Below are 50,217 nucleotides of genomic sequence, written 5' to 3' on the forward strand. Positions count from 1 at the left end.
AAGCGTACCTGCAATGGATAAGGTAGCGGCATATTTGGATATACTGCCGATCGAGGTTTATGAAGTGGCTTCATTTTATACCATGTACTTTTTACGCCCGCAGGGTAAATATGTACTGGAGGTTTGCCGTACCAGCGGTTGCTGCCTGGTAGGTGCCGAAAAGATCATGGATCACATTGAACAAAAGCTGGGTGTAAAAGAAGGTGAAGTTACTGCCGATGGCCTGTTTAGCTGGCGCGGTGTAGAATGCCTTGCTGCATGCGGCTATGGTCCGGTTTTACAAATTGGCCCTGAATATACTTTTTACGAAAATTTAACTAACGATTCGGTAGATAAGTTGATCGGTGATTTAAAAGCGAAAGGAAGTAATTAAATGAACAGGAAAAAATTAATTATCACTGATTTGCTCCTTGTTATTGGCATAATATTGTTAACCTATGCGAGCGATGGTTTTAATAAAGCAATTATGCCATTAATGCTGTTAATTATTTCGGCCTTTACGGGCTGCTTTATAAGGCATGCAAATTATTACAAGCTTACTAAAAAGATCTATTAAGCTATGGGACGTAAATTATTATTAGAACATATAAACGTACCAGGCATCAATACATTTGATGTTTACCGCTCAAAGGGTGGTTACGCGGCTGTTGAAAAAGCTATAAAAACCATGTCGCCCGAGGAAGTGGTTGAGGAGGTGAAGAAGTCGGGCTTACGTGGCCGTGGTGGCGCCGGTTTCCCAACCGGAATGAAGTGGAGCTTTTTGGCTAAGCCAGAAGGAGTACCCCGTTACCTGGTTTGCAACGCCGATGAATCAGAACCCGGTACTTTTAAAGACCGTTACCTGATGACCTATATCCCTCACCTGTTAATTGAGGGGATGATCGTATCGAGCTTTGCATTGGGCGCCAATACCTCATACATATATGTACGCGGTGAAATGATGCCGCAGATCAGGATCCTGGAAAAAGCTATTGCCGAAGCAAAAGCGAAAGGCTTTTTAGGTAAAAATATATTAGGCTCCGGTTACGATCTTGAACTTTATGTACAGCCAGGTGGCGGTGCATACATTTGCGGTGAAGAAACCGCTTTGTTAGAGTCGTTAGAAGGTAAACGTGGTAACCCGCGTATAAAACCGCCATTTCCGGCTATTGCCGGGTTGTATGGCCGCCCAACGGTAGTGAACAACGTGGAGTCAATTGCGGCAGTAGTGCCAATTGTAAATGAGGGTGGCGATGAATATGCCAAACTTGGAATTGGCCGCAGCACAGGTACCAAGCTGATCTCGGCTGGTGGTAACCTTAAAAAACCTGGTGTTTATGAAATTGACCTGGGCTTACCGGTTGAAGAATTTATATACTCTGACGAATATTGCGGCGGTATTGCCAATGGCAAACGCTTAAAAGCAGTTGTTGCCGGTGGTTCGTCAGTGCCTATTTTGCCAGCTAACCTGATTCTGAAAACCATTAACAACGAACCCCGCCTGATGAGCTATGAATCATTAAGCGATGGTGGTTTTGTGAGCGGTACCATGATGGGTTCGGGTGGATTTATTGCTTATGATGAGGATGCCTGTATTGTGCGTAATACTTGGAATTTTGCCCGTTTTTATCACCACGAAAGCTGCGGACAATGTTCGCCATGCCGTGAAGGTACCGGATGGATGGAAAAAGTGTTACACCGTTTAGAGTACGGTCATGGCAAAATGAGCGACATGGACTTGTTGGTTGATGTATCTAAAAAAATTGAAGGAAATACAATTTGTCCGCTGGGTGACGCGGCAGCATGGCCGGTGGCCAGCGCCATTCGCCATTTTAGGGATGAATTTGAGTGGCACGTAACAAATGCCAGTGAAGCAATTTCGAGAAATTACGGATTGGCGCATTATGCAGATCCGTTGGATGTAAAAGAAACAGCTTAAAACCACGCGTCATTGCGAGGTACGAAGCAATCCCCGATTTACAGAGCCGCTCTGTGTAGCATAGAGATTGCTTCGTACCTCGCAATGACGAGTTGAAGAAATAAAATAAAGAATCAGAATTTTTAATTTTGACTTAATGAAAGTAACAATAGACGGGATACCCGTTGAAGTAGAACCAGGGACAACCATCCTGAATGCCGCGAGGCAGATAGGTGGCGATATTGTTCCGCCTGCTATGTGCTATTACTCCAAGCTGGAAGGCAGTGGTGGTAAATGCCGTACCTGTTTGGTTAAGGTAAGCAAGGGCTCTGAAAAAGACCCACGCCCCATGCCTAAACTGGTTGCATCATGCCGTACTACGGTAATGGATGGCATGGAAGTGCAAAATATTACCTCACCCGAAGTTGTTGAGGCCCGTAAAGGCGTGGTTGAAATGTTATTGCTTAATCACCCGCTTGATTGCCCGGTGTGTGATCAGGCTGGCGAATGCCACCTGCAAGACTTAGGCTTTGAACATGGCGCCGCTAAAACCCGTTATGAGTTTGACCGCCGCACGTTCGAGAAAATTGATATTGGCGATAAGATACAACTGCATATGACGCGTTGTATCCTTTGCTACCGCTGCGTATTCACTGCCGATCAGATCACCAATACTCGTTTACATGGTATCCTGAACAGGGGCGATCATTCTGAAATATCAACCTATATCAGCAAAGCTGTTGATAATGATTTTTCAGGTAACATTATTGATGTTTGCCCGGTAGGCGCCTTAACAGATAAAACTTTCCGCTTTAAAAATCGTGTATGGTTCACCAAACCGGTTGAAGCACACCGCGATTGCGATAAGTGCTGTGGCAAAACCACTTTATGGTACAAAGGCGAAGACGTGATCAGGGTAACCGGACGCAAGGATGTTTATGGTGAGGTTGAAGAGTTTATTTGCAATACTTGCCGTTTCGACAAAAAGAAAACAGCCGACTGGGTAATTGAAGGCCCGCGCAAGGTATCGCATAAATCGGTTATCAGCTCAAATCATTACGAATTTACACCGCTGCCGGTGGTTAAAACCAACCCGGTGCTGATGGAAGCGAATAAAGAACAATTTGAAAGAGACACACGCTTATAATGGGATCAACTGCAGATATATTAATTAAAATTGGCCTGATATTGATCATTTTCGTTATCAGCCTTGTTATGGCCATGTACTCAACTTATGCTGAGCGCAAGGTTGCCGCATTTTTCCAGGACAGGATTGGCCCTAACCGTGCCGGTCCGTGGGGTATTTTACAACCCCTGGCCGATGGTGGTAAAATGTTCATGAAAGAAGAGATCATTCCTACTAACGCGACACCATTTCTATTTATAGTTGGTCCGTCATTGGCCATACTTACGGCCTGTATAGGTTCGGCAGTTATTCCATGGGGACAAAAAATGATTATTGGCGGTCATAGTATCGACTTGCAAGTAACTGATATTAACGTTGGGGTACTGTACATTTTTGGTGTTGTATCATTAGGTGTATATGGTGTAATGATAGGTGGCTGGGCATCAAACAATAAATATTCATTGTTAGGCGCCATCCGCGCGGCATCACAAAATATCAGCTACGAAATTTCGATGGGTTTATCCATCATAGCTTTATTAATGGTTACCGGCACTTTAAGCCTGCGCGAAATTGCTGAACAGCAGCATGGCTGGCATTGGAATGTTATCTATCAGCCATTTGGGTTTATATTATTTATAGTATGCGCATTTGCCGAAACCAACCGTACACCATTCGATTTACCTGAGTGTGAAACCGAGCTGGTAGGTGGTTACCATACGGAGTATTCATCAATGAAGCTGGGTTTTTACCTTTTTGCTGAGTATATCAACATGTTCATATCATCGGCAGTAATGGCTACCTTGTACTGGGGTGGATATAACTATCCAGGTATGGATTGGGTATTGGCGCATACCGGGCAGGCTATTGGGCCGCTTATTGGTGTGGTGGTATTCTTCATAAAAATAGTTTCTTTCATCTTCTTTTTTATGTGGGTGAGATGGACCATCCCCCGTTTCCGTTACGATCAGTTAATGGATCTGGGTTGGAAAATATTAATACCATTGGCTATTGCCAATATTGTACTGACCGGACTTGTTATTACTTTTTTAAAATAGATTGGAGTTTAACTAAAATGGAATCATTAAGTAATAAACGCAAAGTATTGGAAATTAAGCCGCTCAATTTTTTAGAGCGCGCTTATCTGCCTGCTATTGCAGGCGGCCTTATTACCACCATGAAGCACTTTTTCAGGAAACCGGTAACTATCAGTTACCCTGAAGAAAAACGCGAATTTTCAGAGAATTTTCGTGGTATGCATTCATTGAAACGTGATGAGGATGGCCGTGAACGCTGCACTGCCTGCGGACTGTGCGCCCTCTCATGCCCGGCCGAAGCCATCACCATGACGGCAGCTGAACGCCAGCCGGGTGAAGAAAATTTATATCGCGAAGAAAAATACGCCGCCGTTTACGAAATAAACATGCTGCGCTGCATTTTTTGCGGTTTGTGCGAAGAAGCATGCCCTAAAGAAGCAATTTATCTTGACGGTGATATTGTGCCTGCCGATTATTTGCGGAAGGATTTTATTTACGGTAAAGACAAATTAGTAGAGGCGCCCTTAAATCAATAAAGAAGTTTTATACCTTTGCCCAAACTTTAATGGGAAAGGGTATTTTGTAAATATAAACATGAGTACATTTTACTTCATCGCGTTTTTGTCCATATTCTTTTCGATACTGGTTATCTCGGCCAAAAACCCGGTACATAGTATCCTTTATCTGATACTTACCTTTTTTACATTCACCATTCATTATATTTTAATGAACGCCCAGTTTTTGGCGATAGTTAATTTTATAGTATACATGGGCGCCATACTGGTATTGTTCCTGTACACGCTGATGCTCATTAACCTGAACAAGGAAAGTGAACCTGTAAAACCATTTATGGTGAAATTTGCCGGTGTAGTAGGTGGTGGTATTTTAATAGTGGCCCTGGTTGCCTCGTTAAAATCAATGGGTATATCTGACCCGGTTGTGCTGAAAAACCCTGACCTGGGCCTCGTGAAAAACTTAGGTAAAGTATTGTTTAATGAATTTTTACTGCCATTTGAAGTATCGTCAGTATTGCTTTTATCAGCAATGGTGGGCGCGGTTCTATTGGCTACAAAAGACCCTAAAGCTGCGTAATGAATAATATAATCCAGTCGGTACCGCTTAATCATTACATATTATTAAGCACCATCATTTTTTCGATAGGCGTAATAGGCGTATTGATCCGTCGTAATGCCATCGTGATTTTTATGTCGGTTGAGCTGATGCTTAACGCGGTTAACCTGTTGCTTACTGCATTCTCAGTTTACAGAGGCGATGCAACCGGGCAAGTTTTCGTTTTCTTTATTATGGCGCTGGCTGCTGCCGAAGTTGCAGTAGGGCTGGCCATTATTGTGATGATATACCGGAATACAAATTCGGTTGATATCAATGTGCTGAACAGGCTGAAATGGTAAGCCTCCCGGCCCCCTGAAGGGGGAGAGTTTAAACAAAATAAAACGCGTCATTGCGAGGCTGATCAAACTGCAAGCAATGGTTTAATGATAAACATAAAAACGTATAACGCAACACGTACAACGTATAACATAAAATATGAATCAATACATCTGGCTTATTCCCATATTACCGTTAGCCGGTTTTATTATTAACGGACTTGGCCGCAATTCATTATCAAAAAACGTAATTGGCTTTATTGGCAGTTTACTGGTGCTGGTATCTTTTGGTTTAAGTCTGGCCGTTTTCTTTCAGATCAAATCAACAGGGGCACCTGTTAACGTTACTTATTTCAACTGGTTCTCGGTTGGCGCGCTAAAAATACCATTCGCATTCCTGGTTGATCAGCTCAGTTCCATTATGCTGCTCATTATTACGGGCGTTGGTTTCCTGATCCATTTGTACTCAGTAGGTTACATGCATGACGATAAAGGCTTTGGTAAGTTCTTTGCCTACCTCAACCTGTTTGTGTTCTTCATGTTGCTGCTGGTAATGGGGTCAAACTACCTGATCATGTTTATTGGCTGGGAGGGTGTAGGTTTATGCTCATACCTGCTTATCGGTTTCTGGTATACCAATCCAAGTTATGCCGATGCTGCTAAGAAGGCCTTTATCATGAACCGTATTGGAGACCTGGGCTTTTTATTAGGTGTGTTCCTGATCATATATGCTTTTGGCAGTATAGAGTTTGCCACCATATTCCCTAAAGCAGCCACAATGAAAGTGGGTTCGGCCCCATTTTTTACCATCACTATATTGCTGTTTATAGGCGCGGTTGGTAAATCGGCACAGTTACCATTGTTTACCTGGCTGCCCGATGCCATGGCCGGTCCAACACCGGTATCGGCACTGATACACGCTGCTACGATGGTTACAGCCGGTATCTACATGATAGCCCGCTCTAATATATTCTATACATTATCGCCTGATACGATGGAGATTGTTGCGATAGTAGGTTTGGCAACCGCGTTGTTTGCTGCGCTGATAGCCTTAACACAAACCGATATTAAAAAGGTATTGGCTTATTCAACTGTATCGCAATTGGGATATATGTTTTTAGGTTTGGGCGTAGGTGCTTATACCGGCGCTTTTTTCCACGTATTAACCCATGCTTTCTTTAAAGCCTTATTATTCCTGGGTGCAGGTTCTGTGATCCACGCGATGGGCGGCGAACAGGATATGCGCAAAATGGGTGGTTTAAAAGGAAAAATTAAAGTAACCTTTGTAACCATGCTGATAGGTACCATTGCCATATCAGGGATCCCCCCATTCTCGGGTTTCTTTTCAAAAGACGAAATTTTGGCTCATGCCTACGCGCATAGCACTACCTTCTATGTAATAGGCGTATTTACGGCCATGCTTACATCCTTCTATATGTTCAGGATGTTGTACCTTACTTTTTACGGTAAGTTCCGCGGTACACATGAGCAGGAGCACCACGTACATGAGTCGCCGGCAAGTATGACCATTCCGCTTATTGTGTTGGCTATACTTTCTATAGTAGGTGGCTTCGTTGGTGTACCTGAAGTTTTAGGCGGTCATCATGAACTGGAGCATTTCCTGGCACCAGTGTTCGAAAAATCAAATGCCATTATGGGCGAACATCATTTACTGGCAAGTACCGAGTATATACTGATGGCTTTTTCGGTAGGTGTTGCCCTGGTAGCTTTGATATATGCTTATATTAAATATGCTAAAAATGGTAGTGTTCCGGTGGCCGATGGTGAGGAACGCCCTGCATTAACCAGTATATCATACCATAAATTTTATATCGATGAATTGTATGACCTGCTGATCCGTAAACCTTTGGATTTTCTGTCCACGTTTTTTTACAACGTGGTGGAGCGCCTGGGTATTGATGGTTTGGTGAACGGACTGGGTAAAGGTACTATTGAAACCAGCAAAGGCTTGCGCTTACTGCAAACCGGTAATGTGGGTTTCTACATATTTGTAATGGTGCTGGGTATTATTGCTGTATTAGCGTATAGCATATTTGGATTAACTAAATAAACGATAAGCGTTTACAATATAACATGACCGTTAGTATATTAATTTTTTTACCAATAGTTGCCGCAATTATTGTTGCCTTATTAAAAAATGAGGTTGCCAAATATGCTGCATTGTTTTTTGCTGTTGCCGAACTGGTAATAGCCGGCATATTTTTAAGCCGTTTTACACCCGATGCAAGCACTCAATTTACAATTGATGTGCCCTGGATCTCCAAATTCGGCATTTACTTTAGCGCCGGTATTGATGGCATCAGCATGATCATGGTATTGCTTACCACGCTGCTTGTACCGCTTATTATCTTATCAACCTTTCAGCATCAGCATAAAAACGCGGGCGCTTTTTACGGTTTGATATTATTTATGCAGGCTGGCTTACTGGTTGTATTTACCGCTTTAGACGGATTTTTATTTTACGTAGGATGGGAAGCCGCCCTGATACCTATTTACTTTATATGTGCCCTGTGGGGTGGCGAAAACCGCATCCGCATCACCATTAAGTTTTTTATATACACGTTTGCCGGTTCGTTATTTATGCTTTTGGGCATTATTTACCTGTACCTGCAATCGCCAGAAAAAACTTATGACCTGCACGCGTTTTATAAATTAGGTTTAAATGCGCCGCACCAGTCGCTGGTGTTCTGGGCGTTTTTCCTGGCCTTCGCCATAAAAATGCCATTGTTCCCTTTCCATACCTGGCAGCCGGATACTTATACCGAAGCGCCAACTGCAGGAACCATGATGCTATCAGGCATTATGCTAAAAATGGGTATTTACGGGGTTATCCGCTGGTTAATACCAAATGCACCATTGGGTTTTATACAATGGCAAAGCCTGGTAATGATATTGGCCGTGATAGGCATTATATATGCATCACTTATTGCCTTTAACCAAAAGGATGGAAAACGTTTGGTAGCATACTCATCCATAGCGCACGTAGGCTTGATAGCCGCCGGTATTTTTGCCTGGAATGCACAAGGTATACAAGGCGCCATGATACAAATGCTTAACCACGGTATCAACGTTGTGGGTATGTTCTTTATATGGGATATCATCAGCAGGAGATTAAACACGCGCGACATCAGCCAGCTTGGTGGTATTGCCAAAGTGGCTCCGCAATTTTCTATAGCTTTCTTAATTATTGTGCTGGGTACAGTAGGCTTACCGTTAACAAATGGCTTTATAGGCGAGTTTTTATTGCTGAATGGTGTTTTTGAATATAGTGCTTACCATTATGTGAATATAACAATAGCTGCAATAGCAGGATTAACCATCATTTTTGGCGCGGTATATATGCTGCGCATGTACAAAAATGTAATGCAGGGCGAAACCAACGAACTGACCGCCACATTTACAGACATTACCGGGTCGGAGAGAGTAGTATTGGCCATCATTTGCATTTTAATAATAGGCATAGGTGTTTATCCTCAACCTATTATGCATATATCCGAGGCGGCTGTTAATAATTTAATACATACTTTAAATGCAAGAGCGAATTAAATAAATTCTAAAGCATAAGTTCTAAAATATAAAATGAATACTTTAATCATCATATCTGTTTTACCTATAGTGCTTTTGTACCTCGGCTTGTATAAGGCTACAAAATCATTATTGCCGGTTACTATTGTTGGCTTATTGGCCGCTTTAGGTTTAGCCATTGCTCAATGGAATAATGTTGCCTTGCCAATTTATCATGGTATGATGATGTTCGATAATTTTTCTATCGCGTTTTCAGGCATTACCATCATTGCTACTATCCTTATCGTGATGTTATCAGGCGGGTATTTTGAAAAGATCAGCAGGAACGTGGCGGAGTATTATGCCATTATCTTGTTTTCGCTGGCTGGTATCATTGTTATGGTATCATTTTATAACCTTACCATGCTGTTTATCGGTATCGAGATCATGTCGGTAAGTTTATATGTATTGGCGGGGATCAAGAAAAGTGATTTTGCATCAAACGAGGCTGCTTTAAAATATTTCCTGATGGGGGCGTTCTCAACCGGCTTCCTGTTATTTGGTATTACCTTAATATACGGAACAACCGGTTCATTCAGCCTGGAAGTGATACGCGACTGGGTGCTGTCCCATCCACACCACATCGACCCTATGTTTTACACCGGCATAGCGCTCATCATTGTTGGTCTTTGCTTTAAAGTAGGCGCTGCTCCCTTCCATTTCTGGACACCAGATGTATACGAAGGTTCGCCAACCCTTATTACTGCGTTCATGTCAACCGTAGTAAAAACTGCTGGTTTTGCAGCTTTCCTGCGTCTGTTCTCAGCCTGTTTTGCTCCACTGTCTGACTTTTGGGTGCCAGTACTATTGGTCATCACCATCATTACTTTATTTATAGGCAACATTACCGCGCTGTACCAGCAAAGCTTTAAGCGTATGCTGGCATTTTCAAGTATATCACATGCCGGCTATCTGCTTTTCGCTATTGTGGCTTTAGGTTCAGGCTCGGCTAATTCAGTATTTGTTTATGCAACAGCTTATTCTATTGCCTCCATTATTGCCTTTGGCAGTTTGATCCTGGTGCAGCAGCAAAGCGGCAGCGATAATTTTGAAAGCTTTAACGGCCTGGCAAAAAATAATCCTTTCCTGGCGTTTGTGCTTACCATATCTATGCTTTCATTAGCGGGTATACCACTTACTGCAGGCTTTATAGGTAAGTTCTTCATGTTCTCGGGTGCGCTGGCAACATACCATGTTTGGCTGGTTATTATAGCTGTAGTAAATGCCATTATCAGCATTTTTTATTATTTCAGGGTTATCATAGCCATGTATTTCCGCTCGGCCGACCGTGCAGAACTGGTTGTGCCTGCTTACTATAAAATTGTATTTGGCTTCTCGGCTTTGGTAACTATTATCATCGGCATCTACCCTGATTTTATTGCCCGGTTCATTTAATCGGTAAACAGATAACTGCAAATTGATTTAATATTTGTAGTTTTACAGATATAGTGAATGGAAAGTTTTTGGGAACACCTTCAAAATTTAACGGACGCTCAATCCATTATAAGCAGGGGAGGCTTTTATCTCCTGCTTGTTGTTGTATTTGCTGAAACCGGATTATTTTTTGGCTTTTTTTTACCAGGAGATTATTTGCTTTTTATGGCAGGCCTGCTATGCTCGGCAGGTAAGGTTGATGTATCCATATCTACATTAGTGTTATCGCTCATTGGGGCAGGAATATTAGGAAATTTTACGGGATATTGGTTTGGCTATCGAACGGGGCCCGTGCTGTTTAACAAAAATGATTCGCTGTTTTTTAAGAAACGATATGTAACACTTGCCAGCGAATTTTATAATAAGTATGGTGGCATGGCGCTGATTTTAGGGAGATTTTTCCCAATAGTTAGAACATTTGCCCCTATATTTGCAGGAGTTGTTAAGGTTGATATAAAAAGGTTTACTTTATATAACTTTATAGGCAGTATTACCTGGGTATGTACATTTACTTTGAGCGGGTTTTTCTTAGGGAAAAGGTTTCCGCAATTAGAAAATTACCTGCAATATATAGTTTTAGGGCTTATAGTGGTTACATCAATTCCGCTTATTGCAGCTTATATCAGGAAGAAGCTTTCGGAAGCAAAAGAAAAAGATAAGGAAAAAGAAATAAAATAAATATAATATACTAAATGAGTACTCAACACCCCTGGCACCAGGTTTCTCCCGGTGAAAATATTCCTGAAATTGTTAATGCTATCATCGAGATACCAAAAGGTTCAAAAGCAAAGTATGAAATTGATAAGGATTCCGGTTTGTTAAAATTAGACCGCGTTTTGTTTTCATCAGTAATGTATCCGGCCAATTATGGCTTTATCCCGCAAACTTATTGTGATGATAAAGATCCGCTGGATATTCTTGTTCTTTGTTCTATTGATGTGTTCCCAATGTCAATCATCGAGGCAAAAGTGGTAGGTGTGATGCACATGGTTGATAACGGTGAGCAGGATGACAAGATCATTGCAGTAGCTAAGAATGATATGTCTGTAAACTATATCAATGACCTGAACGAACTGCCGCCTCATGCCATGACCGAAATAGTCCGTTTTTTTAAGGATTATAAAAAACTGGAAGGCAAAAACGTAACCATTGAACATTTATTGGGCTTACGCTATGCGCATAAAGTGATATTAGAAAGTTTGGAATTGTATAAGTCTACTTTTCCTGTCACGCAATAATTAATAGATGGACCCCGCGCATTACGAAATAAGTACCTTTTACTTAATTGCAACCGTATTTCTGGTTTTGCTCAATGGTTTTTTTGTAGCCGCAGAGTTTGCCATGGTAAGGGTACGGGGATCACAAATAGAAATAAAGGCCAAATCGGGGAGCGGGGTTGCTAAGGTTGCACGCGGTATATTACATAACCTTGATGGTTACCTGGCTGCAACGCAATTGGGTATTACTATAGCGTCTCTTGCACTTGGTGTTGTGGGCGAAGAAGTGGCCACTAACGTTGTAATCAGGGGCTTTATGGCCGTAGGGATAAATCTTTCAAGTGGTTTTATTACCGCCAGTCACATTTTAGCCTTTACTTTTATTACCGTATTGCATATTGTGTTTGGTGAGCTTGCTCCTAAATCAATAGCCATTCAAAAATCAATACGTACGGTGCTGGCAGTTTCTCTTCCGCTTAGGTTTTTCTTTGTGTTTTTCAAACCTTTGATATGGTTGTTAAATGGGTTCGCTAATTTTATTTTGAAGCTTTTAGGTATTAATACTTTAGAAGGCGGAGAGGCCCATCACAGTTCCGAAGAATTACAATACCTGCTTGAACAGGGTAAAGAATCAGGCGCCTTAGATTCGAACGAACATGAGCTGATACAAAATGTATTTGATTTTAACGAGCGGGTGGTTAAAAATATCATGGTGCCGCGAACTAAAATATCAGGTATCGACATCAGCTCATCCAAACAGGAACTGCTTGATATGATCATTACCGAAGGTTACTCACGTATGCCGGTTTATGATGATGTTATTGATAAAATAATTGGTATTGTACACGCCAAAGATATACTGCCACTATTGGCCCGTAACGAAGAGATCGTATTAAAAGATATTATCCGTAAGCCATACTTTATCCCCGAAACCAAAAAGATCAATGACCTGATGGCCGAGCTGCAGCAAAAACGCATACAGATTGCCATTGTGCTTGATGAGTTTGGCGGTACGGCCGGCATGGTTACGCTGGAAGATATTGTGGAAGAACTGGTGGGTGAGATACAGGATGAGTATGATGAAGAAAAACCTATTGTTGAAAAAGTGAACGACCGCGAGTTTATTGTAAATGCCCTTGCGCCTATATATGACGTAAACGAACATTTACCGCATGACCTGCCCGAAGATGGGGATTTTGATACCGTATCTGGCTGGCTGGGCGATATATTTGGGAAAATACCCGATGTTGGTGAGCAAAAGGAATCAAACGGGTACAATATTACCGTGTTAAGAAAATCAGATCAGAATATTGAATCGGTTAAGCTCGAATTGCTGATAAATGAAGAAGATACAGTAGATTTACACTAAACGGAAGCTAAAAGCTAAAGGCTGAAAGCATAAAGCTAAAGTCACTCAACGCTTGGTGCTTTCGGCTTTATGCTTTTAGCTTTATGCTTTTTTATACCCCCGATATTGAACCATCGCACCCACAATATTTTCTTAGTGAAGAAGAAAGCAAGCACGCTATCCGTGTACTAAGGCTTGAAACCGGTAGCGAAGTACAACTGATTGATGGTCGCGGAGGTTTTTATACCGCTGTAATACAGGATGCGCACCCCAAACGCACCATACTAAATATCACATCGGTTACAACTGGTTTTAACAAGCGTAACCATTACCTGCACTTAGCGGTAGCCCCAACAAAAAATATTGAACGCCTGGAGTGGTTCTTAGAAAAAGCCACGGAGATTGGTATCGACGAAATATCACTGATCATTAGTCAGCGGTCTGAGCGTAAGGAGGCCAAAGTTGACCGGCTGAATAAGATCATTACCGCGGCTATCAAGCAATCATTAAAAGCATACCACCCCGTTTTAAACGAGCCTGTAAAACTAAGCCAATTGTTTGCCCAGCCATTTGATGGCCAAAAATTCATAGCGCATTGTGAACCAGGTGATAAGTTTAATCTTCGTGACGAGTTGACTTTGCAGGAGCGGTATTTGATACTGATAGGCCCCGAAGGCGATTTTACACCTGCCGAAATTGAAACAGCTTTGCAAAACGGATTTAAACCCATAACTTTAGGTGAAAGCCGGCTGCGTACCGAAACCGCCGCGCTTGAGGCTTGCTTTGAAGTGAATTTTTTAAACCGCGTATGAAAACTGCTAAATTTATCATAACTGCTTTTGTTATTATTATGGTTATGAGCGGTTTTAACGCGCCTGCGTATAAAATTGCCCGCATTAAATATAGTGGTGGCGGCGATTGGTATGGCGATCGTACCGCTTTGCCCAATCTGGTAAAATTTTGCAACGAAAATTTAAAAACAAATTTTGAGGCCGAGGATGACGTGGTTGAAGCTGGCAGTACTTCATTATTTAATTATCCCTTTACTTTTATGACCGGGCATGGCAACGTGATATTTACCGATCAGGAAGTCCGCAACCTGCGCAAATACTTAACCGGTGGTGGCTTTTTGCATATTGATGATAACTATGGCTTTGATAAATTCATCCGACCGCAAATGAAAAAGGTTTTCCCCGAGCTTGATTTTGTTGAGCTGCCGGTTAATCATCCTATTTATCATCAAAAATATAGCTTCCCCAATGGCTTGCCTAAAATTCATGAGCATGATGGTAAACGGGCGCAGGGTTTCGGGCTTATATATAAAGGAAGGCTGGTGTGTTTTTATACCTACGAGTGTGATCTGGGCAACGGTTGGGAAGATTATGGGACCTATGCCGGCGATACACAGGAAGCTCGCTTAAAAGCGTTAAAAATGGGCGCTAACCTGATTCAATATATATTTACCCAATAAGGGTTTTCAGTTTGCATTAAGCAGTAAAAGTTACCGTTGGGTAGTTAGAGGTTATCAACAAAAATTAATAACTTTAAAACGCTCAAAGCCTATTACTCCAAAACTAATCACTTATATGTACCAATTAAAAGTAAACGACCGGCATGATCTTGAAATTGACAGAACTTCACAGGACCTGCTGGTAAATAACGTGAAAACCGTGGTTGATGTAAAGCATATAGGTGGCGCAATATATCATGTTATTGGAAACAACCAGTCATCATACAACGTAGAAGTAGTTGGTTTTAACAGTGCGGAAAAGACGGCCGAAATTAAGGTGAACAATACCACTTACTCCATTTCGGCAAAAGACCAGTTTGATGTATTGCTGGATAAGCTTGGCTTAAGCAACCTGACCAGTGCTAAGGTGAGCGAAATAAAGGCGCCAATGCCAGGAATGGTACTTAAGGTTTTTGCAGCCGAAGGTGATGAAGTAAAAAAAGGTGATAACCTTTTTGTGCTGGAGGCCATGAAAATGGAAAACATCATTAAGTCGCCGGCTGATGTTGTCATAAAAAAGATAAAAATAAAACCCGGTGATAAAGTAGAAAAGGGTCAAATTCTGATCGGGTTTTAAAAAATAACCCTCTTTAGTATAATTTATAATAATATTTGCAATGAAACCAACGGATATTTAGGTTTTTTATTGTTTTTACTCTTTTTTTTTAATAGCTTACTTCTTTTAACTAAATACTAACTACATGAAGAAAAATTTACTAACAATTTTGTTGTTATTTTCTTGTATCTCATTTGTTTTTGCACAAAACCGTGTTATAACAGGTAAAGTAACGGATCAAAAAGACGGGTCGCCCTTACCTGGGGTAAGTGTAACCGTGAAGGGAGTTGCCGGAACCGGAACTCAAACAAGCATTAATGGTACCTATAGCTTATCAGTACCGGCCAATGCCAAAGTACTTGTTTTCAGATTCCTGGGCTTTAAAGAAGCCGAATCACCCATCAATGGTCAGGTAATAAATACGGCGCTTGAACAGGATTCAAAACAACTTACCGAAGTTGTAGTAGTTGGTTATGGTACCCAAAAAAGACAATCTATAACAGGTTCCATTGCGTCTGTTTCTTCAAAAGAGATACAAGGTACGCCAGTTACCACACTTGAACAGGCAATACAAGGCAAAGCCGCAGGTGTTAATATACAAGCCAACAACGGTAAACTTGGGCAGGGAATTAAAATCAGTATACGTGGTACGGCCTCTATTACTGCCGGTACGCAACCATTGGTAGTAGTTGATGGTATTGTACTTAATAATTCGGATATTTCCAGTACATCGGCAGCAACAAACCCACTTGCAGATATTAACTTTAACGATGTAGAATCGGTTGACTTTTTGAAAGATGCTTCTGCGTCGGCAATATATGGTGCACGTGCTTCAAACGGAGTAATGCTAATTACTACCAAAAAGGGTAAAGCGGGAACCGCCAAAATCAACTTCTCTGCCCAGTTTGGTACCAGTACTCCATCCCGTCACCGCGAATTTTTAAATTCAACCCAATGGCTGGCAATGGAAGAACAGGCAGGTATTGGAGCAGCTAAACAAGATTTTGCCGCAGATCTTTATCCCTCTTTAAATGCTGCCCTGGCTGATTATAAATCATATGTTGATGATAAATTTACCACCTATGCGGCAGGTAAAACTAAAGACTGGGGCACAACCAATACCGATTGGGAAAAAGAAGCTTTCCAAAGCGCGCCCCAAGCACAGTATGACCTTAACGTATCAGGAGGTAATGATAAAACCACTTATTTTATCGGTGGCCAATACCTTGATCAAACCGGGATATTAAAGGGTAATAATTTTAAAAGAATGTCTGGTCGTTTAAACCTCACCTCCAGGCTTTTCGATAATTTTGAGGTGGGTATGAACATGAACTTTACCCACTCTTTAAATGAACGGCTTGATAATGACAACTCATTTGGTACACCACTTCAGGTTGTGGCATTATCTCCTATAACTCCTGTTATTGATCCGCGCACTGGTTTGTTAAGTGGTAGTTTGCCAGGTGCTGCCAGCAGCTATCCGCTTTACTATAATCCATTATTGAATGTTGATAATGCTTATTTTCATACCAATAATTACAGAACGTTAGGTAATATATATGCCAATTGGGAAATAGTAAAACATTTAAGTTTCCGCTCGGAGTTTGGTGTTGATCAAACGAACTCCAATGAGGATAGCTACTCAGGCCGGTTAACATTCAGAAATTCGGGCCAACCTAACGGTTTGGGCGAAAACACAAACACCACTATAATACACTATACAGTAAATAATTATTTCACCTATAAAAACACCTTTGGCACAGATCATACCTTAGATGCAACACTGGGCACAAGTTACGAGTACAGCCGTAATAATGGCAATGATATACAAGGGCAACAGTTCCCGTCAGATGCGTATAAACAAATAGCTTCTGCGGCCGTAAAATCAGGCGGTACATCAACTCAAACCGAATATAGCTTTGTCTCCTATTTTGCAAGGGCCAATTATGCCTTTAAAAGTAAATACTTATTATCAGTAAGCGGCCGTACAGATGCTTCATCAAGATTTGGTGCAAACAACAGGTATGGTTTTTTTCCTGCGGGATCAGTGGGCTGGGTTATTAGCCAGGAAGATTTTTTGAAAAATTCAAATACCCTTAGCAATTTAAAGCTTAAGGCGAGTTATGGTTTAACAGGTAATGCAGAAATTCCTGAGTATGCAGCGTTTGGTTTATTCTCGGGCGATGCCGGATATAACGGTGTTCCCGGGCAGCGTTTTTACCAAATAGCCAACCCTAATTTAAGATGGGAAAAAACACTGCAGTTTGATGCTGGTTTTGAAATAGGTTTCTTTAACAATCGTTTGTCAGGAACTTTTGATTATTACCGTAAAAACACCCGCGATGGTTTGCTTGAAGTAAACGTACCGCAAACTTTAGGGATAGCTTCACAACAACAAAATTTAGCTAAGCTGTACAACCAGGGTTATGAAGTTTCTTTATCATCAGATAATTTTGTGGGTAAATTTAAATGGTCTACATCATTTAATATAGCTTACAATAAAAACGTAGTAACCTATGTAAACGGTTTAATTATTGGCGACAATGATTTAAACCGGGTTATGGAGGGGCAGCCGATAGGTGTGTTTTACGGACGTGAATATGCAGGCGTTGACCCGGCAAATGGTGATGCCTTGTACTATTTAAACACTAAGGATGCAGGCGGAAACGTTAACCGTACAAAAACAAATGACTATAATGCTGCACAACAAGTACCATTGGGTAACCCAACACCAAATTATACGGGTGGTTTAACCAATAATTTGTCTTATGGAGGGTTTGATTTTTCTATTACCTTCCAGGGATCATTTGGTAATAAAATTTATAATGGCGGTGGTCAGTACATGAGCGCTAATGCCAGCAACGGCTTTGATAACCAGACGATTGATCAGCTAAGTTATTGGAAAAAACCTGGTGATATTACTAATGTACCTGAGCCTCGTTTGTTTTATGCTAACGGAACAAATCCATCAAGTCGTTATCTTTCAGGTGGTTCATACGTTCGTTGTAAAACTGTTAGTTTAGGCTATAATATACCAAAAGATGTTTTATCAAAAATAAAGATTGATAGGGCAAAGATATTTGTTAACGCTTATAACCTGTTCCTGATCACCAAATATAAAGGTTGGGATCCTGAAGTTAACGCCGACTTTGAAGCGCAAGACCATAATTACAACCTTGGTGTTGATTTTTACTCAGCGCCACAACCCCGTACAATTACTTTTGGTGTAAACATAGGATTGTAACCATTAATATTTACAGAGATGAAAAAAATTAAAATATATATAACAGCTTTTGGTACCATACTTTTATTAGGTGCCTGTAATAAGCAATTAAACCTTAATCCATCCAATCAAATAGAGGCCGATAAGGCAATACTTACAGCTACAGATGTACAAAGCACGCTTATAGGTGCCTATAACCGAATGAGCCTTAGTGACTTGTATGGTGGCAGAGTGTTTCTGGAGCCTGACCTGATGGCTACACAATCTGTTGTTGATTGGTCTGGTACTTTTCAGGGTTTAACTCAAATGGTAAGTCAGGAAATCCCTATTGATAATACTTTTGTTAACTCCATATGGCTTGATGGTTACCGCGTTATTAACCAAACTAATAATGTTTTGGCCAATTTAGATAAGGTTGCTGCCGGTGATAAAAACTCGACCGAAGGACAGGCCAAGTTTTTAAGAGGGCTTGTTTACTTTGAAATGGTAAGGTTATTTGGAAAATCATGGAATGATGGTAACCCAACTGTTAATTTAGGTGTTCCTATTGTGTTAACACCTACATCCGTTATCAATTCATCATCGTATCCTTCCAGATCAACTGTAAGCCAGGTTTATCAACAGGCTATAGCTGACCTTACCGATGCTGAAACTAAATTAGGTAAAGGTGTTACCTTTTTCGCAAACAGCTATGCCGCTTCGGCTATACTGGCAAGGCTTTACCTGCAGCAAGGTGAGTATGTAAAGGCTGCTACCGAGGCAACAAAGGTTATTAGCTCCAACGCGTATTCATTAGTGGCGGTTTATACAGACGAATTTCCTTTTCCAAATCAATCGGCGGTACACGTAGATAATACAACCGAGGATATTTTTGCTATTCAGTTAACCAGCCAGTTAGGAACAGGGGTTTCTAACGAGTTGAACACCTTTTATGCATCGTCTGAATTTGGCGGGAGGGGTGATATAACGATAAAAGAAAGTTTTTTAAATCAGTTTAGCAATGGCGACACTCGTTTAGATATATACAATGAAGACTCCGATGGTAACTTAAGGTGCGATAAATTTGATAATTTATATGGCAATGTACGCATAATACGCCTTGCTGAATTATATTTAATTCGTGCGGAAGCCAACCTGCGTTTGGGGACAAGCACGGGAGCCCAACCGATTGCAGATATTAACGTGATCAGAAAACGCGCTGGTATTGCCAACTACGTACCACCAGTTAACCCGGATCCTACGAAAGTAATAGCAGCTAACATTGCCGAAGTGCTGAAGCAAAGGGTATTAGAGCTTGCATTTGAAGGGGGCTTCTTTTTTCATGACGCCAAACGTTTAAAACAAAAGGTTGGCCCATCAGAGTTTGATGCTACAAACGTGGTATTTCCTATTCCGCAAACAGAAACAAACGCCAATAAAAATCTAAAACAAAACGATGGTTATTAATTAAACCCATCATAAGTTAAGCCCCGGCACCAGTAATGGTGCCGGGGCTTTTATTTATCTGAAGTTCTTAAATGCTGCTCAAATTGTGTGTGGTTTTGGGTGCCGTGATTTTGTTATAAAGTGTCATTGTGAGCACAGCGTGGCAACCGACCATAGGGAGCTCATTAATAAAATAAAAACAAACACAACATTAATAATCTCATAGGACAAGTAACGACTTTGCTTGTGTAAGCTGCATGATAAGATTGCTTCGTTAGCAATGATATATTTGTTAACTGCGACAATTGAAACACGTAGTGGGTAATAACGAAGGATCTAATGGTTAGTAGTATGAGCCATTAAATATACTTCGCTTAGTACCGGTTAAAAACAAAAAAAGCCGTTCAACTTCTGAACGGCTTTTTTATATAAATAAGAGAGTTTTTATTTTGATTTATAAGCCCTGGCTTTTTTAATACTATAATGCGGCTTGCCTGTAGGGTAAATTTCTGGTGCGCCAACCAACGTCATCGCGCAGCGGAAACCCACTTCGGCGCTTGCCTCATCCTGGTCCATAAAGCGGCGGGTTGATGGGTTTAACCAATAAGCCATATCATTCCATGAACCACCTTTGTAAACTTTTGAATGGTTGTTAACCAAAGTGGTGGTGCCATATAGTGCCATGTTAACGGTATCTTTTTCGCCCCTCATATCGGCGTTAAAAGCTTTTCCGGAGTTTTTAGCCGAGAGCGGATTATTCGGATTAACCGCCGCATTACCGTTAGCAGGAGCGGCTGCAGCAACCGAGTCGGCGCTTTGCCCTTGTAAGGCTAAAAGTTCACTGTATTTTAATTTTTTGTTTGATTTTGCAGGATCCTTAATGGGGCGGCCATATTTATCCTTGGCGTAAAGTCCCTTTGTAGGATCGGCTAAACGTTTGTTGGTATATTCATTACCACGAAAAGGGTTAAAATCATCAAACTCCTCAAATGAGGTTTGGCGATAGGTATCGGCTACCCATTCATTCACGTTACCTGCCATATTATATAAACCAAAATCATTTGGCGCGTATGACCTTACCGGAGCGGTAATATCGGCCTTATCATTCAGGTATCCACCCACACCGGCATTATCACCATTACCACGTTTAAAGTTAGCCATGATTAAACCACGGGTTTTGCTTTTGGCCGAACGTACGCCTAAGCCATTCCATGGATACAATTTACCATCGTCAATATTTTCAAACTGGGTATTACCGGCCAAAGCCAAAGCTGCGTATTCCCACTCGGCTTCAGAGGGCAGGCGATAACCTTGTTTTAATATACCATCTTCCATGCGTACAGGTCTTACAGGCTTACCGCCTTTACCGGTACCAGGCTGTGCATTAGGACTTAGATCAGGCATCATCTTTTTGCCGTCAATTCCGGCACCTTTCATTTGGCCGTTAAGGTAAATGTCGGTATTAAATGGTTGTGCCGAAGCAGTTGCCGGAGCCGCCGCAGCTGCGCCTTTTTTGCCGCCACCATTTAAGTCTTTCCAGGATACCATTCTGCCCGACTCACGTAAAATATTCTCATTGGTACGATCGGTGCGCCATTGGCAGTAATCCTGGGCCTGGTCCCAGGTTATACCTACAACAGGATAATCCTGGAATGCAGGGTGGCGCAGGTAATTATCAACATAGGGCTCATTGTATGATAGCGCTTTACGCCATACGAGGGTATCGGGTAACGCATCATAATATAATTCACGATCCTGAGGGAAGGTGATGGCGGTCCAGTGCAGGTAATCAAGCCAATCCTGGTTTGATACCTCGGTTTCATCCATATAAAATGAAGGAACGGTTACCCGGCGGCGTACATTATTATAATCATAAGTAACATCCTGGTCTGCACTACCTCCCATTACAAAAGTACCGCCCTCAATAGGCACCAAACCCGGTCCCGGAGCTGGGTGGGTTTGTCTGAAGCGCACATAACCACCATTGGTTTTGTCGTTATATGTGATTCCGGTTTTTTGCGACTGTTCGTGTTTACTGCAGCTGCTCATCACGGCGCCTACAGCCAACATCACTAAAGCAGTTTTAGTAAAAAGTATTTTCATATTTTTACAGTTATATTTAGAGGTAAATTTAGAAAAAAATGGCTATAATGCTAATATTCATTAACCATTATTAAAAATAAATCAAACTATTATCTCGCATTTGAACGAAAAAATGATGAAATTAGTTGCATTGGATTGCTTTTTTGATTGAGCAACTCTTCAAACAGTTCCTTGAAAAATCCAAAGTGAATTTTGAGTGTATCTATATATCAATTGAATTATTAAAGTTAAATTGCACCCAATGAACTTTTTTACCTTTCGCTGTATTGTTTATTCCGTGCTGTTTTTATTGCCGTTTGCAGGCATTGCACAAACCTCTGGCACAAACCCAAATGGAAGTAATATTAATGCAATACCGGTACAGGTACAATTTCTGAACATCGCTCCTGACTCGCGCGCGGGTGGCATGGGTGAAGCCGGCGTAGCTACATCCCCTGATGTTAATGCTAACTACTGGAACCCCTCAAAACTGGCTTTTTTAGAAAGTAATGATGCCTTGTCAGTATCATACAGTCCATGGTTAAGGCATCTGGTACCCGATATCAGCCTGTCATACCTGAGTTATGCACATAAATTAAATGATCGTAATACTTTAGGTGCATCCCTGCGTTACTTTAATTACGGCTCCGTACAATTAACTGATGATCTATCCAATAATCTTGGTACATATACACCTAACGAATTTTCACTGGATGGTTCTTTTGCGCGTAAATTTGGCGAAAACCTATCATTGGGCTTAACGCTGCGCTATATACATTCAAATATATCAAGCATCTCCTATTCGCAGGGATCTGGTCAGGTTAGCAAAGCCGGTAACGCTGTTGCTGCCGATGTTTCTTTATACTATAAAAAGCCTTACGGCATTGATAACCTTTTTGCCTTTGGTGTGCACGTATCAAACATTGGTACAAAAATAAGCTATAGCGATGTAGAGCCCGGTTATTTTTTACCGGCCAATTTAAAGATTGGTGCCGCCAACACCTGGAACCTTGATGAAACCAACCAGCTTACTGTTACCCTTGATCTGAATAAGCTATTGGTACCCACCGGGCGCGATTCAACAGGCGTTATAAGTGATATTTCGGTGCCATCAGGTATTTTCAGATCTTTTACCGATGCCAGGGGCGGATTTAGCGAAGAGCTTAAGGAAATAAGCCTTTCGCCAGGTATAGAGTACTGGTATAATCAGCAGTTTGCCTTTAGGGCTGGGTATTTTTATGAAAACCCCTCAAAAGGCGACAGGCATTACCTAACCCTGGGTGTAGGTATGAAGTATGATATTTTTAATTTTGATTTTTCGTATCTGGCTGCCAGCCAGCAAAACAGCCCTTTGGCCAATACGCTGCGCTTTACCTTGTCGGCAAACTTTGGCGGTACAACAAATGTGAGTAAACGGTAATGGGTAAAATAAAGGTAGGTTTTGGGTTTGATGTACATCAGTTAAAAGAGCAGCATCCATTTGTTTTAGGCGGCGTAAATTTAGAGCACCATTCAGGAGCCTTCGGACACTCTGATGCCGATGTATTACTACATGCCATTTGCGATGCCTTGCTGGGTGCCGCCAATTTACGCGATATAGGCTTTCATTTTTCAAACACCGATAACAGGTGGAAAGGCGTAAGCAGCCTGGTGTTACTGCAGCATGTGGTAGAGCTTATAAAAGAAAAGGGGTTTAGCATAGGCAATATTGATGCCATGGTATGCCTGGAAGCACCAAAGATAAACCCGCATATACCGGCTATGAAAACACACATTGCCTCCGCCGCCTCCATAAGCGAGGATGATATATCCATCAAAGCTACTACTAACGAACAATTAGGTTTTATTGGCCGGGAAGAAGGTGTAGTTGCTTATGCGGTTTGTTTGATTGAAAGGGATTGATTTTAAATTGCCTGCCGCTTCCCAATTTTTAAAGCTAAAAAATAGCGTCATTGCGAGGAACGAAGCAATCCCCGATAAGCAGAGGGACTCTGTATAGCATAGAGATTGCTTCGTTCCTCGCAATGACGTGATGCTTTTGTAAGAATATTATATTATTAACCTTACACCTGACTTTCCTTCTCTTTTTCAACCTTAACGTTTCCGGTACGTTTTAATACGCCCCAACCGCTTAGCTCGCCTTTTAATGCTTTCCTGATCGATTTAAACAGTACATAATACATAAGCTGGCGCCACATGAAACGCTGCGGTATAATGTAGATAAGCTTCTTATAATTCTCTTTTTCCATCTTGAAGGCAATGATGCCCACGATGAAATCAATCAGAACAAAGGCTAAATAATAAAATAGCATTTTTTCGGGCTTGGCACCAAACAGGGCAAATATCATCATCAGATCGGCCAGCGGCGAAAACAGGGGTAATATGATCTGGAATATGAGGATATTTGGCATGCCCACCATCCCAAAAAACTTATATTTTTTATTGAACAGCGCGTCGCGATTTTTCCAGAAACTTTGTATTACGCCAAAACTCCAGCGAAAACGTTGTTTCAATAGCATATTAACGGTTTCAGGGGCCTCGGTATAAGCTATGGCTTCGGCACAGTTCTTAATGATATAACCCTGTTTTAATATGCGCATGGTAAGGTCGCAATCTTCGGCAAGGGTATCATAGGTAAAGCCCCCGGCTTTAAAAATTGCCGATTTCCTGAACGCGCCTATCGCGCCTGGCACCACGGTAATGCTGTTGATAAGGTCAAAGGCGCGGCGGTCCATATTTTGAGCCGTAATATACTCAATTGACTGCCAGCGCGTAATGATATTGGTTTCGTTACCTACTTTTACCGTACCTGCCACTGCGCCAATTTCATCATCAGTAAAATAGGTCATTAAGTGATAAATAGCATCTGTTTTTAGCTGTGTATCGGCATCAATACAAACCACAAAATCGCTTTGGGCATGGGTAATGCCAAAGTTAAGGGCCGATGCCTTACCGCCATTGGGTTTGGTTAATATTTTAACCAACGGATTACCGGCATAAGCAGCGGTAACCACTTCAAATGTTTTATCTTTTGATCCATCATCAACAAAAATGATCTCGAAGGATGGGTATTCGGTTTTTAATAAACTTTGTATGGTTGCAACAGCGTTCACCTCTTCGTTATAGGCAGGTACAATGATACTTACCGGAGGCAACGGAATATCGTTGCCCCGTAATTTTATCATCTTTTTATTTTCGCCATGCTGCCTTACTGCCAGTATGCCAATTAAAACAATACGGCCAATGGCCAGGAAAATAGCCGATAAAAATACGTAGATCAATATCCAGTTAATATAAAAATAGCCATGTACAAATACATCATACATAGGCCCTAATATGCCGCTGTTGGGGTCGTTCTTTATTGGCGGCATCAAATCGGCCTTGGTTTTGCCCAGCACATCGGCAATGGTTGTAAACTTGTAACCGTGCGATTTAAAGTAATGTATAATTGCGGGCAGAGCCTTTACCGTTTCTTCGCGGGTATCACCGCCGGCATCATGCAGTAATATCATGGAACCATTATCCTTTTGCCTGATGGTGCGTGCTATAATACTATCAGCCGTTACACCGGGCTGCCAGTCCCAGGGGTCAATTGATTCGCCAATGGTGATATAGCTTTGCCTGCGGCTTTCAGCAACCGGTATAACCTCTGCAAGCGTTTGGGGCTCGGCATCAGCATTAAACGGTGGTCTGAACAATATGGTGCTGCGCCCGGTTATCGATTCAATGAGCTTGCGCGTGGCATTAAGCTCCAGTACAACACGGTCAAGGCTTATGGTTGAAATATCCGGATGGAAAAAGGTATGGTTACCAATTTCATAACCTTCTTCATATATCCGGCGCACTATCTGCATGTTCTTTTCGGCCATGGAGCCTACCACGAAAAAGGCTGCCGGTACGTTTTCTTTTTTTAATATATCTAAAATACGTGGGGTAAAGTCTGGATCAGGGCCATCATCAAAAGTTAAAACCAGCTTTTTAGGTGCATACCCATAGCGGCGTATCACATATTTTGTGGGCAGTTTAATATATTGCTGGTCGGTTATGGTAAAATTGCTGGTATCCAGTTTTACGTTTATTTCGCCTGTTGTAGGGGTGGTGATCAGGTCAAGCACTTCACCATCGCCATCATAATCAACATTTACACGGTTATTTAAACCTACGGTAGTTAATTTTTTGATATCGACACCGGTTTTCCTCAAAGAGTCGATAGACAGATTTTTTTGGAAATATGACCACAAACGCGGATCCTCGGCACCCAGGCGCCATAGTGCCACTCCACCCGTTGCCCAATCGTCGGCCATGCGGATCACGTTAAAATTGGTAGCGGCATCGGTAAAGTAAATGGAATGCTGCAGGCTATCCTGATCGAGATATTTGAAATGCAAATTAGCCGACATCGGATCAAATACAATTTTGCTTTTTTTCTCCTGCGCCGTGCTGATGGCCTGTTGGTAGCCTATCGATTTACCTACGCTGTTTTCGGGCCAGTCATAAGCGCCGCCTGCAAAAGTTAAGATGATCTTCTCGCTTGGTACTTTGGTGCACACATCGTCCAGTATCTGTTCAACCCAGTGCTGGTTAGAAAGATCACCGGCATTGCTTGATTCGTTATGCTCATCAATGGCCATAACAAACAGAAAATCATTAAAATGCTGCAGCTTAACAAGATCATAAGCTTCGTCTTCGGGTACCACGTTTTGGGTTACCAAAAAGTTTTTCTCATGCAGAACGGTGTAAAGCTCCTGCAAAAATGTCATATAGTTTTTGCCGTTCCTGTCTTTAACATCGTCAAAATCAACATTTATGCCTTTAAATTTATATTTGTTGAGTGCATTTACAATGCTGTTAATAAAGTTTGCGCGAAGCCTTTTGTTTTTAATAATACGCTCAACGTCCTTAGTATCGTAACCACCACTTGTATTGTTATAATTAACATAGTTGGAGAGCGTGATTAATACAGGCTTGTTGAGTTTTTTATTAAGATTGATAAGGCCGGTATCTATTTTGGTAACAACGGTATCAACTCCGGGTGTGATTGAAAAACCCTCACTTACTACCATATCCAGTCGGGATAAATTGGTAACCAATGAATTATAGGCCTGTGGCTCCCAGGCACGGTAAAACGCGGCGTTTATACGATCTTTATTGTTGGGGTGTTTTTGCTGGTGCAAGCTCCTTGCACGCTCCATCGCCTCTATCTCAGACTTTTGTATATTGAAGTACTTGAACCTGGTTGATTTTTTTAACTGGTCAAGCTCTTCTTTCGACATTTTTTTGGGAGCCGGATTCAGATTTGGCAGATCAGGGTAATAAGTTGATTTAACAGTAACTATTACGGCTATTATTCCAATAACAAGTACTGCAAGAAGTACGCGGCTTAGCCACTTGAATTTATTCCATCTACCCGGTGAGTCGGCCTGAAAAACTTGCTTGTTTGAAGACATTAAGTGATTTTACTTTTATTTAAAAGTATTAATTACAGATGAAGATTTAATGAATGGTAATGCAGGTTATTTATGTGCTTTCCCCGTTTCGATACCAGAAAAATCAACACCGCATTTACAATTACCGCCGCATCCCTTTTTTGCAGTTATGGTTTTATACATCATTCGACCGATGTAAAAAATTGCAACAGCAAAAAGAATTATTACAATTATGGCCTGGATATTCATGTTGCAAAAATACTACATTTTTAATATATACGTACAGACGCATTTAATAGTATAAAGTTTAACGCGGTATAAAGGCAATTGTTCCGCCTACCCAATCAAAATCTTTATTATATCGCACCCCTATCATTTTACCGCGGCTAAGCCTGGCCAGGTTAATGGCCAATGTAGGCTTTGTATCGCCATCGGGCCATAAATACAACAGGCGTATCTCGGCTTTTACACCACCATCCGGAGCCTGTATCACTGGTTCGTAATTTACCTTTTGTTGTAATATCCAGTTTTCAGGATCCTGAATGTTCTTAATGTCATTTTCGGTAACATCAATGATCACGCCCTGCCCTGCAAATGAGAACAAAGGTTTAAGCACATAGTTTTCCAGATCGGCAGGTATTTGTTTTAATAGGTGCAAAAATTGTGTTTTAGGTATGTAATTGCCGCTTAAATAGGGCATGGTAAATTTGCTGATGCGGTAAAACCAGTTAGGGTGGGTTATCCACTCTACGTCAAGCTGCTGGCGTATATCAACCACCTGATCAAAAATGGTGTCGTCGCCATCAATCTCGTCAAATATCAGTCTGTTGTAAATGCGCCGGATGCGTTTTTTTTCGCCATTGGCCTCATAAAAAAGCTGTTTGCCTTCCTGCTGCAGATCGCTTAGTGAAACAACAGGTATGCCCAGGTATTGCTGGGTAATATAAAAATCAACTGCTGTTTTTTGTTCGGGGGCGTTTACATCCATCAATACTACCTCATCAGGCTGATACGGGCCAAGGATGGTTTTTTTAAGCAGATCAAGATACGAATTCCTGTCAAGCCCATTAAAATAGATGGATTTATCGGTATCGATATCAAAAATTTCCTGGTAGGTATCGCCCAAATGAACCTGGAAACCATATAATGAAGGAAAGCCCTGCAGCTCGATCAGTTTGGGGACTATCTGCCCATCGGTATCTTTGCAGATCCCAAAATCCAAAGCAATAAAATGCGGATGATCGTTCTCATTAGCTACCCGCCACTTATCAGGGATTGCGCGTTCCGTTAGCTCTTTAAAGCCGGGTTGTAAAATGGTATCAATAATATTGTCGCCGGCGGTTATCAGTTTATCCCTAAAGTCGGCGGTCAAAAAAACCGGCGTTTCGGCCACGCGAAATTGTACGGGGCTGTGCAAACCATCATTAAGCCGGTTTAAAAAAGCCTGATACTTTTGGATGGTAAAATTTTGGTTGAATGTTTTTCTGGCTGATGGGTTCATTGGCAACAGGTGTTAAACAAACTTAACCAATTTGGTTTAATTTTATCCTTTGTCTTTTATCCATCTGTCCTTCCTCCAAAAAATCTGCATAATATTTCATTAATTTGCTTTGTCAATTAAAACCTGGCAGTACCATTTTTATTTGTTGATGTATAAGCAAAAGAATAAGATCACAGTTGTTGGCGGAGGGAGCTGGGCTACAGCCAATATTAAAATGCTGGCTGATAACACTACAGAAAAGGAAATTTTTTGGTGGATGAGGAATGCGCAGACGGTTGAACACCTGCATAAATTTGGGCATAACCCTAATTACTTAAGCTCTGTTGAAATAAAACTACCCCCGCAAAATATCTCGGGCAATTTAAAGGAACTTATACAGCTTGCCGATATTATATTGCTTAATGTACCCGCTGCATTTTTAAAGGAAGCCTTAGCAAGTATAACCCCTGCCGACCTTGCTGGTAAAAAAGTGGTATCGGCTATTAAAGGAATAGTACCTGACGAAAACTTAATTATAGGCGAATTTTTAAACCAAAAAATGGGCGTTTCGTTTGATGATTTTATGGTGATCAGCGGGCCATGCCATGCCGAAGAGGTGGCGCTCGAAAAACTATCGTACCTTACCATTGCCTCGCGCGATACGGCACTGGCTGCCGAGTTTGCGGGAATGATTAACACCCGCTATATTAAAACCATTGTATCTGATGATATTTACGGTACCGAGTATGGCGCGGTTTTAAAAAATGTATACGCCATTGCCAGTGGTATTTGTCATGGTGTTGGTTATGGCGATAATTTTCAGGCGGTACTGATATCAAATGCTATACGTGAGCTGGAAAGATTTGTTGATGTTGTTCACCCGATAAACAGGGACATTAAGGAATCGGCTTACCTTGGCGACCTGCTGGTTACTGCTTACTCGCAATTTAGCCGTAACCGTACGTTTGGCAACATGATAGGTAAGGGCTACACGGTAACATCGGCCCAACTGGAAATGAATATGATAGCCGAAGGATACTATGCAGTAAATTGCCTACATCAGGTGAATAAAAAGTACAACGTGAACATGCCTATTTGCGATGCTGTTTATGCTATTTTGTACCAGAAAAGCTCACCGGCATTTGAAATGAAGAATTTGGCAGAAAAATTGAGCTGATTATTGAAAAATAAACTTAATTACAGCCTCTTATGAAAAATTTATTCAAAATTGCCATGCTTGCAGCCGGTACATTTATAATATCGCCAAGCTTTGCACAAACACACAAGGATTCAACCCTGGGTCATAAAATAGGTAACACCGCAAAAAAGGTAGGCCATAAAACATCAGAGATAGCAGCCAAAGGCGCATCAGGTGTAGTTGATAAAAAATATGCAGGTAAAGTTGGCCCGGGCGGTCAAACCATTTATATTGATAAGAATTCTTATTATTATTACATCAACAAAAAGGGCAACAGGGTATATGTTAAAAAAGCGAATTTGATAGATAAACCCGCCAAACAATAATAGTTAATTCAATGGCGCCGGCTACGGGCGTAAAAAATGCATTATGAAAAAAAACGCTTTAATAGTCCCGATAGTTGCATTGGTATTACTGGCCTTTGCATGTAATACAGAACCGGAGCACCAGGTTAATAAAAAACTGGTTGGTAAATGGCAATCAAAGGATGGTAATACCAAGCTTGAAATAACTGATAAAGGTTTCACCATGGATGATGGCAAACCGCTTACCGAGGATTATTTTGTAAATAACGATACCATTTTTACATCATACCAGGGTAGCAGGCCGTTTACAAAATTCCTGATCAAAGATCTGGACGACCATAGGCTTACGCTCTTTTACCCCGACTCAGATCTTGTTGAATTTTCGCGTTAAAAACAAAAACCTTCAGGCTGCTGGCGGCAGTTGAAGGCTTTGTTAACAAAACTAAACTAAAACTAATGCTTCTTACCACGGAAGCTTCATGAAAACTATCTTTTAAAGTCTTAAGTTCTTAGTCTCCAGTCAAAAGTTTTTTATGACTTTGGACTGGAGACTCAAGACTTTTTATATTAGAATCTTTTGCGACGTTCTGGGCGATCTTCACGGCGTTTGCCAGAAAAATCACGGAAACCACCACCGCCACCGGCAGCATTGCTTCTTTCGCCACCTCGATATCCTCCGCCTTCACGACGTTCGCCACCACGGTAACCACCGCCACCTTCGCGACGTTCGCCACCACGGTAACCGCCTTCACGACGTTCGCCGCCACCACGGTTATCGCTGGTACCTTCGCCAGATACTTCTATCCTTACAGGGCGACCTTTAAATTCAATTTCTTTAAAGTTGGTCATTACTTTTTCTACTTCCTCATTTGGAACTTCGAAAAATGAATAAACACCCTTAACATCTATTTTACCAACGGTACGACCGCTTATTTTGGTAGTGTTGCAAATGTAACCCAACAGATCGCCGCGGTTAAATTCATCAACAGAACCCAGGTTTATAAATAAACGGGTATAAGCTGATGGTCCGCTTGATGCGCCACGTTCATGACGGTCATCAGATCTTTCACGACGGCTATCATCGATACTCGCGTTCAAGTCAGGAGCGTTTTTGTAATAATCAAGGAAACGGTTAAATTCAATTGAAGCAAAACGCTTAATGAAATCTTCCTTGGTCATATCCTTAAACTCTTCCATTATACGGGGCAGGTATTGCTCAATTTGCTCTTCATTCACCTGTACATTATGTACTTTATGAACAATAGAGAATAATTGTTTTTCGCAAACATCAAACCCTGTTGGTATTTCGGCTTTAACAAAACGCTTGCCTAAGCCACGTTCTATCTGGCGTATTTTCCCTAATTCTTTAGCGTTGATGATAGAGATAGATACACCAGTTTTACCGGCACGGGCTGTACGGCCGCTACGGTGAGTGTAGTTCTCAACCTCATCAGGTAACGAGTAGTTAATAACGTGTGTAACATCATTAACATCAATACCACGTGCGGCAACATCAGTAGCAATTAATAATTGCAGGTTGCGCTCACGGTAACGTTTCATTACCTTATCGCGTTGTTGTTGTGACAGGTCACCATGTAAAGAATCGGCATTGTAACCGTCTTTGATCAGTGCCTCTGCAATATCCTGGGTTTCAATTTTAGTACGGCAAAATACGATACCAAAAATATCAGGGTTAAAATCAACAATGCGTTTAAATGCGGCATACTTATCACGGGCACGTACTATATAGTATTCGTGCTCAATGTTGGCATTACCGGTGTTTTTTGTTCCCATGGTAAGCTCAAACGGCTCATTCATGTACTTTTTCGCTATACGGCGAACTTCAGTAGGCATGGTGGCCGAGAACAACCAGGTTTTTTTCTCATCGGGTGTGGTAGATAGGATACTGTCAATATCTTCCTGAAAGCCCATGTTGAGCATTTCATCAGCTTCATCCAATACTACGTACTTCACCTTCGAAAAATCTATCGCCTTGCGGTTGATGATATCAAGCATACGGCCTGGTGTGGCCACAACGATCTGTACACCGCGTTTTATCTGGCGTAACTGATCCATAATACTTGCACCACCATAAACGGCAACAACGTTAACGTTGCCCATTTTTTTGGCGTAATTTTTAATGTCGTTTGTAATCTGTAAGCAAAGCTCACGTGTTGGGCATAAAACAAGTGCCTGTGGATGATTTTCTTCGAAATCCAACAGCTCTAATAATGGTAGGCCAAAGGCAGCAGTCTTACCGGTCCCGGTTTGGGCTAATCCGACAAAATCGTTGCTGCCTGTTAACAATACCGGAATTGACTGTTCCTGGATTGGCGTTGGGTTTTCAAACCCTAACTCAGAGATGGCATTAACAATATCATGACGGATTCCCAGTTCAATAAATGGGTTCATGAATTAAAATAACGAATTTGGCAACATCGCCAAATCGGGCGCAAAGATAGCTACTTTAATTTTAAATTCCAATAGGGTATATTGCTTATTGTAATTATGGAATTTTATGGGTTAAAAAACTTGTGTTTTTTATGGTATTGATATCTTTTGTTGTTCAAAACAGGCTTGCTATCAGCAACATGCCATTAATAGAGCGGTTGCTTGTTAGGTAAAACGGCGGGTGCGGCATAGATTCGCATACCCGTTGCCACGCCTGGCGCCCTCTCTTCGGTTTTGGCGGATACTACCATGTGTACATCCCTCGAAAACAGTCAACAGGATAATGTGCTCCGTTAGGAGCTACCCGTTTGTAGCACTTAAATATTTTATGCCTTTGCCTCGTAGGGGCTACCCTTAAAATAACAAATGTGATTACCTGCTAATTGGGGGTTGCACCTACGGAGCAATCTCGTTTTTTGATTTGTTTACTACAAACAGGTAGCTCCTAACGGAGCATATCAACTTGTGCACACACAGCAGCTGCGGAGGGGTTTTGAAAAATGGATATAAGGGTAGTTGGATAAGGAACAAAGAAAAGGTCTCCTCAGCCCTCTTCCGGAATCGTCAGCAATATACCATCAGCTTTAAAAGCCTGCTTTTTATCTCAATCTATCTGCCGATTTGATCAGCTTTTCATCGCGCTGGATACTTTTTGCCGCCAGGATCAGGAGCACAATGCTTAATGAAGTAAGGAATAGGCCTATGCCCATGGTTCGGGAATCAAGCTGAACACTGCCTACTGCGTTTTTAACCGTTTGGGCCATCCAAAAACTATAGCCAATTAATACCAGTATGGCGCTGTAGCAAAGCGCGATTTGTTGTTTACGTTTTTTAAATAAAAATATAATAACCAACGGTATCAGGGCAACAATGGCGGTTACCGCTGTAAGGGCTGTAAAGTGTTCGGTATATTTTTGTGCGCCGTCAGCATCCTGAAAAATACCTGTAACCATAATACTTACGGGTTTATCGGCTACATAAACGTTATGCGCTAATGGAAAAAAGAAAAGAGCAAACAGCACAAGGCTGGCAAATAGCAAGTAAATGCTTTGTATTCGTTGCAGCATAATATTAAAATTATAGTGGCAAATATAATTGTTTTAATTATTGCCGTGGGGCATTTTTATTGGGCAATGAATTTGCTTTGAATGATAATTATTGCTGTATATTTATAATTAATTTATAATTAATTTCTAATTAATAAACTTGGTTATGACCCAGCCCCCCGCTAACAGCCTATCGCCGCAGGATGTGAAGTTTGAAGACGCGCACCTGAAAAAAATATTCCTGGAACATTTGAACAGTATTTATTGCGGCAAACAGCACCTGATACATTTTTTTGAAGAGATTCAAGGTTTGGCAACCCTTAAGTTTTTAAAAAAAACTATACAGGAGTGCAGCGATGATGCCCAGGAGCAATTGCAGCATTTGGATAGTATATTTAATGCCATTAACCAGGACCAATCAAAAATTAGTGTTTTAGGTATGAAAGCCATGACGCTCGAAGCCTATATCTCGGCTATTAAGGCTGGTAAAACACCCATGGAGCGCGATGTTTTTATTGTTTTTTATCTGCAGTTAATTGAAGGTATTGAGGTTACCTATTTTAAGGTGTTGAAAAACCTGGCAAAGGCCATAGGTTATAGCAATACCTTTTTAGATAAACCATTTAAACAGGCGGTTGAAGACAGGGTAATGTTTGAATCTATTTATAAAGAATATATAAGCGAACCAGCACCGTAACAAGGGACGACTCACCCGGTCTTTGCTTCGCTCGACCACCCTCTCTTCGCCTGCGGCGGAAAGAGGGGTTTAAATTCGATACATAAAAACTTTCTTTACCCCCTCTTTCCAGCGAAGCTGAAGAGAGGGGCGACAAGCCCAGCGATGTCGGAGTGAGTTTAATCATCATACCTGAATTTATAGTTTGACCAAATAATGAACACCCATACCCGGCATATTGCTAACTTTGCCGCGTGACGGATAAAAAACGCTATTTTATTGAATTAGCTTATGATGGCACCAGCTATCATGGCTGGCAGATACAGCAAAATGCCGTAAGCGTACAGGAGGTATTGAATAAAGCCCTGGCCATTATTTTACGCCAACCAGTTGAAACCATTGGCTGCGGCCGTACAGATACCGGTGTACACGCCCGGGAATTTTTCGCGCATTTTGATGTGGACGTAGACCATAGTCCATTGACCATAGACCATAGTGCAGGCGACAACTATGGACCATTGACCATTGACCAGGGACTATCAACTATCGACTATGGACAAAAAGTTCGCGGCCTCAACGCCCTGCTCCCTTCCGATATCGCTATAAAAAATATTATTCCGGTTCATGCGGATGCTCATGCGCGGTTTGATGCCACGCTGCGGTCATACCAGTACCATATCCATTTTAATAAAGACCCTTTTTTACGCGGGTACTCCTGGCAGGTTCGTGATGTGCCAGATATGGAATTGATGAACCAGGCTGCCGCGATGATCATGGAGTATACTGATTTTAGCTGTTTCAGTAAATCAAACACGCAGGTTAAAACCAATAACTGCAAAATAAGCAGGGCTGAGTGGGTAAAAACAGAACAAGGCATGGTTTTTCATATTTCGGCCGACAGGTTTCTGCGTAATATGGTAAGGGCCATTGTAGGTACGCTGATGATGGTTGGCAAACATGAAATGCCGCCCGAAGCCGTGCGCCAGATCATTGAAAGTAAAAACCGATCCAACGCGGGCATGAGTGTACCGGCCTGTGGTTTGTATTTAACAGAGGTGAAGTACAGCCCCCTAACCCCCTGAAGGGGGAACGATAATGTAAAGGAAATAAGACAATGATTTATAAATTAGTTGATAAATTAGCAAATCAAAAAACTCCCCCTTTAGGGGGTTGGGGGGCAAAATGTCTGAAATAACCGGAAAAGCGCTTGATTGGAAACTGTTAAAACGGGTGATGCATTATGTAAAACCGTATAACAGCACATTTGTAATAGCCGCATTTTTAACCATTTTTTTGGCGGTTAGCGCGTTGGCGCAGCCATTCCTTATTCAGCACACGTTGGATGTTGACATATTGAATGATAATTATGATGGCCTGGTTTTTATGGTGGCGCTCATGATAGGGCAGCTCATTATTCAAACAGTAGCGCAATATTATCAAACCTATTTAACCAATGCGCTGGGTCAATCCGTGATCCGCGATCTGCGTATTGATATTTTTAATCATATCACCAGTTTGCGCCTCAAATATTTTGACCGCACACCTATAGGGATGCTCATTACCCGTACCGTATCTGACCTGGAAACCATTGCCGATATATTTTCTGAAGGATTGATCTCCATTATGGGCGATATGCTGCTTGTGTTTGCGGTAATTGGCTTCATGCTATACCAGGATTGGAAACTGGCCCTCATCACCCTGATCCCCATGCCGTTCCTGTTCGCATCAACCTATGTGTTTAAAGAGGCCATCAAATCATCCTTTCAGGAAGTGCGCACACAGGTGGCCCGTTTAAATACTTTTTTGGCCGAGCATATTTCGGGCATCAGTATTATCCAGTTATTTGCCCGCGAAGACCAGGAAATGCGCAAGTTTAAAGCGGTTAACCAAAAATACAGAGATGCCAATATTCGCTCCAACTGGTACTACTCCATATTTTTTCCGGTTGTTGAAATTTTGTTTGCCATTTGTATGGGGTTACTGGTTTGGTACGGCTGTAAACGGATGCTGTCTGATAGTCAGCTGGCCGCGCTTTCGGCAAGACCGGGTGGCATTACCCCCGGTGTTATTACAGGCTTTATTGTATTGCTCAACATGCTTTTCAGACCGATACGCCAACTGGCCGATAAGTTTAATACTCTGCAAATGGGTATGGTGGGTGCCGACAGGATATTTAAAGTATTGGATACCGACGAAGTGGCCGCTGATACCGGTACAATAAATACCGGCAGGCTGCAGGGCGATATTGAGTTTGACAAAGTTTGGTTTGCTTATAACGACGAGAACTGGGTTTTAAAGAATATTAATTTCCGGGTAAAACCCGGCGAAACACTGGCTCTGGTGGGCGCTACCGGTGCAGGTAAATCATCAACCATAAATATACTGAACCGCTTTTATGAAATTGGTCAGGGCAATGTTAAGGTAGACGGTCATGATATACGCGAATACCAGGTTGAGTTTTTACGCTCACAGATTGCTACCGTTATTCAGGACGTATTTTTGTTTACTGATACCATTGCCAATAACATCAGCCTGAATAACCAGTCCATTACACGCGAGCAAATTATAGCTGCCGCTAAGGATGTGGGCGCACACGAATTTATTGAACGCCTGCCCGGCGGATATGATTATAATGTGATGGAAAGGGGCGCAACACTTTCGGCTGGGCAATCGCAATTGATCTCATTTATCAGGGCCCTGGTATATAACCCGGCAATTTTAGTTTTGGACGAGGCCACCTCATCTGTAGATACCGAAACCGAGATTCTGATACAGAACGCTATTAATAAGCTGATGCAGGGCCGCACAGCCATTGTAATTGCTCACCGCCTATCGACAATACAAAACGCCGACAGGATCATTGTGCTTGATCACGGCGAGATCATGGAGAGTGGTACCCACCAGGAGCTCCTGAAAATTGAGCATGGTCATTACCGCAAGCTCTATGATCTGCAATTTAACTCAGCAGGGATAGCACGATAGTTGGTTGCGAGTTGCCGGTTACCTGTTGCGTGTTTTTTTATATAATGGTGTATAACAAAACTTACTACTTTTAGTCACGATCCCCGAACCTCGCAACCCGCATCTCATCACTCCTTTGGAGGATCTTTAACCGACTCAACCGGCTGCTCTTCTTTTTCGTGTTTTTTGGCAATGTCGCCGCCGTGGGGGTTATCGGCATGGTATTGTTTATCCTCTTTTCGTATTTTACTTTTACCACCGTTATCCCGGGGCCTTTTGGTTGGTGTATCTGACGGTGATGGTTTGTTGGGTGAATTTGCTGGCTTTGTCATGTGTATTTAACAAAGGGATACGGGGATTTGTTTATTGTCTGAACCGGGATTAAGCGGATTCATCAGATTCATTGGATTTTGGGGTTATTGTCTGAACCGGGATTAAGCGGATTTATCAGATTCATTGGATTTTGATTTGCATAAAGAGAAAAATCGTGGTTAATCCTTTAATCCGCTTAATCCCGGTTCAGACAAATAGTTAATAAATGTTAAAACTACCGGCCTAATAAGCTATTAAACAATATTTATAACTAATAAACTTTTACCTTTAAGGCGGGTTTCTTAATTTCGCACAAATCCGGATGAGTGGTTGTGTATGAGCAGTATCATCTCATATCTCAAATCCCACATCTCATATCTATATAGAATGGAAGAATTTGAAGCAAGCGCATCGGCAAAAAAAACAAAAACCATATACGTATCTACCGTATTTGGTATTGCCATGGTGTTAGTAATGATAGGGCTTTTAGGGCTCATATTGGTACATGCCAATAACTTGTCGCGCTATGTAAAGGAAAATATAGTGCTCAATATTTTTGTTGATGATGCCGCGCACGAAACCGATGTGTTGCAATTGCAAAAACAATTGGATGCTAACATGATGGTGAAGCAAACCCAATACGTAAGTAAAGAGCTTGCCGCACGCAACCTGCAAAAAGACCTGGGCGAAGATTTTGTGAAGTTTTTAGGATATAACCCGCTATCACAATCGCTTGATGTTTACCTGAAGGCCGACTATGCTAACAATAAAGACATTGAAAAATTTAAAGCCGACCTGTTAAAAAATCCATTGGTTAAAGAAGTGAAATACCAGCAATCACTGGTTGATCAGATGAACCAGAATTTGGCTTCTATCAGTTTAATTATTTTAGTGTTCGCAGCCATATTTGTTGTACTATCAGTAGCGTTAATTAATAACACCATCAGGCTGGCAATTTACTCACAGCGTTTCCTGATCAAATCAATGCAGTTGGTAGGGGCCACCAAAGGATTTATTCGCAAGCCATTTTTATTTTATGGCATATGGCACGGACTTTTAGGAGGCTTAATTGCCATTATTATATTAATTGGTACACTTTACCTGGGCTACAGGCAAGTGCCTGATCTGGTAATATTGCAAAACTATGCCGAGTTTGGCATTGTATTTTTAGCGGTTATTGGCATTGGGATATTTATTTCGGCCTTTAGCACCTTTTTGGCGGTCAACAAGTTTTTACGTTTAAAAATATACGATCTATATAGATAGTTGGAGATAAGGGATAAAGCGGAACGGTTTTAACAGGAAGCTTAATTCACTAACTCAATAATTCAATAATTAAAATATATGGCACAGCAAATTAAACCAGCCGCAACGGCTAAAACCACAACAAAAACAACCAGCAGCGAGCCTGTACAATTTATATTTGATAAAAGTAATTACAGGTTGCTGATCATCAGTGTTGCTGTGGTGGCTTTTGGTTTTGTATTAATGGCAGGTACAACTGATATTTACAGTACTACAAAAATTGTTATAGCTCCTATTGTTGTATTAGCAGGATTTGCATTAGGCTTTTTCGCGATATTAAAGAAGCCGGAAGTTAAGTAATTTGGTTGATTAAGTTGATTGGAAGAGTGGTTGATTGAGTTGAAAAGACTAATCAACCTGCTGATCCAAACCCAATCAACTTAATCCAGCTCAATCAACCAAATCTAATCCAACTCAACCCCCAATCTACCCTCAATGAATATCATCCACGTTATTATCCTTGCCATAATTGAAGGGATAACAGAATTTTTACCGGTATCGTCAACCGGCCACATGATTATTGCCTCATCCATAATGGGCATAGCAGCCGATCCTTTTGTTAAGCTATTTACTATTGCCATACAGTTAGGCGCTATATTATCGGTTGTAGTATTGTATTACAAAAGGTTTTTACAATCGGTTAACTTTTACATAAAATTGCTGGTAGCTTTTATACCCGCGGCTATATTCGGCGTATTATTCAGCAAAAAAATAGATGCTTTTTTAGAGAGCGCACTTACCGTAGGCATCACGATGTTTGTGGGTGGTATTATATTGTTGTTTGTTGACAAATGGTTTAACAAGCCAACCGTAAAGGAAGAAAAAGACATCAGCTATTTAACGGCGCTTAAAATTGGTTTTTTCCAGTGTTTGGCCATGATCCCCGGTACATCACGTTCGGCAGCGAGCATTGTGGGTGGTATGGCGCAAAAGCTTACACGTACGGCTGCGGCCGAGTTCTCTTTCTTTTTGGCAGTACCTACCATGTTTGCGGCAACCGCGAAAAAACTATACGATTTTCATAAAGAAGGCCACATATTTACCGGCGAAGAAATTAAACTGCTGGCCATTGGTAATGTAATAGCGTTTGTAGTAGCCATGCTGGCCATCAAAACATTCATCACCTTTTTAGAGCGTAAAGGCTTTGTGATATTTGGTTGGTACCGTATTGTTGTAGGCGCGCTTATTATCGGGCTCATCTGGAGCGGACATCCTTTGCAGATCGTTTAAATATTATTTTTTAGTCTGAACCATGATTTCCGGGATTAAAGGATTGAGGGATTTTTTTCTCTTAAAATCGTGGTAATCTCTTAATCTGTTTAATCGTGGTTCAGACAAAGTCTTTAATTCCGGTTCCTGCAAATTCCCTACCTTTGCCCCAAATCCCGGGGATATCCGGTAAAAAGAATCCATATTGAAAAAAACTTATACCAAAATAGAAGAATTTGCCGAAGGACAGCTGCTGCTGGTTAACAAACCCTACAACTGGACAAGCTTTGATGTGGTAGGCAAAATTCGTAACTCCTTTAAGCCGCTTAAGTTAAAGGTGGGCCATGCCGGTACGCTTGATCCGTTGGCTACAGGTTTGCTGATCATTTGCACCGGTAAAATGACCAAGCAGATAGATACTTTCCAGGCCGAGGAAAAGGAATACACAGGTACCATGATATTGGGCGCAACCACGCCATCATACGATATGGAGACTGAGCCTGATAAAAAGTTTGATACCAGCCAACTTACCGAAGAGCAGCTGCGTAATAACTGCGAACAGTTTATTGGCGACATACAGCAATATCCGCCGGCGCACTCAGCTATAAAAATTGATGGTGAACGCTTATATGAAAAGGCCCGCAGGGGCGAGGATGTAGAATTGCGTTTACGCAGTGTTACCATCAGCGCGTTTGAGTTAACCCGAATTGAACTGCCCGAAGTTGATTTCAGGGTAGTTTGTAGCAAGGGTACGTATATCAGGTCGCTGGTGAATGATTTTGGAGCTACGCTTAATAACGGGGCATACCTTTCAAAATTAAGGCGCACCCGCAGCGGTAATTACCGGGTAGATGATGCCTGGGAAGTGATGGAGCTGGTAAACATGATCAGGGGATTAAAGGTGGTGAACGAGCCGGCGGCAGAGTAAATACATTTCTGCGTCAAAATAATGTGCAGCTTCACCGTGGTCAACTAAAAAATTAACTTTGTGCTTTTACTCATAAAATGAGGATATATCATCATATTGACGAATTTACAGCGGTAAAAAATGCGGTAGTAACCATCGGTACATTTGATGGGGTGCATATTGGTCACCGTAAAATTATTTCGGGGATAAAGGAACTGGCGGATAGCATTGGTGGCGAAACCGTTATTTTAACCTTTTTTCCGCATCCACGCATGATATTGCATCCCGAGGATGAAAGCCTGAAACTGATCACTACCATTACCGAAAAGGCTCAGTTAATGGAGCAATTAGGGGTTGATCATTTGATTATTACGCCATTTTCAAGAGATTTTTCAAACCAGACCGCCGAAGGTTACATTCGCGATGTGCTGGTTAATAAAATAGGAACCAAAAAAATTGTAATAGGTTACGATCACCGCTTTGGTAAAGACAGGCAAGGGGGCCTTAATGATCTGCTCAAACTTGGTCCCGTTTATGGTTTTGATGTAGTAGAAATACCTGAACAGGACATCAATGAGGTGGCCATCAGTTCAACCCGTATCAGAAATGCTTTGTTAAGTGATAAAATTGATCTGGCTAATTCCTATTTGGGCTATCCATTTTTTATTACCGGCACCGTGATCCGTGGCGATCAGCTCGGCAGGCAGCTGGGTTATCCAACGGCAAATATTGTGGTAGAGGAAAAATATAAGCTTATCCCCGCCGATGGTATTTTTGCCGTAACTGTAAATGTGGCCGGCATTGAGCATAAAGGCATGGCCTATATTGGCAGCCGCCCAACGGTGAATGGCTTAACCCACAACATCGAGGTGAATATTTTTGATTTTGACCAGGAGATATATAACCAGCCCATCCGCATGGAATTTCACCACTATGTACGCGGCGATATCAAGTTTTCATCCCTTGATGAACTCAAAGTGCAGTTAGCAAAGGATAAGGAAGACGTGCTGGCATTGTTGTAATAATTGTCTGAACCACGATTAAACAGATTAAGAGATTACCACGATTTTCAGAGAAAAAAATCCCTTAATCCCTTAATCCCAAAAATCCCGGTTCAGACCAAACCTTTAGTTCCGGGTCATACAAACCCTAAGAAACTCAAAACTCTTAACTAACTTCCCCAAGTTTTCAACTAAAACTGTACCTTTACCTGTCAATATGGCTCTGTTAATTGCCTTGGCGCAATTGTTGAGTTTGTAGGATCATATCAAATTAATATGTTAGATTTTATCAGTAAGCTTTTTGGAAGCAAATCAGAACGGGATGTAAAAGCAATACAGCCAATAGTTGAAAAAATTAAGGCTGAATTTGCAAAACTCGACAACATCAGCAATGATGAGCTTAGAGCTAAAACCATAGATTTTAAAGAAACAATAGCCCAGGGACTTTCAGGCATTGATGGCGAGATACAAGCTATTAAAGATCGCACTGAAAATGAGCTGGATATGGATGTAAGCGAAAAGGTAGAGCTTTATACTCAGTTAGATAAACTGGAAAAAGACCGCAATAAAGAGCTGGAAGATATATTGTTAAATATATTGCCCGAAGCTTTTGCGGTAGTAAAAGAAACCGCCCGCCGCTTTGCCGGTAATAAAACCATTGAAGTTACCGCCACCCAGTTTGACCGTGAACTTGCCGCGAGCAAGAGCAACGTGGTTATTAAGGGCGATCAGGCTATACACCACAATACCTGGCTTGCCGCTGGTAATGAGGTAACCTGGGACATGGTACACTATGATGTGCAGCTAATAGGCGGTTTTGTACTGCACCAGGGTAAAATAGCCGAAATGGCTACTGGTGAAGGTAAAACGCTGGTAGCCACGCTGCCTGCGTATTTAAATGCCTTAGCCGGACAAGGTGTTCACATAGTAACGGTGAATGATTACCTGGCCCGACGCGATAGTGAATGGATGGGTCCGCTGTATGAGTTCCATGGTTTATCGGTTGATTGTATTGATAAACATGAGCCGAATTCAGAGGAACGCCGCGCCGCTTATCTGGCCGATATAACTTTTGGTACCAACAATGAGTTTGGTTTTGATTACCTGCGTGACAATATGACACGTAGCCCTGAAGAATTAGTACAACGCAAATTGCACTACGCGATGGTGGATGAGGTCGATTCAGTTTTAATTGATGATGCCCGTACACCTTTAATTATATCAGGCCCGATACCACGTGGCGACGAGCATGAGTTTTATGAACTGAAACCACGCATTGAGCGTTTGGTTAACGCCCAGAAAGCTTATGTTAACGGCGTACTGAACGAGGCTAAAAAAGCCATTAATGAAGGTAATATAGATGCTGATGGTGGTGGCCTGGCCTTACTGCGGGCTTTTAGAGGTTTGCCAAAAAGCAAGGCTTTAATTAAGTTTTTAAGTGAGGGAGCCAACAGATCGCTTTTGCAGAAGATCGAAAACCATTATATGCAGGATCAGGGTAAGGATATGCCTAAGGTTGACTCCGAGCTTTTCTTTGTTATCGACGAGAAAAATAACCAGGTTGAACTGGCCGAAAAAGGTATCGAACTGATCACCTCATCGGGCGAAGATCCTCACTTTTTTGTGATGCCTGATGTAGGTACCGAAATTGCCGAAATCGAAAAATCGACCCTGAGCACTGAAGAGAAAATTGCCCGCAAGGATGAACTGATGCGCGATTTTTCTATCAAATCAGAACGTATCCACTCGGTTAATCAGTTGTTAAAGGCCTATACCCTGTTTGAAAAAGATACTGAATACATTTTGGACGAAGGCAAGGTGAAGATTGTTGATGAGCAAACAGGCCGTGTATTGGATGGCCGCCGTTACTCTGATGGTTTGCACCAGGCTATCGAAGCAAAAGAAAATGTAAAGGTGGAGGACGCAACGCAAACATTCGCAACCATCACCCTGCAAAACTACTTCCGTATGTACCACAAGCTTTGCGGTATGACCGGTACTGCTGTTACAGAGGCAGGTGAGTTTTGGGAAATATACAAACTGGATGTGGTGGAGATACCAACCAATACCCCTGCAAGCCGTGCAGACAGGCAGGATCTGGTATACCGTACCATCCGCGAAAAATATAATGCCGTTGCCGATGAGATTGTTAAACTGACAGAAGCCGGCAGACCGGTACTGGTAGGTACTACATCGGTTGAAATTTCTGAATTACTGAGCCGCATGCTTAAATTGCGCGGCATTAAACATAACGTACTGAATGCCAAGATGCACCAGAAGGAAGCCGATATTGTGGCCGAAGCCGGTAAAACTGGTACAGTGACCATTGCTACCAACATGGCTGGTCGTGGTACGGATATAAAATTAGGAGCTGGCGTTAAGGATGCAGGCGGTTTGGCCATTGTTGGTACAGAACGTCATGAGTCGCGTCGTGTTGACAGGCAGTTGCGTGGTCGTGCCGGTAGGCAGGGTGACCCGGGTTCGTCACAATTCTTTGTGTCGTTAGAGGATAACCTGATGCGTTTATTCGGATCAGAGCGTATCTCCAACCTGATGGTACGTATGGGTATTGAAGAGGGCGAGGTTATCCAGCACTCTATGATCTCCAAATCCATCGAGCGTGCACAGAAAAAAGTAGAAGAGAATAACTTTGGTATCCGTAAGCGTTTGCTGGAGTATGATGATGTGATGAACTCACAGCGTACGGTTATCTACACCAAACGTAAAAACGCCTTGTTTGGCGAACGCCTTGACGTAGATTTGAGCAATACCATTTTTGATGTTGTTGAAGATATTGTTACTGAGTATAAAGAGACCAATAACTACGAAGGTTTTACCCTGGAGGTGATCCGTTTGTTTTCTGTAGATACATCGTTAAGCATTGATGAATTTGCAGCCACATCTATCGCCGCACTTACCGACAGGACTTTCCAAACGGTAATGGACTTTTACAAACGTAAATCCGAGGCTGTTGCACAACAAGCTTTCCCTGTACTGAAAGATGTGTTTGATACCCGCGGCCAGTATGTTGAAAATATTGTGGTGCCATTTAGCGATGGTATACACGGCATACAGGTTTCTGTTCCGCTTAAAAAGGCGGTAGATAATCATGGGGTTGAGGTGTTTAAATCGTTCGAAAAGAACGTGACCCTGTACCTGATTGATGATGCCTGGAAAGAGCACCTGCGTGAGATGGATGAATTAAAACAATCTGTACAGAACGCGGTTTATGAGCAAAAGGATCCATTATTGGTTTACAAGTTTGAAGCTTTTGAACTATTTAGGGGAATGCTTGCCAACGTGAACAAAGAGATCGTGAGCTTCTTGTTCAGGGGAGGAATCCCGGTTCAGCAACAGGCCGAAGAGGTAAAGGAAGCGAAGCCACAGCCTAAGCTTGATCTGCGTAAGATGAAAACTTCCAAACCTGAGCTGGTGAACGAAAGCAGTGGCCTGCCGATGGATGATTTCCGCGAGCAGCAAAAAGCAACTCCGGTTAGGGTAGAGAATAAAATAGGCCGCAATGACCCTTGCCCTTGCGGTAGTGGTAAAAAATATAAGAACTGCCACGGCGTAGGGCAAAATTAAAGCCCCTCTAAATCTCCCCTAAAGGGGAGACTTTAAAAAGACAAAAGAGAGATGTCATCCTGAACTTGTTTCAGGATCTCTCAGGATAAGTTGGCCAGCATGAAGCCGATTTTACATGTGGGACGCCGAAACAAGTTCGGCATGACAGCCCTTGTTTTTAAGAAATAAAAGAAAATGAAAACAGCAGTATTTGATCATAAAGCTAACCCAGCCTTCATCAAATACTGCATTTTTTTTGTGCTGATACTGGCATCAACCCAAACCTTTGCCCAGCAGGTACGTGGCCGGGTTGAGGTAATTAAAGATCCGCTTGTTGATACGCTGATAGCCAAAAGATTTGAAATGAATAACGCGGCGGGAGTTCCGACTGCATTTTCATCCTACGGTTATAGGGTGCAAATATTTAGCGGATCAAACCGTAAAGATGCCTACAGCGCCCAGGCCAGGTTGCAGGATCAGTATCCCGAATTGCGTACGTATATCATTTACAGCGAGCCTAACTTTAAGGTTCGTGCCGGCGATTTCAGGACACGCATGGAAGCCCAAAAATTGATGCAGGAACTCCGGTCTTCGTTTTCAAGCCTGTTCATCATCTCCGAAAAAATTAACCCTCCTAAAACAGATCCCGATAATGATTAAAGAGCAAATACAGGAATTATCCAGGAAAATATTTGACGATGTGGTAGCTAACCGCCGCCATTTGCATAGCCATCCCGAACTATCTTTCCACGAGCTACAAACCTCTGTTTTTGTAGCCAACAAATTGGAAGAACTTGGTTTGGAGTATCACAAAATGGCCGATACCGGCTTGGTGGCCCTTATAAAAGGGGATAAACCATCAAACAATGTGGTTGCTTTGCGTGCAGATATGGATGCATTGCCTATCACCGAGGCTAATGATGTACCCTACAAATCACAAAACGTAGGGGTAATGCACGCTTGCGGTCATGACGCGCATACTTCATCATTGCTGGGTACTGCCCGTATTTTAACCGAACTGAAAAGCCAGTTTGCAGGTACTGTAAAACTGATATTTCAACCGGCAGAAGAAAAGCTGCCCGGCGGAGCCAGTTTGATGATCAAAGAGGGGGTATTGGAAAATCCAAAACCACAGGCTGTGTTGGGTCAGCACGTAATGCCTTTAATAGATGCCGGTAAGGTAGGTTTCCGTGCAGGTAAATATATGGCCTCAACCGATGAGCTTTATGTTACGGTGAAGGGTAAGGGGGGCCATGGCGCGCAGCCACAGCAAAACATTGATCCGGTAATTATTACCGCTCATATATTAACCGCCCTGCAACAGGTAGTAAGCCGCTTTGCCGATCCAAAAAGCCCGTCGGTATTATCATTTGGAAAAGTGATTGCCAACGGGGCTACCAACGTGATCCCGAATGAAGTTTATTTGGAGGGTACTTTCCGCACCATGGATGAGAAATGGCGTGAGGAAGCCCACAAACGCATGAAAAAAATGGCCGAGGGCATAGCCGAAAGTATGGGTGGCAGCTGCGATTTTAACATTATACGCGGTTATCCATTCCTGATCAACGAAGAAAAACTAACCGCCTCAACCCGTGGCCACGCCGAAGATTATCTCGGTAAAGAGAATGTGCTTGACCTTGACATTTGGATGGCTGCCGAAGATTTTGCCTATTATTCACAAGTTGCCGATTCCTGTTTTTACCGCTTAGGTACACGCAACGAAAGTCGCGGTATTACCTCATCGGTACACACACCCACTTTTGATATTGAAGAGAGCGCCTTTGGTATAAGCACCGGTTTAATGGCTTACCTGGCGGTTAAACAATTGGGGAATTAGCAACTGCATCTGTCATGCCGAACTTGTTTCGGCACCCCATATGCAAGGTGTACTTCATAATGGCAACCTATTCCATGAGATCCTGAAACAAGTTCAGGATGACTTAATGGTTAGTTCTTTTGAATGGTATGTACAGTTTTAAATCTTGAACATCAATAGTGTGATAAAAAAATTATTATTAATGCTGGCGTTAACAATAGCCGGCAGCGCTACCTTTGCCCAGCAGATCAATCGTTTTAATCCTGATACCATTCGCACTATTGTTATTGACTCATTGGTTGATATCAGGTCGCACAAACTTAACGCGCAGGATTTTATTGATGCCGTACTGGCCGATACCAGTTTTTATAAGGCTTTTCAAAACATGAAGCAGTACGGCTTTACTGCCGAGAACCGCATTTTTACCTACGATAAAAAGAACAAGGTTGACGGTAAGGTCTATCGTAAAATAGTACACAGTAGTGTTGCCGGTAAACACAAAATGGAGTATTTAGCCAAACTTGATAGCGGCAACATGTTTAAAAAGAACGGCAAATACCAATTGTATACCGTAGAGATGTTTGATTATATTTTCATGAATGCCTACAACTCTGATTTTGTTAAGGGCGATGCGCTGCCGGGTTCGGGCGGTAAAAATGAATCATATAAAGACAAACTTAAAACACTTATCTTCACCCCAGGGCGTAAGGTAAAAGGTATCCCGTTCATCAGCAGTAAAACCGAGATATTTTCGGAGGATATGCGGGAATATTATTACTATGAATTTGCCCGCGGCAAATACCTGGATACCATACCTGTTTACCGGTTTAGGGTAAGGAGCAAGCCAAGCACATCTGACGGCGATACCATGATTAAGGAAATGACCACCATATTTGATGAACGCACGTTCCAGATACTGGGCCGCTATATTGATATGAAATTTAGTAACATGTTTGTTGATTTTGATGTTCAGATGAACATTGAGCTCAACAACTTCGAGGGCGAGTTGCTGCCCACAAAAATAACCTACCAGGGCAACTGGAATATTCCTTTCCATAAGGAAGAACGTGCCAGCTTTTTGATTGTGCATAAAGATTATAAAAAGAACTAACATTGATAGAAGAAATTACCATCCGCAGGCATTGGAAAAAATTCTACCTAAAGGTGCTTCTGTTAGTACTTTATTACCTGTCGCTGGCCCTTATTGTAGGGAGACTATATGAAGAAGCGCTTTCAAAAGCAGGCGAGGGCTTTATAATTTTGATGAGTTTAAGTTTCATAATTTTGGCCCTGTATACCATAGTTCGGTATTTTAAAAATGTCCCAAATTTTTACATTAATACGGATGCTATAGTAATTAACCGCAATACTACTTTTTTGTGGCAAGATCTTGAACGAATTGAATTAGCAGGCAAAAGACCTTTTAATTATATGTTTGGCTATCCGAGGGAAGGGATAATGTTCAAATTTAAAGGCAGCAACAAAATATATTTATTTGATGATATGTATGCTAATACAGCGGCCATTAAAAGATTTATAAGATACCACATTATTAAGAAAACCAACGATTGGATAGAACCAATTATAAGGCCCACTATTTCAGATATTCAGCATGAACAATTTGTACGGTATAATGGCTCTCAGTTTCTTAATTACAGAGGGGTAATTTTATGGATAGTTCTTGGCCTTTTATGTTATGGTATTATAATAACTAACCACGTATGGCTTGTAGCTTTTTTAATTTGCCTGGGTATTATTTTTTTCTGGTGGCTATCCTCATTCATGTGCTTTTTCGGTGTTTCGGATAAATATTTTATAGTCCGGAACCCTAACTTATTTTGGGTGAAAAAAATATACCGGCTTGGTGATATTAAAGAAGTGGTTTTTGAACAGCAGGATTCTAACATGCCTTATTCATTAAGAATAATAAGTGTAGATTTTGAAAGTGACCTATATATGGCAGGCACACTGCGGAATAAAAAATGGCGTCAGTTACAAGAAAACCTTGAGGATAAAAATATCAATGTAAGGAATGAATGCGTGTTTTAATATTTTCATGCTCCATTAAGTTAAAATGAAAAGGCTCCTAAAAAGGGGCCTTTTCATTTTATAAACTGTTGATCCACTTTACCAACTCATCACGGGATTTGCCCGTTTTTTGTTGAAGTTTTCCTAACAATTCATCGTCCTTACCTTCGTCGCGTATCAGGTCATCATCTGTCAGATCGCCGTAGGCTTGTTTTATTTTGCCCTTCAACTCATTCCAGCCGCCTTTTATTTCTAATTTATCCATGGTGTTTTATATTTAGATGTATTAGAATAACAGCAGGAAGTTGGATTGGTTTTTGGGGAATAGGAAATTTGAGCCAGGATGTGAGAATCAGGAACAGAAAAAACGCGTCATTGCGAGGTACGAAGCAATCTCTATGCTATACAGAGCCCACTGAAGTGCATAATTGATCTACTTCCGTAGAGATAGCTTCGTACCTCGATTTCTATGATCTAAGCAACTAATTTGAGATAATTTTTTTCATATTTTCTATTTTGTCTTACACAGGAGAAAATACGTTGTACAAGTTTATTTCTTACAGCGTTTATGACACTCATTTTATTCTTCTTCTCGACGTTGACTTTCCTTTCGTAATAAAGCCTTAACTCATCATTATACTGAATGGCTACTAATGCAGCCATGTGCAAAAGTGTTTTTACTTTTTTATTGGCCATATGGGAGATCC

44 protein-coding genes and 1 pseudogene are annotated in these 50,217 nt (G+C 41.7%); 36 read left to right on the forward strand and 9 right to left on the reverse strand.

All coding sequences use genetic code 11. The annotated features are described in order from the left end of the window. The 18 genes from AC1DRQ_RS15395 to AC1DRQ_RS15480 all read left to right on the forward strand — a co-directional run. Positions 1 to 373, forward strand: a 373-nt coding sequence (locus AC1DRQ_RS15395) for an NADH-quinone oxidoreductase subunit NuoE family protein (protein ID WP_477425568.1), incomplete at its 5' end; no start/stop codon positions are given. Positions 374 to 559: 186 nt separating this feature from the next. Then, positions 560 to 1,918 (forward strand): NADH-quinone oxidoreductase subunit NuoF, encoded by a 1,359-nt coding sequence (gene nuoF, locus AC1DRQ_RS15400; protein ID WP_429399925.1) that lies wholly within the window; start codon positions 560 to 562, stop codon positions 1,916 to 1,918. 136 nt (positions 1,919 to 2,054) lie between these two features. Then, entirely contained in the window at positions 2,055 to 3,044 is a 990-nt protein-coding gene (locus AC1DRQ_RS15405) for an NADH-quinone oxidoreductase subunit G (protein ID WP_429399926.1), read from the forward strand. Beyond that, the gene (gene nuoH / locus AC1DRQ_RS15410; protein WP_477425569.1) at positions 3,044 to 4,078 is read left to right on the forward strand and encodes an NADH-quinone oxidoreductase subunit NuoH; all 1,035 of its coding nucleotides are present in this window, start codon (positions 3,044 to 3,046) and stop codon (positions 4,076 to 4,078) included. Before AC1DRQ_RS15405 ends, nuoH begins: the two co-directional genes overlap by 1 nt. A 17-nt stretch (positions 4,079 to 4,095) precedes the next feature. Next, positions 4,096 to 4,593 carry a NuoI/complex I 23 kDa subunit family protein gene (locus AC1DRQ_RS15415; RefSeq protein WP_429399928.1) on the forward strand — a complete coding sequence of 166 codons (498 nt, stop codon included), beginning with the start codon at positions 4,096 to 4,098 and terminating at the stop codon, positions 4,591 to 4,593. 58 nt (positions 4,594 to 4,651) lie between these two features. Then, positions 4,652 to 5,149, forward strand: a complete 498-nt coding sequence (locus tag AC1DRQ_RS15420) for an NADH-quinone oxidoreductase subunit J family protein (protein WP_429399929.1) — start codon at positions 4,652 to 4,654, stop codon at positions 5,147 to 5,149. Next, on the forward strand, positions 5,149 to 5,469 hold the full coding sequence (nuoK, locus tag AC1DRQ_RS15425) for an NADH-quinone oxidoreductase subunit NuoK (protein WP_429399930.1): 321 nt from the start codon (positions 5,149 to 5,151) through the stop codon (positions 5,467 to 5,469). The genes AC1DRQ_RS15420 and nuoK overlap by 1 nt, the downstream gene beginning before the upstream one ends. A 136-nt stretch (positions 5,470 to 5,605) precedes the next feature. Beyond that, positions 5,606 to 7,516, forward strand: coding sequence for an NADH-quinone oxidoreductase subunit L (gene nuoL / locus AC1DRQ_RS15430; protein WP_429399931.1), 1,911 nt, complete (start codon positions 5,606 to 5,608; stop codon positions 7,514 to 7,516). 23 nt (positions 7,517 to 7,539) lie between these two features. Next, positions 7,540 to 9,012 carry a complex I subunit 4 family protein gene (locus AC1DRQ_RS15435; protein ID WP_477425570.1) on the forward strand — a complete coding sequence of 491 codons (1,473 nt, stop codon included), beginning with the start codon at positions 7,540 to 7,542 and terminating at the stop codon, positions 9,010 to 9,012. Between the two features lie 33 nt (positions 9,013 to 9,045). Further along, positions 9,046 to 10,425, forward strand: a complete 1,380-nt coding sequence (locus AC1DRQ_RS15440; RefSeq protein ID WP_477425571.1) for an NADH-quinone oxidoreductase subunit N — start codon at positions 9,046 to 9,048, stop codon at positions 10,423 to 10,425. 57 nt (positions 10,426 to 10,482) lie between these two features. Then, positions 10,483 to 11,142: a DedA family protein gene (locus AC1DRQ_RS15445; protein WP_477425572.1), complete on the forward strand. Its 660-nt coding sequence runs from the start codon at positions 10,483 to 10,485 to the stop codon at positions 11,140 to 11,142. 14 nt (positions 11,143 to 11,156) lie between these two features. Then, positions 11,157 to 11,702: an inorganic diphosphatase gene (locus AC1DRQ_RS15450; RefSeq protein ID WP_429399935.1), complete on the forward strand. Its 546-nt coding sequence runs from the start codon at positions 11,157 to 11,159 to the stop codon at positions 11,700 to 11,702. A 7-nt stretch (positions 11,703 to 11,709) separates the two neighbouring features. Next, positions 11,710 to 13,050, forward strand: coding sequence for a hemolysin family protein (locus AC1DRQ_RS15455; RefSeq protein WP_429399936.1), 1,341 nt, complete (start codon positions 11,710 to 11,712; stop codon positions 13,048 to 13,050). An 83-nt stretch (positions 13,051 to 13,133) separates the two neighbouring features. Further along, on the forward strand, positions 13,134 to 13,841 hold the full coding sequence (locus AC1DRQ_RS15460) for a 16S rRNA (uracil(1498)-N(3))-methyltransferase (RefSeq protein WP_477425573.1): 708 nt from the start codon (positions 13,134 to 13,136) through the stop codon (positions 13,839 to 13,841). A 38-nt stretch (positions 13,842 to 13,879) separates the two neighbouring features. Further along, positions 13,880 to 14,500 (forward strand): DUF4159 domain-containing protein, encoded by a 621-nt coding sequence (locus AC1DRQ_RS15465; protein WP_477425595.1) that lies wholly within the window; start codon positions 13,880 to 13,882, stop codon positions 14,498 to 14,500. A gap of 115 nt (positions 14,501 to 14,615) precedes the next feature. After that, positions 14,616 to 15,116 (forward strand): acyl-CoA carboxylase biotin carboxyl carrier protein subunit, encoded by a 501-nt coding sequence (locus tag AC1DRQ_RS15470; RefSeq protein WP_477425574.1) that lies wholly within the window; start codon positions 14,616 to 14,618, stop codon positions 15,114 to 15,116. 124 nt (positions 15,117 to 15,240) lie between these two features. Then, complete coding sequence (locus AC1DRQ_RS15475) at positions 15,241 to 18,339, forward strand: SusC/RagA family TonB-linked outer membrane protein (protein WP_477425575.1); 3,099 nt, start codon at positions 15,241 to 15,243, stop codon at positions 18,337 to 18,339. 18 nt (positions 18,340 to 18,357) lie between these two features. Beyond that, positions 18,358 to 19,764 (forward strand): RagB/SusD family nutrient uptake outer membrane protein, encoded by a 1,407-nt coding sequence (locus tag AC1DRQ_RS15480; protein WP_477425576.1) that lies wholly within the window; start codon positions 18,358 to 18,360, stop codon positions 19,762 to 19,764. Between the two features lie 423 nt (positions 19,765 to 20,187). On the opposite strand, the gene AC1DRQ_RS15485 is transcribed toward AC1DRQ_RS15480, so the two are convergent. Then, a complete protein-coding gene (locus AC1DRQ_RS15485) occupies positions 20,188 to 21,846 on the reverse strand; it encodes an SUMF1/EgtB/PvdO family nonheme iron enzyme (RefSeq protein ID WP_429399942.1) in 1,659 nt (552 codons plus the stop codon). A gap of 241 nt (positions 21,847 to 22,087) precedes the next feature. Here AC1DRQ_RS15485 and porV point away from each other — a divergent pair, with 241 nt between their 5' ends. Both porV and ispF read left to right on the forward strand, forming a co-directional pair. Further along, complete coding sequence (porV, locus tag AC1DRQ_RS15490) at positions 22,088 to 23,245, forward strand: type IX secretion system outer membrane channel protein PorV (RefSeq protein ID WP_429399943.1); 1,158 nt, start codon at positions 22,088 to 22,090, stop codon at positions 23,243 to 23,245. Further along, complete coding sequence (gene ispF / locus AC1DRQ_RS15495; protein ID WP_477425577.1) at positions 23,245 to 23,727, forward strand: 2-C-methyl-D-erythritol 2,4-cyclodiphosphate synthase; 483 nt, start codon at positions 23,245 to 23,247, stop codon at positions 23,725 to 23,727. The genes porV and ispF overlap by 1 nt, the downstream gene beginning before the upstream one ends. A 161-nt stretch (positions 23,728 to 23,888) precedes the next feature. On the opposite strand, the gene AC1DRQ_RS15500 is transcribed toward ispF, so the two are convergent. The 3 genes from AC1DRQ_RS15500 to AC1DRQ_RS15510 form a co-directional block, all read right to left on the reverse strand. Next, positions 23,889 to 27,272, reverse strand: coding sequence for a trifunctional glycoside hydrolase family 18/polysaccharide deacetylase/glycosyltransferase family 2 protein (locus AC1DRQ_RS15500; RefSeq protein ID WP_477425578.1), 3,384 nt, complete (start codon positions 27,270 to 27,272; stop codon positions 23,889 to 23,891). A gap of 66 nt (positions 27,273 to 27,338) precedes the next feature. Then, positions 27,339 to 27,500, reverse strand: coding sequence for a FeoB-associated Cys-rich membrane protein (locus AC1DRQ_RS15505; RefSeq protein ID WP_477425579.1), 162 nt, complete (start codon positions 27,498 to 27,500; stop codon positions 27,339 to 27,341). 58 nt (positions 27,501 to 27,558) lie between these two features. Continuing rightward, positions 27,559 to 28,752 carry a hypothetical protein gene (locus AC1DRQ_RS15510; protein WP_477425580.1) on the reverse strand — a complete coding sequence of 398 codons (1,194 nt, stop codon included), beginning with the start codon at positions 28,750 to 28,752 and terminating at the stop codon, positions 27,559 to 27,561. Positions 28,753 to 28,900: 148 nt separating this feature from the next. Between AC1DRQ_RS15510 and AC1DRQ_RS15515 the strand changes: the two genes are divergently transcribed. Genes AC1DRQ_RS15515 through AC1DRQ_RS15525 form a run of 3 tightly spaced genes read left to right on the forward strand, consistent with a single transcriptional unit; the run spans position 28,901 to position 30,625 of the window. Then, complete coding sequence (locus AC1DRQ_RS15515) at positions 28,901 to 29,908, forward strand: NAD(P)H-dependent glycerol-3-phosphate dehydrogenase (RefSeq protein ID WP_477425581.1); 1,008 nt, start codon at positions 28,901 to 28,903, stop codon at positions 29,906 to 29,908. 32 nt (positions 29,909 to 29,940) lie between these two features. Next, positions 29,941 to 30,255, forward strand: a complete 315-nt coding sequence (locus AC1DRQ_RS15520) for a hypothetical protein (protein ID WP_429399949.1) — start codon at positions 29,941 to 29,943, stop codon at positions 30,253 to 30,255. A gap of 43 nt (positions 30,256 to 30,298) precedes the next feature. Next, positions 30,299 to 30,625: a hypothetical protein gene (locus AC1DRQ_RS15525; RefSeq protein WP_477425582.1), complete on the forward strand. Its 327-nt coding sequence runs from the start codon at positions 30,299 to 30,301 to the stop codon at positions 30,623 to 30,625. 176 nt (positions 30,626 to 30,801) lie between these two features. On the opposite strand, the gene AC1DRQ_RS15530 is transcribed toward AC1DRQ_RS15525, so the two are convergent. Next, a complete protein-coding gene (locus AC1DRQ_RS15530) occupies positions 30,802 to 32,646 on the reverse strand; it encodes a DEAD/DEAH box helicase (RefSeq protein ID WP_477425583.1) in 1,845 nt (614 codons plus the stop codon). 638 nt (positions 32,647 to 33,284) lie between these two features. Beyond that, positions 33,285 to 33,752, reverse strand: a complete 468-nt coding sequence (locus AC1DRQ_RS15535) for a DUF4293 domain-containing protein (protein WP_477425584.1) — start codon at positions 33,750 to 33,752, stop codon at positions 33,285 to 33,287. Positions 33,753 to 33,897: 145 nt separating this feature from the next. On the opposite strand from AC1DRQ_RS15535, the gene AC1DRQ_RS15540 reads away from it, so the two are divergent. The 3 genes from AC1DRQ_RS15540 to AC1DRQ_RS15550 all read left to right on the forward strand — a co-directional run bounded on the left by AC1DRQ_RS15540 (position 33,898) and on the right by AC1DRQ_RS15550 (position 37,389). After that, a complete protein-coding gene (locus AC1DRQ_RS15540) occupies positions 33,898 to 34,428 on the forward strand; it encodes a DUF892 family protein (protein WP_477425585.1) in 531 nt (176 codons plus the stop codon). Positions 34,429 to 34,661: 233 nt separating this feature from the next. After that, on the forward strand, positions 34,662 to 35,489 hold the full coding sequence (gene truA / locus AC1DRQ_RS15545) for a tRNA pseudouridine(38-40) synthase TruA (RefSeq protein ID WP_477425586.1): 828 nt from the start codon (positions 34,662 to 34,664) through the stop codon (positions 35,487 to 35,489). Positions 35,490 to 35,589: 100 nt separating this feature from the next. Continuing rightward, positions 35,590 to 37,389 carry an ABC transporter ATP-binding protein gene (locus tag AC1DRQ_RS15550; protein ID WP_477425587.1) on the forward strand — a complete coding sequence of 600 codons (1,800 nt, stop codon included), beginning with the start codon at positions 35,590 to 35,592 and terminating at the stop codon, positions 37,387 to 37,389. Between the two features lie 107 nt (positions 37,390 to 37,496). Here the strand turns inward: AC1DRQ_RS15550 and AC1DRQ_RS15555 are convergent, their stop codons facing one another. Further along, the gene (locus AC1DRQ_RS15555) at positions 37,497 to 37,700 is read right to left on the reverse strand and encodes a hypothetical protein (protein ID WP_477425588.1); all 204 of its coding nucleotides are present in this window, start codon (positions 37,698 to 37,700) and stop codon (positions 37,497 to 37,499) included. Between the two features lie 367 nt (positions 37,701 to 38,067). Between AC1DRQ_RS15555 and AC1DRQ_RS15560 the strand changes: the two genes are divergently transcribed. The 10 genes from AC1DRQ_RS15560 to AC1DRQ_RS15605 all read left to right on the forward strand — a co-directional run bounded on the left by AC1DRQ_RS15560 (position 38,068) and on the right by AC1DRQ_RS15605 (position 49,531). Then, positions 38,068 to 38,946, forward strand: a complete 879-nt coding sequence (locus AC1DRQ_RS15560; RefSeq protein ID WP_429399957.1) for a cell division protein FtsX — start codon at positions 38,068 to 38,070, stop codon at positions 38,944 to 38,946. A gap of 78 nt (positions 38,947 to 39,024) precedes the next feature. Then, complete coding sequence (locus AC1DRQ_RS15565; RefSeq protein ID WP_429399958.1) at positions 39,025 to 39,285, forward strand: DUF3098 domain-containing protein; 261 nt, start codon at positions 39,025 to 39,027, stop codon at positions 39,283 to 39,285. A gap of 135 nt (positions 39,286 to 39,420) precedes the next feature. Next, complete coding sequence (locus AC1DRQ_RS15570) at positions 39,421 to 40,215, forward strand: undecaprenyl-diphosphate phosphatase (RefSeq protein WP_477425589.1); 795 nt, start codon at positions 39,421 to 39,423, stop codon at positions 40,213 to 40,215. 184 nt (positions 40,216 to 40,399) lie between these two features. Next, the gene (gene truB / locus AC1DRQ_RS15575) at positions 40,400 to 41,122 is read left to right on the forward strand and encodes a tRNA pseudouridine(55) synthase TruB (RefSeq protein ID WP_429399960.1); all 723 of its coding nucleotides are present in this window, start codon (positions 40,400 to 40,402) and stop codon (positions 41,120 to 41,122) included. 77 nt (positions 41,123 to 41,199) lie between these two features. Beyond that, complete coding sequence (locus AC1DRQ_RS15580) at positions 41,200 to 42,123, forward strand: bifunctional riboflavin kinase/FAD synthetase (protein WP_429399961.1); 924 nt, start codon at positions 41,200 to 41,202, stop codon at positions 42,121 to 42,123. Between the two features lie 255 nt (positions 42,124 to 42,378). Beyond that, entirely contained in the window at positions 42,379 to 45,687 is a 3,309-nt protein-coding gene (gene secA / locus AC1DRQ_RS15585) for a preprotein translocase subunit SecA (RefSeq protein ID WP_477425590.1), read from the forward strand. 174 nt (positions 45,688 to 45,861) lie between these two features. After that, positions 45,862 to 46,326 carry an SPOR domain-containing protein gene (locus AC1DRQ_RS15590; protein ID WP_477425591.1) on the forward strand — a complete coding sequence of 155 codons (465 nt, stop codon included), beginning with the start codon at positions 45,862 to 45,864 and terminating at the stop codon, positions 46,324 to 46,326. Then, entirely contained in the window at positions 46,319 to 47,503 is a 1,185-nt protein-coding gene (locus AC1DRQ_RS15595) for a M20 metallopeptidase family protein (protein ID WP_477425592.1), read from the forward strand. Before AC1DRQ_RS15590 ends, AC1DRQ_RS15595 begins: the two co-directional genes overlap by 8 nt. Positions 47,504 to 47,684: 181 nt before the next feature. Then, a complete protein-coding gene (locus tag AC1DRQ_RS15600) occupies positions 47,685 to 48,593 on the forward strand; it encodes a hypothetical protein (RefSeq protein WP_477425593.1) in 909 nt (302 codons plus the stop codon). A gap of 2 nt (positions 48,594 to 48,595) precedes the next feature. Further along, positions 48,596 to 49,531 (forward strand): hypothetical protein, encoded by a 936-nt coding sequence (locus AC1DRQ_RS15605; RefSeq protein WP_477425594.1) that lies wholly within the window; start codon positions 48,596 to 48,598, stop codon positions 49,529 to 49,531. 58 nt (positions 49,532 to 49,589) lie between these two features. On the opposite strand, the gene AC1DRQ_RS15610 is transcribed toward AC1DRQ_RS15605, so the two are convergent. Together AC1DRQ_RS15610 and AC1DRQ_RS15615 are read right to left on the reverse strand one after the other, a co-directional pair. Beyond that, complete coding sequence (locus tag AC1DRQ_RS15610) at positions 49,590 to 49,775, reverse strand: CsbD family protein (protein ID WP_429399967.1); 186 nt, start codon at positions 49,773 to 49,775, stop codon at positions 49,590 to 49,592. 209 nt (positions 49,776 to 49,984) lie between these two features. Then, positions 49,985 to 50,217, reverse strand: a pseudogene (locus tag AC1DRQ_RS15615) (hypothetical protein); the annotation flags it as partial.

Source organism: Mucilaginibacter sp. P4_E8 (assembly GCF_056401495.1).

What these genes read in the sequence shown, in the direction of transcription:
- nuoF (WP_429399925.1), top strand. Translation starts at nt 560, where the DNA reads ATGGGACGTAAATTATTATTAGAACATATAAACGTACCAGGCATCAAT.
- AC1DRQ_RS15405 (WP_429399926.1), top strand. Translation starts at nt 2,055, where the DNA reads ATGAAAGTAACAATAGACGGGATACCCGTTGAAGTAGAACCAGGGACA.
- nuoH (WP_477425569.1), top strand. Translation starts at nt 3,044, where the DNA reads ATGGGATCAACTGCAGATATATTAATTAAAATTGGCCTGATATTGATC.
- AC1DRQ_RS15415 (WP_429399928.1), top strand. Translation starts at nt 4,096, where the DNA reads ATGGAATCATTAAGTAATAAACGCAAAGTATTGGAAATTAAGCCGCTC.
- AC1DRQ_RS15420 (WP_429399929.1), top strand. Translation starts at nt 4,652, where the DNA reads ATGAGTACATTTTACTTCATCGCGTTTTTGTCCATATTCTTTTCGATA.
- nuoK (WP_429399930.1), top strand. Translation starts at nt 5,149, where the DNA reads ATGAATAATATAATCCAGTCGGTACCGCTTAATCATTACATATTATTA.
- nuoL (WP_429399931.1), top strand. Translation starts at nt 5,606, where the DNA reads ATGAATCAATACATCTGGCTTATTCCCATATTACCGTTAGCCGGTTTT.
- AC1DRQ_RS15435 (WP_477425570.1), top strand. Translation starts at nt 7,540, where the DNA reads ATGACCGTTAGTATATTAATTTTTTTACCAATAGTTGCCGCAATTATT.
- AC1DRQ_RS15440 (WP_477425571.1), top strand. Translation starts at nt 9,046, where the DNA reads ATGAATACTTTAATCATCATATCTGTTTTACCTATAGTGCTTTTGTAC.
- AC1DRQ_RS15445 (WP_477425572.1), top strand. Translation starts at nt 10,483, where the DNA reads ATGGAAAGTTTTTGGGAACACCTTCAAAATTTAACGGACGCTCAATCC.
- AC1DRQ_RS15450 (WP_429399935.1), top strand. Translation starts at nt 11,157, where the DNA reads ATGAGTACTCAACACCCCTGGCACCAGGTTTCTCCCGGTGAAAATATT.
- AC1DRQ_RS15455 (WP_429399936.1), top strand. Translation starts at nt 11,710, where the DNA reads ATGGACCCCGCGCATTACGAAATAAGTACCTTTTACTTAATTGCAACC.
- AC1DRQ_RS15460 (WP_477425573.1), top strand. Translation starts at nt 13,134, where the DNA reads ATGCTTTTTTATACCCCCGATATTGAACCATCGCACCCACAATATTTT.
- AC1DRQ_RS15465 (WP_477425595.1), top strand. Translation starts at nt 13,880, where the DNA reads ATGGTTATGAGCGGTTTTAACGCGCCTGCGTATAAAATTGCCCGCATT.
- AC1DRQ_RS15470 (WP_477425574.1), top strand. Translation starts at nt 14,616, where the DNA reads ATGTACCAATTAAAAGTAAACGACCGGCATGATCTTGAAATTGACAGA.
- AC1DRQ_RS15475 (WP_477425575.1), top strand. Translation starts at nt 15,241, where the DNA reads ATGAAGAAAAATTTACTAACAATTTTGTTGTTATTTTCTTGTATCTCA.
- AC1DRQ_RS15480 (WP_477425576.1), top strand. Translation starts at nt 18,358, where the DNA reads ATGAAAAAAATTAAAATATATATAACAGCTTTTGGTACCATACTTTTA.
- AC1DRQ_RS15485 (WP_429399942.1), bottom strand. Translation starts at nt 21,846, where the DNA reads ATGAAAATACTTTTTACTAAAACTGCTTTAGTGATGTTGGCTGTAGGC.
- porV (WP_429399943.1), top strand. Translation starts at nt 22,088, where the DNA reads ATGAACTTTTTTACCTTTCGCTGTATTGTTTATTCCGTGCTGTTTTTA.
- ispF (WP_477425577.1), top strand. Translation starts at nt 23,245, where the DNA reads ATGGGTAAAATAAAGGTAGGTTTTGGGTTTGATGTACATCAGTTAAAA.
- AC1DRQ_RS15500 (WP_477425578.1), bottom strand. Translation starts at nt 27,272, where the DNA reads ATGTCTTCAAACAAGCAAGTTTTTCAGGCCGACTCACCGGGTAGATGG.
- AC1DRQ_RS15505 (WP_477425579.1), bottom strand. Translation starts at nt 27,500, where the DNA reads ATGAATATCCAGGCCATAATTGTAATAATTCTTTTTGCTGTTGCAATT.
- AC1DRQ_RS15510 (WP_477425580.1), bottom strand. Translation starts at nt 28,752, where the DNA reads ATGAACCCATCAGCCAGAAAAACATTCAACCAAAATTTTACCATCCAA.
- AC1DRQ_RS15515 (WP_477425581.1), top strand. Translation starts at nt 28,901, where the DNA reads ATGTATAAGCAAAAGAATAAGATCACAGTTGTTGGCGGAGGGAGCTGG.
- AC1DRQ_RS15520 (WP_429399949.1), top strand. Translation starts at nt 29,941, where the DNA reads ATGAAAAATTTATTCAAAATTGCCATGCTTGCAGCCGGTACATTTATA.
- AC1DRQ_RS15525 (WP_477425582.1), top strand. Translation starts at nt 30,299, where the DNA reads ATGAAAAAAAACGCTTTAATAGTCCCGATAGTTGCATTGGTATTACTG.
- AC1DRQ_RS15530 (WP_477425583.1), bottom strand. Translation starts at nt 32,646, where the DNA reads ATGAACCCATTTATTGAACTGGGAATCCGTCATGATATTGTTAATGCC.
- AC1DRQ_RS15535 (WP_477425584.1), bottom strand. Translation starts at nt 33,752, where the DNA reads ATGCTGCAACGAATACAAAGCATTTACTTGCTATTTGCCAGCCTTGTG.
- AC1DRQ_RS15540 (WP_477425585.1), top strand. Translation starts at nt 33,898, where the DNA reads ATGACCCAGCCCCCCGCTAACAGCCTATCGCCGCAGGATGTGAAGTTT.
- AC1DRQ_RS15550 (WP_477425587.1), top strand. Translation starts at nt 35,590, where the DNA reads ATGTCTGAAATAACCGGAAAAGCGCTTGATTGGAAACTGTTAAAACGG.
- AC1DRQ_RS15555 (WP_477425588.1), bottom strand. Translation starts at nt 37,700, where the DNA reads ATGACAAAGCCAGCAAATTCACCCAACAAACCATCACCGTCAGATACA.
- AC1DRQ_RS15560 (WP_429399957.1), top strand. Translation starts at nt 38,068, where the DNA reads ATGGAAGAATTTGAAGCAAGCGCATCGGCAAAAAAAACAAAAACCATA.
- AC1DRQ_RS15565 (WP_429399958.1), top strand. Translation starts at nt 39,025, where the DNA reads ATGGCACAGCAAATTAAACCAGCCGCAACGGCTAAAACCACAACAAAA.
- AC1DRQ_RS15570 (WP_477425589.1), top strand. Translation starts at nt 39,421, where the DNA reads ATGAATATCATCCACGTTATTATCCTTGCCATAATTGAAGGGATAACA.
- AC1DRQ_RS15580 (WP_429399961.1), top strand. Translation starts at nt 41,200, where the DNA reads ATGAGGATATATCATCATATTGACGAATTTACAGCGGTAAAAAATGCG.
- secA (WP_477425590.1), top strand. Translation starts at nt 42,379, where the DNA reads ATGTTAGATTTTATCAGTAAGCTTTTTGGAAGCAAATCAGAACGGGAT.
- AC1DRQ_RS15590 (WP_477425591.1), top strand. Translation starts at nt 45,862, where the DNA reads ATGAAAACAGCAGTATTTGATCATAAAGCTAACCCAGCCTTCATCAAA.
- AC1DRQ_RS15595 (WP_477425592.1), top strand. Translation starts at nt 46,319, where the DNA reads ATGATTAAAGAGCAAATACAGGAATTATCCAGGAAAATATTTGACGAT.
- AC1DRQ_RS15600 (WP_477425593.1), top strand. Translation starts at nt 47,685, where the DNA reads ATGCTGGCGTTAACAATAGCCGGCAGCGCTACCTTTGCCCAGCAGATC.
- AC1DRQ_RS15610 (WP_429399967.1), bottom strand. Translation starts at nt 49,775, where the DNA reads ATGGATAAATTAGAAATAAAAGGCGGCTGGAATGAGTTGAAGGGCAAA.